This is a genomic window from Stieleria mannarensis (assembly GCF_014154935.1).
Lineage (GTDB): Bacteria > Planctomycetota > Planctomycetia > Pirellulales > Pirellulaceae > Stieleria > Stieleria mannarensis.
Window position 1 is genome coordinate 57,672 of sequence record NZ_JACEHH010000029.1, and the last position, 57,671, is coordinate 115,342.

The 57,671-nt window shown below is 59.7% G+C and carries 46 protein-coding genes (2 of these 46 cut by a window edge); 25 read left to right on the forward strand and 21 right to left on the reverse strand.

The genetic code is table 11. The annotated features are described in order from the left end of the window. From rpmC to H1B37_RS19740, 14 genes are all read left to right on the forward strand, one after another. Window positions 1–43: the end of a 50S ribosomal protein L29 gene (gene rpmC, locus H1B37_RS19675; RefSeq protein ID WP_095738324.1), read on the forward strand. It extends 176 nt beyond the left edge of the window; the window shows 43 of its 219 coding nt (coding positions 177–219); its start codon lies off the left edge, out of view; its stop codon occupies window positions 41–43. Window positions 44–47: 4 nt separating this feature from the next. Beyond that, complete coding sequence (gene rpsQ / locus H1B37_RS19680) at window positions 48–374, forward strand: 30S ribosomal protein S17 (RefSeq protein WP_182868365.1); 327 nt, start codon at window positions 48–50, stop codon at window positions 372–374. A gap of 22 nt (window positions 375–396) precedes the next feature. Continuing rightward, entirely contained in the window at window positions 397–765 is a 369-nt protein-coding gene (gene rplN, locus H1B37_RS19685; RefSeq protein ID WP_147867007.1) for a 50S ribosomal protein L14, read from the forward strand. Between the two features lie 94 nt (window positions 766–859). After that, window positions 860–1,207 (forward strand): 50S ribosomal protein L24, encoded by a 348-nt coding sequence (rplX, locus tag H1B37_RS19690; RefSeq protein WP_147867008.1) that lies wholly within the window; start codon window positions 860–862, stop codon window positions 1,205–1,207. A gap of 8 nt (window positions 1,208–1,215) precedes the next feature. Further along, window positions 1,216–1,788 carry a 50S ribosomal protein L5 gene (rplE, locus tag H1B37_RS19695; protein WP_182868366.1) on the forward strand — a complete coding sequence of 191 codons (573 nt, stop codon included), beginning with the start codon at window positions 1,216–1,218 and terminating at the stop codon, window positions 1,786–1,788. A 63-nt stretch (window positions 1,789–1,851) separates the two neighbouring features. Then, window positions 1,852–2,037, forward strand: a complete 186-nt coding sequence (locus tag H1B37_RS19700) for a type Z 30S ribosomal protein S14 (RefSeq protein ID WP_095738320.1) — start codon at window positions 1,852–1,854, stop codon at window positions 2,035–2,037. Window positions 2,038–2,059: 22 nt separating this feature from the next. Further along, window positions 2,060–2,455: a 30S ribosomal protein S8 gene (gene rpsH / locus H1B37_RS19705; protein WP_147867010.1), complete on the forward strand. Its 396-nt coding sequence runs from the start codon at window positions 2,060–2,062 to the stop codon at window positions 2,453–2,455. 37 nt (window positions 2,456–2,492) lie between these two features. After that, window positions 2,493–3,032, forward strand: coding sequence for a 50S ribosomal protein L6 (gene rplF / locus H1B37_RS19710; RefSeq protein WP_182868367.1), 540 nt, complete (start codon window positions 2,493–2,495; stop codon window positions 3,030–3,032). 77 nt (window positions 3,033–3,109) lie between these two features. Continuing rightward, window positions 3,110–3,478, forward strand: a complete 369-nt coding sequence (gene rplR / locus H1B37_RS19715) for a 50S ribosomal protein L18 (protein ID WP_182868368.1) — start codon at window positions 3,110–3,112, stop codon at window positions 3,476–3,478. A gap of 144 nt (window positions 3,479–3,622) precedes the next feature. Next, window positions 3,623–4,093, forward strand: coding sequence for a 30S ribosomal protein S5 (rpsE, locus tag H1B37_RS19720; protein ID WP_220498277.1), 471 nt, complete (start codon window positions 3,623–3,625; stop codon window positions 4,091–4,093). A gap of 82 nt (window positions 4,094–4,175) precedes the next feature. Continuing rightward, window positions 4,176–4,667 (forward strand): 50S ribosomal protein L15, encoded by a 492-nt coding sequence (rplO, locus tag H1B37_RS19725; protein ID WP_182868369.1) that lies wholly within the window; start codon window positions 4,176–4,178, stop codon window positions 4,665–4,667. Between the two features lie 285 nt (window positions 4,668–4,952). Further along, window positions 4,953–6,350: a preprotein translocase subunit SecY gene (secY, locus tag H1B37_RS19730; RefSeq protein ID WP_147867015.1), complete on the forward strand. Its 1,398-nt coding sequence runs from the start codon at window positions 4,953–4,955 to the stop codon at window positions 6,348–6,350. 4 nt (window positions 6,351–6,354) lie between these two features. Next, complete coding sequence (locus H1B37_RS19735; RefSeq protein ID WP_182868370.1) at window positions 6,355–6,918, forward strand: adenylate kinase; 564 nt, start codon at window positions 6,355–6,357, stop codon at window positions 6,916–6,918. A 297-nt stretch (window positions 6,919–7,215) separates the two neighbouring features. Next, window positions 7,216–11,790, forward strand: coding sequence for an outer membrane protein assembly factor BamB family protein (locus H1B37_RS19740; RefSeq protein WP_182868371.1), 4,575 nt, complete (start codon window positions 7,216–7,218; stop codon window positions 11,788–11,790). 73 nt (window positions 11,791–11,863) lie between these two features. On the opposite strand, the gene H1B37_RS19745 is transcribed toward H1B37_RS19740, so the two are convergent. The 7 genes from H1B37_RS19745 to H1B37_RS19775 all read right to left on the reverse strand — a co-directional run bounded on the left by H1B37_RS19745 (window position 11,864) and on the right by H1B37_RS19775 (window position 22,810). Further along, complete coding sequence (locus H1B37_RS19745) at window positions 11,864–12,727, reverse strand: SH3 domain-containing protein (protein WP_182868372.1); 864 nt, start codon at window positions 12,725–12,727, stop codon at window positions 11,864–11,866. Continuing rightward, entirely contained in the window at window positions 12,724–14,580 is a 1,857-nt protein-coding gene (locus tag H1B37_RS19750; protein WP_182868373.1) for a BatD family protein, read from the reverse strand. The genes H1B37_RS19745 and H1B37_RS19750 overlap by 4 nt, the downstream gene beginning before the upstream one ends. A gap of 107 nt (window positions 14,581–14,687) precedes the next feature. Beyond that, window positions 14,688–18,413: a VWA domain-containing protein gene (locus H1B37_RS19755; RefSeq protein WP_182868374.1), complete on the reverse strand. Its 3,726-nt coding sequence runs from the start codon at window positions 18,411–18,413 to the stop codon at window positions 14,688–14,690. A gap of 5 nt (window positions 18,414–18,418) precedes the next feature. Further along, on the reverse strand, window positions 18,419–19,450 hold the full coding sequence (locus tag H1B37_RS19760; protein WP_182868375.1) for a vWA domain-containing protein: 1,032 nt from the start codon (window positions 19,448–19,450) through the stop codon (window positions 18,419–18,421). Continuing rightward, window positions 19,443–20,459 carry a DUF4381 family protein gene (locus tag H1B37_RS19765; RefSeq protein WP_182868376.1) on the reverse strand — a complete coding sequence of 339 codons (1,017 nt, stop codon included), beginning with the start codon at window positions 20,457–20,459 and terminating at the stop codon, window positions 19,443–19,445. The genes H1B37_RS19760 and H1B37_RS19765 overlap by 8 nt, the downstream gene beginning before the upstream one ends. A 389-nt stretch (window positions 20,460–20,848) precedes the next feature. Then, a complete protein-coding gene (locus H1B37_RS19770) occupies window positions 20,849–21,799 on the reverse strand; it encodes a DUF58 domain-containing protein (protein WP_182868377.1) in 951 nt (316 codons plus the stop codon). 24 nt (window positions 21,800–21,823) lie between these two features. Next, the gene (locus H1B37_RS19775) at window positions 21,824–22,810 is read right to left on the reverse strand and encodes an AAA family ATPase (RefSeq protein WP_182868378.1); all 987 of its coding nucleotides are present in this window, start codon (window positions 22,808–22,810) and stop codon (window positions 21,824–21,826) included. 516 nt (window positions 22,811–23,326) lie between these two features. Between H1B37_RS19775 and H1B37_RS19780 the strand changes: the two genes are divergently transcribed. Then, a complete protein-coding gene (locus tag H1B37_RS19780) occupies window positions 23,327–24,394 on the forward strand; it encodes an alpha/beta hydrolase (RefSeq protein ID WP_182868379.1) in 1,068 nt (355 codons plus the stop codon). Window positions 24,395–24,624: 230 nt separating this feature from the next. Here the strand turns inward: H1B37_RS19780 and H1B37_RS19785 are convergent, their stop codons facing one another. Then, on the reverse strand, window positions 24,625–25,317 hold the full coding sequence (locus H1B37_RS19785) for a phospholipase D-like domain-containing protein (RefSeq protein WP_182868380.1): 693 nt from the start codon (window positions 25,315–25,317) through the stop codon (window positions 24,625–24,627). Window positions 25,318–25,353: 36 nt separating this feature from the next. Then, on the reverse strand, window positions 25,354–27,621 hold the full coding sequence (locus H1B37_RS19790; RefSeq protein ID WP_182868381.1) for a sulfatase-like hydrolase/transferase: 2,268 nt from the start codon (window positions 27,619–27,621) through the stop codon (window positions 25,354–25,356). A 202-nt stretch (window positions 27,622–27,823) separates the two neighbouring features. Between H1B37_RS19790 and H1B37_RS19795 the strand changes: the two genes are divergently transcribed. Then, entirely contained in the window at window positions 27,824–28,822 is a 999-nt protein-coding gene (locus tag H1B37_RS19795) for a glycoside hydrolase family 5 protein (protein ID WP_182868382.1), read from the forward strand. A gap of 86 nt (window positions 28,823–28,908) precedes the next feature. On the opposite strand, the gene H1B37_RS19800 is transcribed toward H1B37_RS19795, so the two are convergent. The 4 genes from H1B37_RS19800 to H1B37_RS19815 form a co-directional block, all read right to left on the reverse strand. Then, the gene (locus tag H1B37_RS19800; protein WP_182868383.1) at window positions 28,909–29,499 is read right to left on the reverse strand and encodes a YdeI/OmpD-associated family protein; all 591 of its coding nucleotides are present in this window, start codon (window positions 29,497–29,499) and stop codon (window positions 28,909–28,911) included. Window positions 29,500–29,584: 85 nt separating this feature from the next. Then, entirely contained in the window at window positions 29,585–30,769 is a 1,185-nt protein-coding gene (locus H1B37_RS19805; protein ID WP_182868384.1) for a ThuA domain-containing protein, read from the reverse strand. Window positions 30,770–30,845: 76 nt separating this feature from the next. After that, window positions 30,846–32,291 (reverse strand): sulfatase, encoded by a 1,446-nt coding sequence (locus H1B37_RS19810; RefSeq protein ID WP_182868385.1) that lies wholly within the window; start codon window positions 32,289–32,291, stop codon window positions 30,846–30,848. A gap of 434 nt (window positions 32,292–32,725) precedes the next feature. After that, a complete protein-coding gene (locus H1B37_RS19815) occupies window positions 32,726–34,369 on the reverse strand; it encodes a Glu/Leu/Phe/Val dehydrogenase dimerization domain-containing protein (RefSeq protein ID WP_182868386.1) in 1,644 nt (547 codons plus the stop codon). A 393-nt stretch (window positions 34,370–34,762) separates the two neighbouring features. On the opposite strand from H1B37_RS19815, the gene H1B37_RS19820 reads away from it, so the two are divergent. From H1B37_RS19820 to H1B37_RS19840, 5 genes are all read left to right on the forward strand, one after another. Further along, on the forward strand, window positions 34,763–36,547 hold the full coding sequence (locus H1B37_RS19820) for a polymorphic toxin-type HINT domain-containing protein (RefSeq protein WP_182868387.1): 1,785 nt from the start codon (window positions 34,763–34,765) through the stop codon (window positions 36,545–36,547). Between the two features lie 54 nt (window positions 36,548–36,601). Further along, window positions 36,602–36,904, forward strand: coding sequence for a hypothetical protein (locus tag H1B37_RS19825; protein ID WP_182868388.1), 303 nt, complete (start codon window positions 36,602–36,604; stop codon window positions 36,902–36,904). Window positions 36,905–37,393: 489 nt separating this feature from the next. Further along, window positions 37,394–39,724 (forward strand): PSD1 and planctomycete cytochrome C domain-containing protein, encoded by a 2,331-nt coding sequence (locus tag H1B37_RS19830; RefSeq protein ID WP_182868389.1) that lies wholly within the window; start codon window positions 37,394–37,396, stop codon window positions 39,722–39,724. Between the two features lies 1 nt (window position 39,725). Beyond that, on the forward strand, window positions 39,726–41,186 hold the full coding sequence (locus H1B37_RS19835; RefSeq protein ID WP_182868390.1) for a DUF1501 domain-containing protein: 1,461 nt from the start codon (window positions 39,726–39,728) through the stop codon (window positions 41,184–41,186). Window positions 41,187–41,614: 428 nt separating this feature from the next. Continuing rightward, on the forward strand, window positions 41,615–43,465 hold the full coding sequence (locus H1B37_RS19840; RefSeq protein ID WP_182868391.1) for a Xaa-Pro dipeptidyl-peptidase: 1,851 nt from the start codon (window positions 41,615–41,617) through the stop codon (window positions 43,463–43,465). Between the two features lie 26 nt (window positions 43,466–43,491). Here the strand turns inward: H1B37_RS19840 and H1B37_RS19845 are convergent, their stop codons facing one another. Both H1B37_RS19845 and H1B37_RS19850 read right to left on the reverse strand, forming a co-directional pair. After that, a complete protein-coding gene (locus H1B37_RS19845) occupies window positions 43,492–45,459 on the reverse strand; it encodes an ATPase, T2SS/T4P/T4SS family (RefSeq protein ID WP_182868392.1) in 1,968 nt (655 codons plus the stop codon). Between the two features lie 54 nt (window positions 45,460–45,513). Beyond that, window positions 45,514–46,416 carry an ATP-binding response regulator gene (locus H1B37_RS19850; protein ID WP_182868393.1) on the reverse strand — a complete coding sequence of 301 codons (903 nt, stop codon included), beginning with the start codon at window positions 46,414–46,416 and terminating at the stop codon, window positions 45,514–45,516. A 352-nt stretch (window positions 46,417–46,768) separates the two neighbouring features. Here H1B37_RS19850 and H1B37_RS19855 point away from each other — a divergent pair, with 352 nt between their 5' ends. Further along, window positions 46,769–48,010, forward strand: coding sequence for a protein kinase domain-containing protein (locus H1B37_RS19855; protein ID WP_182868394.1), 1,242 nt, complete (start codon window positions 46,769–46,771; stop codon window positions 48,008–48,010). Window positions 48,011–48,091: 81 nt separating this feature from the next. Continuing rightward, window positions 48,092–49,261, forward strand: a complete 1,170-nt coding sequence (locus H1B37_RS19860; RefSeq protein WP_182868395.1) for a PP2C family protein-serine/threonine phosphatase — start codon at window positions 48,092–48,094, stop codon at window positions 49,259–49,261. On the opposite strand, the gene H1B37_RS19865 is transcribed toward H1B37_RS19860, so the two are convergent. Together H1B37_RS19865 and H1B37_RS19870 are read right to left on the reverse strand one after the other, a co-directional pair. Next, window positions 49,248–50,564, reverse strand: a complete 1,317-nt coding sequence (locus H1B37_RS19865; protein WP_182868396.1) for an ATP-binding protein — start codon at window positions 50,562–50,564, stop codon at window positions 49,248–49,250. The two genes, H1B37_RS19860 and H1B37_RS19865, sit on opposite strands and share 14 nt — an antisense overlap. Window positions 50,565–50,573: 9 nt before the next feature. Beyond that, a complete protein-coding gene (locus H1B37_RS19870; protein WP_182868397.1) occupies window positions 50,574–51,275 on the reverse strand; it encodes a response regulator in 702 nt (233 codons plus the stop codon). A 207-nt stretch (window positions 51,276–51,482) separates the two neighbouring features. Between H1B37_RS19870 and H1B37_RS19875 the strand changes: the two genes are divergently transcribed. Together H1B37_RS19875 and H1B37_RS19880 are read left to right on the forward strand one after the other, a co-directional pair. Next, window positions 51,483–52,415, forward strand: coding sequence for a WD40 repeat domain-containing protein (locus tag H1B37_RS19875; RefSeq protein ID WP_182868398.1), 933 nt, complete (start codon window positions 51,483–51,485; stop codon window positions 52,413–52,415). Window positions 52,416–52,498: 83 nt separating this feature from the next. Continuing rightward, window positions 52,499–53,743: an outer membrane protein assembly factor BamB family protein gene (locus tag H1B37_RS19880; RefSeq protein WP_182868399.1), complete on the forward strand. Its 1,245-nt coding sequence runs from the start codon at window positions 52,499–52,501 to the stop codon at window positions 53,741–53,743. A 613-nt stretch (window positions 53,744–54,356) separates the two neighbouring features. On the opposite strand, the gene H1B37_RS19885 is transcribed toward H1B37_RS19880, so the two are convergent. From H1B37_RS19885 to H1B37_RS19900, 4 genes are all read right to left on the reverse strand, one after another. After that, on the reverse strand, window positions 54,357–55,826 hold the full coding sequence (locus H1B37_RS19885; protein ID WP_182868400.1) for a sulfatase family protein: 1,470 nt from the start codon (window positions 55,824–55,826) through the stop codon (window positions 54,357–54,359). A gap of 97 nt (window positions 55,827–55,923) precedes the next feature. Then, window positions 55,924–56,361, reverse strand: a complete 438-nt coding sequence (locus H1B37_RS19890) for a hypothetical protein (RefSeq protein WP_182868401.1) — start codon at window positions 56,359–56,361, stop codon at window positions 55,924–55,926. Window position 56,362: 1 nt separating this feature from the next. After that, complete coding sequence (locus H1B37_RS19895) at window positions 56,363–56,752, reverse strand: hypothetical protein (RefSeq protein ID WP_182868402.1); 390 nt, start codon at window positions 56,750–56,752, stop codon at window positions 56,363–56,365. A 127-nt stretch (window positions 56,753–56,879) separates the two neighbouring features. Further along, on the reverse strand, window positions 56,880–57,671 hold the final stretch of the coding sequence (locus H1B37_RS19900; protein WP_182868403.1) for a CsgG/HfaB family protein. The gene runs 2,373 nt beyond the window's last position; 792 of the gene's 3,165 nt are visible here — the last part of the coding sequence; the start codon falls outside the window, past its right edge; the stop codon is at window positions 56,880–56,882.

The window sequence follows — 57,671 nt, forward strand, 5'->3', positions numbered from 1 at the left end:
CGAGCGAAGCAAAGCAGCCAACAACACCCCAGCCGAAGCGTAGCACCATGCCAAAACGCGTAGTTTCGGGCATCGTCACCAGCGACAAGATGGACAAGACGCGCCGCGTCGAAATCAATCGTCTGGTGAAGCACCCCAAGTACAAGAAATACATCAGCCGCCGAACGGTTTGCCACGTCCATGACGAGGCCAACGAGTCCGGCGTCGGCGATCGCGTCGAGATCATCGAATCCGAACCGCTGAGCAAGTTGAAGCGGTGGCGTTTGGTGCGGGTGATCGAGAAGAGCACCGAAGTCGATTTGGTCGCCTTGCGTGCCGCACGCAAGGAAGCCGAACAAGCAGAGGCTGCGTCGGCCGGATCCGAAAGCGAGTAATTTTTCAGGTCAATAACCAGCCATGATCCAACAAGAAACCCGTCTCGACGTTGCCGACAACACCGGTGCCCGTCAGGTGATGTGCATCAAGGTCCTCGGCGGCAGCCGACGCCGGTTCGCCCGCGTCGGTGACGTCATCATCTGCAGCGTCAAGAGCGTGATCCCGGGAAGCGAGATCAAGAAAAAGGCGATCGTCCGTGCGGTCATCGTGCGGACCAAGACGCCGACGCGTCGCGGTGACGGCAGCTACATCAAGTTCGACAGCAACGCCGTGGTCCTGATCGACAAAGACAAGGCCCCCCGCGGCACGCGGATTTTCGGTGCGGTCGCTCGGGAGCTGCGTGAGCAGAGCTTCATGAAGATCGTCAGTTTGGCCAACGAAGTGGTCTAAGAATCCAAGTGATCCGGGACCCGACCGGTTCCGAATCTCGAAACAAACACATTGGGCGGCACCGCTCGCCCAGTCCAAGCAGAGTATTCCAGTCATGTTGCTCAAAGTTGAAGACGAAGTGCTAGTGATCGCCGGAGGTGACAAGGGTCATCGCGGCAAGGTCCTGGTCGTCGATCGCAAACAGAACAAAGTTGTCGTCGAAGGTGCCGGATTGGTGCGGAAACACGTCCGCAAAAGCCAGAAAAACCCACAAGGGGGACGTCTGAGCAAGGAGATGCCGATCCACGCCAGTAACGTGATGGTCATCGACCCGACGACCGACAAACCGACGCGGATCGGAGTCCGTTACCTGGACGACGGCACCAAGGAACGATTTGCAAAGAAGAGCGGTGCAAGCCTGGGAAAAATCTCCCCGCCCCGTGACAAATACAAGAAGGCGTGAAGCAAACCATGGCAACCAAACCACGACTGCAAACCACCTACGAAGATTCCATCCGCCAGGCGCTCGTCGAACGCTACGGATACAAGAATCCGCACCAGGTTCCGCGATTGGAAAAGATCACGCTGAACATGGGTGTCGGCCAAGCGATCGGGGACAAAAAGATCCTCGACCTGGCCTACGATGCGATGACCCAGATCGCCGGTCAAAAACCGGTGATGACGGTCGCCCGCAAATCGATCGCCAACTTCCGCTTGCGTGAAGGCATGCCGATCGGATGCATGGTCACCCTGCGTCGACAACACATGTACGAATTCCTGGACCGGATGGTCTCGATCGTTCTGCCCCGAGTCCGCGACTTTCGCGGGATCAGCCGCAAAGCCTTCGACCGCCGCGGGAACTACACGATGGGTTTGACCGAGCAATTGGTCTTTCCCGAACTGAACCCTGACAAATTCACCCGCCCGCAGGGCATGAACATCACGTACGTCACGTCGGCCAAGACCGATGACGAAGCACGCACGTTGTTGGAATTGTTCGGCATGCCGTTCAAAGCGGCACCGGGTAAGAGCGACGCCGCGTGAGCGACGCTTTGACAGTCACTTTATTTTGCGAACCGTTTCACAGCTGCAACCCCAAGACAGCCCGTGGCAAGTAAATCAAAAATCGCCAAGGCAAATCGGAAGCCGAAGTTCAGCACCCGGCGCGAGAACCGGTGCAAGTTCTGTGGTCGACCTCGTTCGGTCTACCGCAAGTTCGGTTTGTGCCGAATCTGTTTCCGCGAAAATGCGAACTTGGGTTTGATCCCCGGTGTTCGTAAGGCCAGTTGGTAGGACAACGGAGCGACGAAAAGCCATGATGACAGACCCGATTGCCGATATGTTGACCCGAATCCGCAACGCCGTTCGCGTGGAACGTGCTTTTGTGGATATCCCTGCCAGCCGCGTCAAGCGTGGAATTGCCGACGTGCTGAAGCGCGAAGGTTTTATCTGGGATTGGGCGGAGGTCGAAGAGAGCCCCGTCAACCTGCTCCGCCTGGAACTGAAATACGGTTCCAACGGCGAGCGAGTGATCCAATCCATTCGCCGCATGAGCAAACCCGGACGCCGCTTGTACGCCCACTGCAAAGACCTGAAACCGGTCTTGGGCGGGATGGGCATCACGATCATCAGCACCAGCAAAGGTGTGATCAGTGATCGTGAAGCGCGACGCGAAAAGATCGGCGGCGAAATCCTTTGCGAAGTCGCCTAACACCCGTACAAACAACGTTTTCAGCAAGTGATCTGAAATGAGTCGTATCGGAAAGAAACCAGTCCAGATCCCCAGCGGTGTGACCGTCGGCGTCGCCGATCGTGTCATCACCGTCGAGGGAGCCAAGGGCAAACTGACGTTCACCCACCGTCCCGAGATCTCGGTCGACGTCGAGGGGGAGACGGTCACCTGCTCTCGCAGCGGCGAAGACCGAACCAGCCGCGAACTGCACGGGCTGACCCGCGCGATCATCAACAACATGGTCGAAGGCGTCACCAAGGGCTACGAAAAACGGCTCGAGGTCGTCGGCGTCGGTTACCTGGCCAGCATCTCCGGCGATACGCTGCAACTGCGGGTCGGGTTTGCCAACGAACTGCATCGCAAAATCCCCAGCGACCTGACCGTCACCTGCCCCGACCAGACGCACGTCGTCGTCCAGGGCTGCGACAAACAACGGGTCAGCCAGTTCGCCGCCGAAATCCGCTCGCTGCGGAAACCCGAACCCTACAAGGGCAAGGGGATCCGCTACCAGGGCGAACAAGTTAAGATCAAACCCGGTAAGTCGGCGACCAAGTAGTCCCGCCAGACCCGTTCCAAGCTTCGACCAGACAAGCATCGACAAGAATCGGCCGCGATTATCAGGACGGCACTTCAATGGACAAAAACAAAAAACTCGGAAAGCAACGACTTCGTCGACGCAACCACGTCCGCAACGTCCTTCGTGGATCCGCCGAGCGACCGCGTCTGTGCGTTCAACGCTCGCTGAAGCACTTCTCGGTGCAGTTGATCGACGACAACACCGGACGCACCCTCGCCAGCGCCAGCACGCGTGACAAGGCGATGCGGGAAACCGTCAAGGTCGGCGGCAACTGCGACGGTGCCGCCGAAGTCGGCAAAGCGATCGCCCAAAAGGCCGAAGCGGCGGGGATCAAGGAAGTCAAACTCGATCGCGGACACAACAAGTATCACGGACGCGTCAAAGCGTTCGCAGACGCCGCTCGCGAAAGCGGGCTCGTGCTTTAGAATCAAAAGCAGAAATTACGAACACCAATTCAACTTGCCGCCCGCCGAAGGGTCGGCTAACCGAGGGTCGGAACAATTAGTAGCGGAAGCAACCAAAATCGTCGTCGTGGCGGAAAGCAAGCGGATGAGTCGAAAGATGACGGCTTGCTCGATCGCGTGGTGAAGATCAAACGCTGTGCGGCAGTCGTCAAAGGCGGTCGTCGTTTCAGCTTTGCCGCAATGGTCGTCGTCGGCGACGGGCAGGGCAAGGTCGGCTGGGGTTACGGCAAGGCCAACGAAGTGCCGCCGAGCGTCCAAAAGGCCACCAAGCAAGCGACCCGTGACATGATCACGGTCCCGCTGGTCGAAGGCAGTATCCCGCACCAGGTCTGGGGCAGCTTCGGAGCCGCCAAGGTCACCCTGATTCCGGCCGGTGCCGGTACCGGGATCATCGCCGGACAAGCCGTCCGGGCGGTCTGTGAAGCCTGTGGCATCCACGACATTCTGACCAAATCCTACGGCACCAATAACCCGGTCACGCTGGTCAAAGCCACCGTCGAAGCCCTCAAGCAACTGCGGACTCGCGAAGAGACCGCTGCCCTGCGTGGGTTGTCCGTCGAAGAATTGTCCGCTTAGAAGTTTTTTAAAACAAGATTGACGCGTCCGCAGCGAATCACGCCGCGACGCAACGTGCAACATTGCTTACCTGGGTTTCGTTATGAACCTGAATGATGTCCATCGCGGAATTCAAAAGAACCGCAAACGTAAACGTATCGGCCGTGGCCCCGGCAGCGGCACCGGTAAAACGTCGGCTCGCGGCCACAAAGGTCACAAGAGCCGCAGCGGGTACAGCCGCAAACCCAGCTTCCAAGGCGGGGCGATGCCGATGTTCCGCCGCGTTCCCAAACGTGGTTTCAACAACCGCTTTGCCGTCAACGTGTTCGCCGTCAACGTCGGCAAACTCAATGACGCGTTCGAAGACGGTGCCGAAGTCACGTTGGAAGCGATGGCCGCCAAAGACGTCGCCAAAGGCAGCTTCGACGAAGTCAAGATCCTGGGCGATGGCGAGCTGACCAAGAAACTGACCGTCTCGGCCCACCGGTTCAGCAAGTCGGCCGAAGAAAAGATCACCGCCGCCGGCGGAACGGTCAACAAACTGGTCGCCAAGCGAACCCCGGAAGAACGCGTCGCGGCGCTGAAGCAAGCCTGATCGATGCCTTCCCCTCCGGCGGATAAGCCGGCAGGCACTCGTTTGAGACAAGCGAGCCAAATTTGAATGCATCACTCAAAACGTCAGTCGCCCCCGCGGACTGGCGTTTTGTTGTTCCAGGACGAGCGGATTGCCAACCCGATCGGAATTCAGCCGCCGATCTGATTTGCCCGACCGTTGCCCTCGCCTTGGATCGCCAAAAACACTAAATTTCCGCAGGTGGCAGCGTTTCGGCCCAGTGCCAGGGTTGCCGCAACCGAAATCAACCAACGATGGATCGAGCGAATGCTTGAAAAACTGCGAATCATGTTCACCATCCCCGAGTTGCGGAAGAAAATCTTCCTGACCCTGGGATTGCTGGCCATTTACCGGATCGGTTTCCACATCCCGCTGCCGATGGTGGACAACGCCCCGACCGATTCCGCCGGCGGAGGCGCGGCCGACTTTTTGGAAAAGGTCAGTCTGTTCGCCGCCAGCGACCTGCGTCAGTTGACGATCTTCGGCCTGGGCATCATGCCCTACATTTCCGCGTCGATCATTCTGCAGCTGCTCGGGACCACCGTCCCCGCGCTGGCGGAGCTGAAAAAGGAAGGCCAAGCCGGTCAGAAGAAGATCAACGAATACACGCGTTACTTGACCGTCGGCATCTGTCTGGTCCAAAGCTGGATCTACGTCTCGGTCATGCTGTCGGCCAGCGGTCCGGGCGGCGGCAACATCAACGCCAACTTCTTGAACGAAGCCGGCACGGGACTGTATTTGCCCTGGCAATTCGTCGCCGTCGCGGTGATGACCTGCGGCAGTGTGTTCCTGATGTGGCTGGGCGAGCAGATCGACGAGCACGGGATCGGCAACGGGATCAGTTTGTTGATCATGGCCGGGATTCTGGCCCAGATGCCCAAAGCGTTGTACGAATTGATCCGCAACATGGAAACCCAATTGACCGGGCTGAGCCGTGGTCAGGTCGGGATCGAGACCTTGATCTTGCTGTTTGTGCTGTTCATCGGGGTGGTCGTCGGCGTGGTGTTCATCACGCTGGGGCAACGCAAGATCCCGACGCAATCGGCAAAGTTCACCCGCGGACGAAAAGTCTACGGCGGCACGCGGCAACACCTGCCGTTGCGAATCAACCAGGCCGGCGTGATGCCGATCATTTTCGCCAGCAGTTTGTTGATGATTCCCGGCGTGTTCTTTGGATTGTTGGCCGGTGCGTTTGAAACCGGCGGTGCGATCTTTAAAGGCCTGAACCTGGTCAGTTTGACGATGCAAGACCAGGCGTCTTACTTCTTCAACCTGTTGTACGTCGCGCTGATCTTCTTCTTCTGTTACTTCTGGACGGCGATCACGTTCAACCCGAAAGAGATCTCCGACAACCTGCGTGACAGCGGCACGTTCATTCCCGGGTATCGACCGGGCAAGCGGACCACCGACTACCTGGAAAAGGTGATGGTCCGGATCACCTACGTCGGTGCCGGCTTCCTGTCGATCGTCGCGATCGTGCCCACGATCGTTTATGGTTCGCTGGGCGTGCCGTATTCGATCGCCGGGTTCTACGGCGGGACGGGATTGTTGATCGCGGTCAGCGTGGCCTTTGACTTGGTCCAAAAGATCGACAGTCACTTGGTCATGCGAAACTACCGCGGCTTGCTCGAGGGCGCCGGTGGTGGCGTCAGCCCGGTCGTGTAACCCCGTGCGAATCGTCTTCATCGGTCCGCCGGGTGCCGGCAAAGGCACTCAATGCCGACGCCTGAGTCGCGAGTTGGCGATCCCGCACATTTCCTCCGGTGAAATGCTGCGGGCGACGCGGAACGATTCGACGCTGGGCGAATTGGTCGCCAGCTACATCAACGGCGGGCAGCTCGCCCCCGATGACCTGATGATGCAGTTCATCATCGAGCGGCTGAGACAACCGGATTGCCAACGCGGCTATCTGCTGGACGGTTTTCCCCGCACCGTCAATCAAGCCGAAATGCTGACGGCTTATCTATCTGAACGAGACCAGCGGATCGATTCGGTCGTCAACCTGATCCTGCAAGAAGACGTCTTGGTCCAGCGGCTGCTCGCACGGGCGGATTTGGAAGGACGAGCCGACGATACCCCGGAAACGATCCAGGCCCGGTTGAAGGTCTTTCGCGATCGCACCGAGCCGGTGCTGGGGCATTATCGCGGCCGCGGCATCGTGATCGACATCGACGCGGCAGGGACACCGGAGGAGGTGTTTGGGAGGGTTTGTGGTTCGCTGCAAGGGACGTGAAATCTATTGCTGAGCAATCCCTTGGGGAGCAACACAATGTTGCCAGTGATAGGTTGGTCGGCTCGCCTCTTTAGAAGACGCGATTGATGATTCTGGCTCCCCTCGCCCCCAGTAAACCTGGCGAGCTCCAGCGAGTCAGGTTTTCTGGGGGAGAGGGGAGCCATTTGGAAGAGGGAACCTACCCGAAAATCCTCAGCTGCGGGCGCCTTCTTTGCCCTGCGGCGCTACAATGGTGGCTGCGGCGTGCTGCCCGCGCCGCGTCGATTCCTTTGGTCCGCACCGCTAAGTCGTTCGAATATGAATTCTGCCCCGCTTCGCTTTCTCTCTACGATCCGGATTCTGGTGTTCTTGCCGGCACTGTTGTTGGTGGTCGGCCGTGGCGACCGTGCCCCGGCCCAGCAAGGCCGTTTCGGCGTGGGGTTCGATCAGAACATGTCGCGGTTCATTCCGCCGCCGCGGATGCTGAACCAGCAAATGAAGGACGCTCAGGAGGCGATCGATGACCGTCGTTACAGCGACGCGGTGGTGATCCTGGGCGACTTGCTGGAGCGGAATGTCGACCCGACGGACGATGCGACGATCGCCGGTCAAGATTTCTTTCTGGAAATCAAAGACAGCGACCAACAGCGTTTGGACCAAAGTTTTCTGCGGCATTGCCGCGACTTGATCGGCGGGCTTCCCAGTGACGCGTTCGCCACCTACGAACTTCGCTACGGCGCCCTGGCCAAACAGGCACTCCAGCAAGCGACGCGCGAGCGAGACTGGAAGCGGCTTCGCGAAGTCCGCCGCAAGTACTTTCACACCGCGGCCGGTTACCAAGCGTCACTGATCTTGGCCCAGCGCGAGCTTTATCTCGGTCACCCGCTGGCGGCCTCGTTGTTGCTTGATGACGTCGTGTCCAGCCGGCATGCGGTCGATCAACTCGGCCAGGGGCTGTTGGCGATGCACGCGATTGCCTGTCGCATGGGTGGTCGATCGGTGCCTCGCGAACTGGCGTCGACACGCGTGGAAGTCACGGTCGGGGATCCCGCTGAAACCGAAACGATCACCGATTGGCGGGGCTGGATCGACGAACATTACCAATTGCCAGAGACGGATTCGATCAGCCGTTCGGCGGACTATCCGTTGCTGGGCGGTTCGGCATCGCGCAACGAAACCGATGCCGGCCAGCTACCGCTTTCGACGCCACGTTGGATGTTGGAAACCACCGCGACTCCGCTGGAAGAACAACGGTTGCGAAAGAAGGCCGACGACCTGGCCGCCAGTGGGCGATTGGTACCGCCCAGTTGGACGCCGATTCGAGTCGGCAACCAATTGTTGATGCGGACGACCGAACGCCTGCGGGGCGTGGACTACCGCACGGGAAAACGGGTATGGCAATACCCCTGGTTCCAAACCGACGTTTCGGCCGAGACCGAGCAATACGATGCGATGCTGGGGACCGGAGCGTCGGGGCCGCCGGATCGCCTGAGCCGCCGCGTGTGGAATGATTTGCCCTATGGCCAAATCACCAGTGATGGCGAACGGGTGTTTTTGCTTGACGACCTTTCGCCGTTTCAGATGCTGCAAATCAATCCGCTGATGGGGGTTCGCAACACGAGTACGGCCGACGGTGGCCGCAACACCTTGGTCGCATTGGAATTGGAAACCGAAGGCAAGACGTTGTGGCGTCTGGGCCAGAATCCGACGATCGAAAGCGAGCTGAACCAAGCGTTCTTCTTGGGGGCTCCGATCGCGGTCGATGGCGCCCTGTATGCGATGGCCGAAATCGCCGGCGACATTCTGTTGGTGTCGTTGGATCCGGCGACGGGCAAGTTGCTTTGGAAACAGCAACTCGTCGCGATCGAGGGCGCGGGGATTCAATTCGACGCCATCCGGCGGATCTCCGGTGCGACCCCCAGTTACCACGAAGGCGTGTTGCTCTGCCCGACCGGTGCCGGTGCGACCGTCGCCGTCGATTTGGCCGACCGAACGCTGCGTTGGGCGAACTCGTACCAGCGGCGGGCGATGGGCAGCATCATGTTCAATTCACGCTCGGGCCAATCCTCCGATCAATTGTTGCAGCGTTGGCACAATTCCGCGGCGACGGCCAGCGGTTTGAGTGTCCTGGTCACGCCGCCGGCGACCGACAACCTGTATTGCTTTGAACTGGTCGACGGCAAAAAGCGGTTCAGTAAATCGCGCCAGGCCGCGTTCTATCTGGCCGGAGTTCGCGACGATCAGTTCTTGATGGTCAGCGCCCGCGATGTCGTCAGCCATGATTTGGAAAGCGGGCGGTTGAACTGGCGCACCGACCCACGGCTGGTCTCGGCCGGCCAACAAATCGTCGGCCGGGGCGTGTTCGGCGACGAATCGTACATCGTCCCGACCAGCGGAAACGAACTGGTCGAGATCTCGTTGGCCGACGGCAGCTTGGTCGATCGCGTGACCGCCCAGTTTCCCCTGGGCAACTTGATCGCCATCGACGGCGAGATCATTTCGCAAGGCCCCACACGATTGGTCGTCGCCCTGGGCAAGAAAACCCTCGGCCCGCGCGTCGAACGCATCTTGAAAGAAGATCCGGATAACTTGGACGCCCTGGTGCAAAAAGCACTGCTGTTGAGTGAACGGGGAGAGCGCCGCGAGGCGCTTGAGGTGCTGCAGAAAGCCCGCACGATCGATCCCGACAGCGACGACGTGTTGATGCTGTCGATCTCGTCGATGTTGGGGGAACTGCGCGAAAACCCGACACCGCCGCCGGGGCTGGAGGAGGAACTTGACGCCCTGATCGACACGCCGAATCAACGCCTGGAATTCCTGGCGCTGCGGATCGAATCGGCGCTGCGAAAGCGTTCGGTCGCCGACGCGACCCGGCGGTTGCTGGATTTCTCGCGCGTGATGACGGACCTCTCGCCGGTGGGCAACGAAGACGACGCGATCCTCCGCGATCCGTCACGCGACTGTGCGCTGGACAGTTGGGTGTGCGCCCGCGCGGCCGAAGTGATGCGGATCGCCGAAGAAGAAAACGAAGTGCAGATCGTTCAGCAAGAGCTGCAACAACATTTGGAATCGACGCGTCTGGAATCGACCAAGCGACTCTCCGCGATGATCGGGCAACTCGGACCGCTAGGGATCGATGACCTGGTCATCACCCTGGGCAAGCGGCGGATCGCCGAAGGGGAATTGTTGTTGGCCGAACGCCTGTTGTTGGGGGCATCGCTGCCGTCGCAGTTGCTGGACCAGCAACGGTTGGACTTCACCGCCGACCGCGCGATCACGCTGGCCGAGGTTTACAACGAAGGTGCGTTGTACCGAGACGCCGTGGTGGTCAGCGAGGCCTTGTTGAAGACCGATCCGGCGGCGGAAATCAAAGACGCGGCAGTGGAATTGCAGACCGAGGCGAACGACCGTCTGGCGTCGACCACGTCGTCGATCGATGTCACCGCGCCGATTTCATTGACCTGGAAATCACAATCGCTGCCCGGTGCGGGACGTTCGACGTTCTTGCAGGCCGTTGTCGACCCGACACTCTACGGCGGACAGTCCTTTCAAGGATGGAAAGTCGTCAACCGCGGCGGTTCGGTGATGTTTCAAAATCCCAACGGCAACGTGATGCAATTGCCGATGGATGAATTTCGTGCCGCCAGAGTCCAAGATCGCAAGGCCAAGATCAGTGGCGGGTTGATGATTCTGGAGCGTCCGGGACGGATTTCCGCCGTGGACTTGTTCGCGATGCAGGGAAGTCGCCGCAGCGATGCATCGTTGTGGGCACGCGATTTCGGGGCCGATGGGGCGACCAACACCCAGCGCAAGATCGAGACGACCGTGTTCGGTGATTCCAATTTTTCCTACCCGACCAACGCCGGCGCCGCCAATCAAATCAGCGAATTCCGCGTCGGACCGGTGCTGGGCGATCGCGTCTTGGTGCTGCAAGCGGGCGACTTGTTGGCCGTCGACGCCACCACCAGTGACACCTTGTGGCGCAACTCTTCGGCCCCCACACTCGGACACCTTTTGGTCGATCGGGACCGCGTCGCCGTGGTGTCGTACATGAAAGGGATTGTTTCCTCGGTGTCGCAGTTTGACCTGTTCGACGGCCGAACGATCGAATCGGCCGAGTGGGACTATGGAAAGGTCTGGGCGACCAGCGGAAAACATGTGTTGGCCTATCAAGTCGACGCCAAATCGTCCGCCGCGACGGTGCGGTTGGTTGATCCGTTCGCCGGCGAGGTCGTGTTGGAAATCGACGCGATGATCAAACAACCGCTGACCCAAGTCGCCGGCCGCGGATGTGGACGGATCTTGCAGGACCGCTACATGGTGCTGTTTGATACCACCGGCCGACTGGTGATCTGGGACCTGCTGGAGGCGACCGAGTTGTGTCGTCACGACACCGGGGAGATGCCGGAGTTGCAATCGATGTACGCGATGTGGATGGACGGCCAAATCCTGGTGTTGCCCGCCAACGCCGTCGTGCGGCAAAAAGGTGACATGCTGACCCAGCATGGTGAAACCCACCGCACCGTGCACCAGATCATCGCCGTGTCGACGCAGTCCGGTGAGATCAATTGGAACCGCGATTTCCAGGACGACGCCTGGGGCATCACGGTCGACCAGCCGTACGAATCCCCCGTGGTGTTGTTGGCCCGTTCCAAAACGATTTACGAAGTCAACAAGTCGACGCCGAAAATGGATGTCGCCATGCTGCGGCTGACCGACGGCCAAACCATCCACGAGCAGCTCGAACGCGTCGTGTCGCCGCAATCGACCGGCTTGACGACCTACCTGACCGTCCAACCGGAGCTCAGTCGCATCCAAGCGACGATCGACGGCGAACAGTTGGTCTACGCCTTCGGGGAAACATCCGCCCCGATCCAACAACCCGCCGACTGATACTCCCAGTACGACGTCCCTTCCGGGGCGTCGCAGCAGTCTGCCGGCGCGACGAACGGGCATCGCTGCGGGCTCAACCGTCTCTGCGGCCTTTCGCGGACGTTTCGACCGGTTCGATCGCCGAGGCGGGCAACCAGGCTTCACGTCCGTCGGACAGCCGGACTCGCACCCAATCATCGCGATCGTCAACGATGGCAACCTCCACACCGGCGGGGACCGGCTGCCGGAATTTGGGGGGCGCGTGGATCGAATCGGCCGAGCGTGCGGTCACCTCCGCTCGCATCACAACTGCATCACGCTGCTCGGCGCCACGACGGTCCATCCATGATTTTGCCAACACACCGATCCAGACCAACGCAAACACGACCGCCAAATTACGGACCACCGGCTTTTCGGTTCGCAGGTAAATAGCCGCCAGCGCCATCGTCACGAAGAACACAATGGCGGCGATTCCCAACCATTGGTCGGCTCTGATCGATCGCGTCCAATCGACGATCGAACCGAATGACAACGCATCTTCCTCTGGCGTTGGCACCCAGTCGGGCAGCAGTGTCCTGGCAAAGTCCAAGTTCTGTCGCGCCCGCCGGTGGTTGGGAGCGACGGTCAAGGCACGCCGATAGGCCAGGATTGCCGCGCCCAGATGTTCGGCCCCCAAGGCCGCGTTGCCCTGGTTCAGATACAAGTCCGGGCTGAACGATTGACGCGGGACACGAGACCGCTGACTTGCAATCGCCTGGGTGAACAAGGTTTCCGCACGAGCGAACCACTCAATCCGGCGATCTCGATTCGTTTCGTCCATCGCCGACTGGTAGGCCTGGATCGCCTGCTGCAACTCCGCGGCGGGATCAGGCGCGACCGCATCGGCAGCGACGAGGTTCAACACCGGGCCGAACCCCAACAACATCAACAGAATCATCATGGCCGACCGTCGAATCATGCCGCACCTGCCTTGGATTTCATCGCATCGACTGCCGCCAGGGCGCGATCGACCAGATCGGTTGAGATCGTTGCATCGGGTTTGTCGTCGGGCCGGTACGCGATCGCATCACACTCGGCGAGCAGAGTTTGGATGGCCGAGCGATCGGTGTTGGGGAATTCCAGCTGAACCACACGCAGCGCGTCGGCGATTTGTTTGGCCGCGTCCTTCTCGGGCAGCTTGCCGGCCGCGGCGATGCGGCCGCGTTGATTTCGCACGACGGCCGACGCCTGGCGAACCACCGGGTCGACCTGACGCCGCCGCCGGTCGAGCAGCGCGACGATCAGGCATACCGACCCCAAGGCGTAGTTGACGATTTGAAAGGACGGTTTGGCCAACAGGCTGGTCGATCCGGACAATAACCGTTGCGGATCTGGTTGAATCGCCAAGTCGGCGCCGCTGAGCGCAAAACTGCGGACACCGGTGCCCTTTGACGGTTCGCCCGTCGGGTTGGCAGAGGACGACGAGGAGGCACCGGGTGAAACGCCGGGCTGACTGCTGACGACCGCGTCGGCGCCGACGACTTGGGCCGGCATCACCCGCAATGCGATCGGCTTGGACCGCGTCGTCCGGTACTGTTCCTGTTCGGCATCGAACCACGAGTAGGCGATCGCGGGGATTTCGCTGATGCCTTCATCGAGCACACGGACCGAAACAAGGAATTGTTTGCCGTCTTGATCGTCTTGGATGACACCGGTCACGTCGCCTTCGGGCAACCGGAAGTGTTGTGGGTCCAAACCGCCGTCGGCCGACAGCGGCGGCAGTGTGGCACCCTGGATGTTTCCGTCGCCACGCAGATGCAACGTCAATCGAATCGGATCGCCCACACGGACGACGGTTCGATCGGCGCTGACGTCCAGCGAAAACCCGTTGCCGACGGCCCCAGAAAAACTCTCCGGACGACCTTCACGTGGGAACGGCTTGACCAGGAACGTCAACGGCTCGCCCGCCGCACGAAACAATTCGACCTTGGCCGGACGACGGCGGCCGCCGAAGGCTTCCTCCAATAGCGAACCCCCGAAGCCGAAACCACCGAGTTGTGATCGTCGACGATTGTCCCACTGGGTGACCAATTCGATCGTGGCGGTCATCGGCGGGATTTCGTAGGTTCCCGGACGATTGGGAATCAAGGTGCGCTGTGCCGTCACCACCGTGAATTCCTTTCCATCGACCATTTCACGCGCCGCCGTCGCGGCCAATGTCAGCGTGCCCGCGTCGGTCTGGATCGGTAATCGCGATCCGCTCCGTTGCGGCGGCGGGTCGGGCGCGAATTGAAATTCGTCCAGCATCGTTCCATCGATGTTCAGCTGATTGACATTGTCCGTGTCGCCAGCGAACCACCACTGAATTTTCAACGGCACACGTTGGTCAGGGTAGGCCGATTCGGGCAGTTGCAACTGAATCCGCATGTCGTCGGTCGTGGGGACTTCCGCAAACGTCATCTTGATCGCGTCGACACGTTCTTCGGTGCCACCCTGGGTGATCACAAACGGTCCGATTTCATACTCGCCGGGTTTGTTGGCCGTGACGCGGAACTGGATCGTGTGCGTCACTTGCTGGATGCGGCGAATCTGGCTGCCGGATTGAAACATGCGTTGAACGATCCGCGGACTGATCCCGGCCAACCGAACACGCACGTCCGGCGACGAAGACTCGGCCACGCACTGGGGTTCCGGATCGGCTTCCAGCCCATCGACGGTTAGCTGGACGATCGCGCTGACGCCGACGTAGTGCGGCGGTTCCTCGGTCGCGACCTGCACGGTCACCTCTTGAGCGACGGCGGGGACGGACAGTAGCAAAGCGACCAAGAACACCGTAGCTACCTTCGCCAGAAGGTGGGTCCCAGACGCATTCCACGCTCTGGCGAGCCTAGCTACGGTTGTGGCGACGTCACGGTCTTGCGGATGCGAACTCATTGTCATCACCAATCCTTTTCCACCGGTACCTGACGGGCGCGCTGACGTTCGTCTTTGTCTCGTCGTCGTTGTGCTTCGCGATCTCGCACGGCTTGCAAGATTCGCGAGGGATCCATTTGCGATTCTTGTTCTTCTTCTTGTTCTTCTTCTTGTTCCTGCGGTTGGTTCGCGCCGGACTGTTGCTGCTGCTGTTGTTGGTCTTGCTGTTGATCTTGTTGTTGATCGGGTGGGTTGTCCTGCGGCGGTTGCAGTTCCCGCAGCGCTTCGATCAGTTTTTCCAACGCCAAGTCCTGCGGCTCTCGCGCGGCGGCGATTTGCGGTTCTTCAGCAGCGAGCTGATCGGATGCATTGCCCATCTGGTCGGTCGACTCTTTGACCAATGCCGCAGCCTTTTTGGCACTTTCGGCGTTTTGTTGCATCATCTGATGTTGCTGCGGGTCGCTGGGGGCGGCTTGTTGATTGTCCCCGGACGCGGATTCGGATTGCTGTTTCAACACGTCGGCGATCTGCGCGGCGATTTCGGCGAGTTCATCTTGCCGCGAAGCGAGCTGGTCTGCGGCGGCCCGTTGCCGCTCGGCCTCTTCCTCCGATTCCAACTGCAACGCCGCCATCTGCTCGGTTTCGTCGTTGATACCGGCTTGCCGCTGGGCGGTTTCTTGCAAGTGTTCGATGATCGAAAAGAACAAACGCCGAAGTTCCTGGAGTGTTTCGACGGCAGCGTCCGCGTTGGTTTGGGAACGCGCCAACGGCGGCGGCGTGGTTGTTTCGTCGGCGGTTGTCGTGGAACCTTCTTCCGCGGCAACTCCGGACGCTTCCTCCGCCACTTCACCGCTCTCCGTCGGCGGCTCCGGTTCTGGGGCGTCGCCCTTCGCCGCCTCGGACTCGCTGTCGGCCGACCAATCGGGCAACTCGTCGACGACCGCTTGCATCTGCTCGCCCGCCCGCTCGGCCAATTGCTTGGCAAACGTCAATCGCTGCAATTCGGCCGGCGGCTGGTCGCTGTCCGTGTCCGTGTCCGTGTTTTCAGGCTGCGCGTCTTCTGCTGGGGCAGATTCAGCACGCTCGATCGCGGCGTCGATTTCTTCCCTCAACCGCTGCAGACGCTGCAGGTTTTGGGTTTGGCTTGTGGTGACGAAGTCGACGATTTGTTGCTGCAGTTCGCTTTCCGGCAGGGTGTCCGTCGGCGGTGGATCATCTTCGGTGGACGGTTCCGATTCCCCATTCCCGTCCACCGCCGCCAACGCGGCCGCGATCTCTTGTTGGCCGGCGTAGGCCAATTCGATCAACGTTCGCAGATCCGCAAACTGCTCTCTCGCCAGCTGCAACTCTTCAACCGCATGGACCTGTTCTTCGTTGGCGGTGCGGTACTCGGGCAACGCGATCTTTTCATCGGCCGACTTCATCGCTGCAGTGGCCGCACGCAGATGGGGCATCGCGCGGGTCAGCTTGTCGACGAACGCTTGTTGTTCGGGCGACAGTTCCGCTTGCTCACCTTCTTGGGCATTGTCGTCCGGGCCGGATAAGCCGGCCGCCAAGCGGTTGGTCAGTTCTTCGCTACGGGCGGTCAGGTCGGATTGACTGTCGGCAAGGAATTCTTGATCGATCCAGCGGGGGACGGGCGGCGCGTCGTCCTGCGGGCCAACGTTCTGCGGGTCAACATCCTGCGGGCCAACAATTTGGCTGTCCAATGCTTTCAGCGCCGTGTGCTGTGCCGTTTCGGCGATGTCTCGCGAAAGGCTGTCCAAGATTTCCAGCGGATCGCGAAGCTGATCGCGGGAACGTTTCAACTGGTTCAACCCCATCGCGGCACGACGAAACCCTCGAGCTGCTTGGCGACGTCGGAGTTGGCTGCGTGATTGCCCGATGCGTTGGCTGCTCTGGTTCAGATAATTCAACACGCCGGAGAGTTGTGCGATGCGAATGTTTTCCTCCGGCGATCGATCCGCTTCCGCTTTGGCCTCCAATGCGTCCAGTTCCCCCGCGGCCTGATCGACCACGTCTTGCAGATCGGACAGGGCGACGCGCTGATCAACAGCCAGTCGCTGGAATTGGGACCGATACTGGTCGGCGATGTTCGGATCGTCGCTTCGGGCGATCTGTTCGACCAGCCCACGCAGAGCGGCGATCGCTTGCCGCTGGCCGGTGATCAACGCGTCTAACCGCGTCGCAAGGTCTTGGTCATCTTGTTGGTTCAGCTGATCACGCAACTGTGTAATTCGCAGCAGGACGACTTCCAGATTGTGGCGGGCCTGGTCAGCGTCGCTGCGTAAACGAACGGCATCGCGGAACCATCCGGCGGCCCGTCGCAGATGCTCTAGTGCCTGTTCGGGTTCTGCTTGGATGCTGGCGTCGGCACGATTGACTTCGACCCAAGCGAGGTTGTACGTCGCTCGAAAACGAACCTCCCCGTCGCGTCCGGCTTCGCGGCGGGCCTGCTGGAGCAATCGTTCCGCTTCCTCCAAATCGCCGCTCAAGCGTTCCAGTCCGCGATTGTACGACTCGCGGGCATCGATCGGTTGATCGGGTTTTTGGGCGCCGACGTCGCGTTCGGTGGCGTCTACAGTCGTCGATGAAGCTTCCGTTGGGGTGGTCGTTGCTTGAGTGCTCTCAGGTTGCTGGGCCAGCGCCGCATGCTGTCCGACCAGCACGGTGATCAATAGCAACAGTGCGGTTTTGGTGCTCGTGCCCATCGGCGGTTGTTGCCACATCGAATCCACGTCTGCATTGCGACGGTTTCCCAAGACGACCGCGGAGATCAGAAAGATCAGTCCGGCAAGGATCAACCACTGGAACGCGTCCCTCCGGATCGCCCGCCCTTCGGTGGTCAGCTCACCACGGACCAGCGGCTTGATGTGCACGTCATAGATCGATTTCAGATCCAAGCTGCCCGTTCCCGCCGGGATATAAACGCCTTCGGTGGCCAAGGCGAGTTCGCGCAGTGTTTCGCCATCCAGGCGGCTGATGACGGGACGGTTATCGGCATCGAGCAGCGGTTGCTGCACGCCTGTACGGGGATCGGTGATGCGAATTTCGCTGCCCGCTTCATCGCCCAAACCGACCGCGACGACCTTGATGCCGCGCTCGATCGCGTCCTGGGCAACATCCAACGGGTGTGAATCGTGGTCTTCGCCGTCGGTGATCAGAAAGACCACTCGCGAGACATCACTTTCGGATCGAAAGCCGTCCAGGGCCTTGCGCAGCGGTTCCTCCAAACGCGTGCCGCCGCGTCCCACGCTGTTCGGGCCGGCGCCGTCCAGCACCAGTTTGAAGAACCCATAGTCGGGCGTCAGCGGACACAAGACACTGGCCCGACCGGCGAATCCGATCAACCCGACTTGATCGCCATCAAGAAAGGTCAGCAAGTCCGTGATGTCCGCCTTGGCCCGCTCCAGCCGATTCGGCGCGACGTCTTCGGCCAGCATCGACTTGCTGACATCCAAACAAAACATGATTTGCGCACCGACGCGGGGCGCTTTCACGTACGTCAATCCGAATTGCGGTCGCATCAGCGCGATGACAAAACACACCGCGGCGATCCCCAGCAGCAGCGTCACGATCGTTCGCCGGATCCATGACGATCGAGACACCAGACGCGGCTGCATGGCCGTCGACAGGAAACGCGACAACGCATCACCACGCCGCTGCTCCAGCCAGAGCAGCGCGACGACGGTCGCCAACACGCCCCACAGGGCCGTCGACCAACCTGGCGTTGCGAATCGAAAATCCGACATGGTGATTAGGGGAGTGTCCGGAACAAACTGGATTTGGAGGTTGCCGCCAGGCCGACCAACAGTAGCCCGGCGATCAGAAACGGTCGGTAGTGTTCGTCGTATTGCAGGTAGCGATACTCGGTCACTTTGGTGCGTTCCAAAGCATCGATTTCTGCGTAAACCTGACTCAGCGATTCACGGTCGGTGGCGCGGAAATAGCGGCCGCCGGTCGTTTCGGCAACCATTTTTAACGTGTCTTCGTCCAATTCGACATCGAAAAGACGCAACTCGGTGCGCCCGGTGAACGGATCGGCGACGGGAAAGGGGGCGCGCCCCTGGGTTCCGGCGCCGATGCAATAGACCTTCACGTCGCTGGCCGCGGCGACTTCTGCCGCCTGTTTGGGGTCGACGACGCCTGCGTTGTGAACCCCATCGGTCAACAGAATCGCGACCTTGGACTTGGCATCGCTGCGCCGCAGTCGTTCGACCGCCAGCGCCAAACCGTCGCCAATCGCGGTGCCGTCTTCTTCGCGGGTCGAAACGATTTCCAAATCGTCCACCATGGTCGTCAGGTTGCCGTGATCCAACGTCAACGGACACAAACTGTCGGCATACCCGGCAAACGCGATCAACCCGATCGCGTCATCGGGACGACCTTCACCGGCGGAGTCGCCTTCTCCCAGGACAAAGCTGCGAAAGACATCCTTGACCACACTCAAACGGTCGACGCTGTAATCGTCCTGGACCAGGTCACGCGCCTGCATCGACCCCGAACGGTCCAGCACCATCATGATCGCGATGCCTTCGCGGCTGACCTTGGTTTCCGCGTCGGGTGTCCGTGGGCCGGCCAACGCGACCGAAACCGACAACACCGCCAGCGCCATCAAAAGGGCCGGGGTCGCCGCCAGTCGGGCCCGCCACGATCGCGGTGCCCCCTGGACGATTGCGATCGATGAATAGCGGATCCGCGAGGGCGTGCGGCGGGCCAGCCAAAAAACGAACGGGGCCAGGATCACGAGCAACAGGAACGCGGGATCGCGGAATTCGATCTCACCCATGCGCAGCCTCCCCGATCTGGCGTTTCGATTCCGGTTTGACCGACACGTCGTCAGCTGAATCCGAGTCCGTCGCGTCATCGACCACCATCGGCGCATTCTCGCGCGTCTCCTTCAGGAACCGCTCGACGTGGTCGATCGCCCGCACGATCTCATCTCGCGAAGGTTGGGCACGGGCAAATTTCACCAAGTCGGCCTGGCGCAGAAACTCGCGTAACAAGCTTTGATGGTCGGCCGAAAAATCCGGTGACTGTCCGATCGATGACAGGAACTCTTCGGTCGTCAGTTCGGGCGCACGCATTTCGAAGCGGTCTTCGATATATTTGCGCAGGATGTACGACAGACCGACGTAGAACTCGTCGATTTGCGGCCCGGTGCTGCGTGGCGTTTGCAACAATTTTGACAGACGCGCGGTGGCGACGTCATAGGCCGATCGGCGTCGCTTGCGTCGACGCGCCGCCGCGAGGGCTCGGACCACAAACGGCAACGCCACGAGTGTGACGACTGCGATCGCTGCCACCCACGGCCAGCGTGACGGCGCCGGCGGCTCGACCGGGTCCAATCGTTGCATCGGCGGTTTCAGGTCGACTGCGGCACCTTTGGGCAAGACCGACGCGACCTCGAATGGAATTCGGTCGGTCAGCACCTCGTAGGCGTCCAACCCCTCGGGCGCCTGCCGCTGACCCGCGCGGCGATCGACATACTCGATCAGAATCGGCGGGATCACGTGTCGGCCCGACGAAGGCGGATCCAGCCGATAGGTTTGTTTGGCGATCGTGCGTCCGGCATCGTCGATGCTCTCACGCGGTGCGAAGTCGACGATGGAGAACCGATCCAAAGCGTCACCGAAATCGGGCATCAACACTTCGACATCCTTTTCCGCCGTCACTTCGATCGACAGCGTCACCGTGTCGCCGATGACCGGACGTTCGGGTTCCAGTGTGACATGAATCGAAACCGGACCGGATTGCCGTTGTTGGACGATCGACTGAGCCGCGGAGGATGATGTCAATAGAACGGAGCTGAGGAAAGCAAGTAGTGCAAACCCAAAACACCAGCCGCATTGCCGTCGGAGAATTTTGTCGGGACTTAACCCTCCCTGGCAGGGAGGGTCGAGCGCAGCGAGGGGAGGGTTGATTCGTCGTGGCTGCGTCAATCCGAGCCACAGGAAACCCTCCCCGCGTCGTCGCATACTCCTCCGCGACCCTCCCAGCGGGAGGGTGAGGGCGTAAACGCCTGATCGAGAAGAGGATAAAAAACGCACGACCTCTGGCAGGGAGGGGGAACTCAGGTCTTCATTTCGCGCATGAAGCCAGGGGTGAACGTGATGCGAGTGAAATTGGACCATGCGGTGAGAGGTCGAATCCTGAATCGCCGCACTGACGTCCCGCTTCATATAAATCATCGCATCCTCCGTTGACGCATCTGGAAAAATTTCACCAGCGGATCGACGACATCACCCTGGGCATCGATGTGAATGAAGTCGATTCCGGCGCGGCCGAAACTGCGACGCAGGTCGTCGACACGCTGTGCGGCCGTCGCGGCGACATGATCGCGAAACGCCGCCGATCCCGCGTCGCACTGGATCACGCGACCGGTTTCTGCGTCTTCCAAATTAACCAGTCCGACGCCGGGAAATTCCATTTCTTTAGGATCGGTCACCAAGACCGCGATCACGTCATGTTTGCGATTGGCGCTTTGCATCGCCTCCAGAAACCCGTCGCCCAGAAAATCGCTGATGACAAAGCAGATCGCTTTGCGGGTGGTCACCGACATCAGAAACTGCATCGCCCCGGCGATGTCGGTCGCCTGGCGTCCGCTACGCCACCAGTTGCGGCGGCGCCCGATCGGCAACCAGCGACGCCGCTTTCGCGTCGGGCGTGTTTCCACATTGCCGTGGGCCAGGACCTCGCGGATGACGCGCAACGAATGCCGTTGGCCTTTGCGCGCCGGGATGTATTGCTCGATTGCACCGTGAAACAGCGTCAGTCCGATTTTGTCATCGTTCAGTGTGGCCGAATACGCCAGCAGGGCACTCAGTTCCGCGGTCACGTCGCGTTTGCTGCGTTGGCCGGATCCGAAATCCTGGGACGCGGAAACGTCGGCCATCACCATCAATGTCAATTGTCGGTCTTCGACATAGCGTTTGACAAACGGTTGGCCGATCCTGGCGGTGACGTTCCAGTCGATCGTTCGGACGTCATCGCCGGGGATGTAGGGGCGGACTTCGTCGAACTCGATCCCACGGCCCTTGAACACCGAGACGTATTGTCCGGCCAGAACGTCGGCCACTTGGCGACCGGTTCGGACTTGGATCTCTCGGACTCTGCGTATGACTTCGCGAGGCAACATGGCTGGCGGCGTCGGTTTCCAGTTTTATGGAACGGGGACGTTGTCCAGAATGTGTCGAATCACGTCGTCGACCGACTTGCCTTCGGCTTCCGCTTCGTAGGTCAGCACGACGCGGTGTCGCAACACGTCGGGAGCCAACGATTTGATGTCGTGCGGGGTCACATAGCTGCGGCCTTCCAGAAACGCGTGCGCCTTGCCGGCTTGAAGCAGGTAGATCGACGCCCGCGGGCTGGCCCCCATTTCGATCATGTTTTCCAGTGACGCGATCGCCGCCCCGGCGGCGTCGCGGGTCGCCCGGACGACATCGATCGTGTAGTCGCGGACTTTGTCGTCGCACCAAATCTTCTCGACCACCGCACGGGCTTCCAAGATTTCTTCCGGCGACGTCACGGCCGAGATTTCCGGAATCGCTTTTCCGCCGGCCATGCGGTCGACGATCTTTCGTTCGTCTTCCCGCGAAGGGTAATCGATCCGGGCCTTCAACATGAACCGGTCGACCTGGGCCTCCGGCAACGGATAGGTTCCTTCCTGCTCGATCGGGTTTTGCGTCGCCATCACCAAAAACGGCTGTTCAAAACGGAAGGTTTCGGTGCCGATCGTGACCTGCCGTTCCTGCATCGCCTCCAACAACGCCGCCTGCACCTTGGCCGGGGCGCGGTTGATTTCGTCGGCCAAAATCAGGTTGGAAAAAATCGGCCCGCGTTTGACGCTGTAGGTCGCTTCTTTGGGATTGAAGACTTCGGTGCCGATCACATCCGCCGGCAGCATGTCTGGGGTAAACTGAATGCGCGAGAAATCGGTGCGGATCGCGCGAGCCAGACTGCTGACGGTCAGCGTTTTTGCCAGTCCCGGGACGCCTTCGAGCAACACGTGCCCTCCGGTCAATAACCCGATCAATAGACGCGAAACCATCGTTTCCTGCCCGACCAGCAATCGGGCCACTTCGTCCGTCAGCCGACTGCAGATTTCAGAATATTTGGCAATCTGTTCGTCTATTTGGGGTGCGTTCATGGTCTCCGCAATGAAATCAGTGCCTGTCAAATCGGCCGGAATCCTGACCGGTCGCCCTGCGAGCGGTATTACAGACGGAATTACGAAAAAGATCAATCTCCGGTTCGATGGCCGCCGCCCGAGGAAGATAAAAATGGAACGAGTGACAGAGTTGGGCCGCTGGAATCAACAGCTTCGGCAACATCGCTTCACAGAACGTCGCCTGCTTTCACCACCGCCTGCCGGTGGTGCTGAACGCTTTCTAAGAAATCGTGGCGTTCATCGAGCGTCCGCTCTCGGCAAGCCGGGTGGGGCAAAACAATGGTCTGTGTAGAAAGGCAGAATGATACGGGGCAGAATGATGTCGTGATCCGACGGTCGGCCGAGTGCCTCGCTCCCAACGCGTTTTTCCATCGTCTTACCCCCATCGTCTTGCCCCCATTGTTTTGCCCCCCCTCCCAACCCCCATCATTCTGCCCCGTATCATTCTGCCTCCCCTTTCCCCCTTCCAAACTTCGTAAAACAGCAACCAACCCCATGAACGACACAACAAACGCTCGCCCCACCTCCCTACCAACCCTGTTTTGGGTCCTGCTAACGCTGGCCATCTTCCCCGTCCCCGGAAACGCCGACGACTACCGCGAGACGCCGGGCACCGAGGGAAACGGTGACTACACGATCGGTCCCGACTACACCCTCGATCCCGACTTGACCGATCGCGGCAACCCCAAGGGCAAGCTGTTTGAGTTTTCGATGCCGCTGGCCGACAGCAAGATCTTTCGCGGCGACGACAAAACGCTGGACCCGAAGAAACCGGTGCGGACCGAACGGAAAATCTGGGTGTATGTTCCGGCGGCCTATCAAGACGGCACGCCGGCACCGATCCTGGTCACCCATGACGGCCCCAGCCGACTGGACTTGGTCCGCAACGCGCTCGATAACCTGACGATTTCCGACGCCCCCGACCGCCGCCTCCCCGCCTTCATCACCATCGCCGTGCAAAACGGCGGCAACGACAGTTACGGCAGCCAGCGAGGCCTGGAGTATGACACGATGTCCGACCGCTTGGCACGGTTCATCAACGACGAAGTCTTGCCGGCCGTGCTGGCGAACCCCGAGATCAAAGCGGCCTATCCGAACATCGCGTTTACAGACAACCCATGGGGCAAGGCCGTGATGGGATGCAGCAGCGGAGGTGCCGCGGCGCTGACCATGGGCTGGTTCCGCCCCGACCTGTTTCGCCGCCTGATCACCTACTCCGGCACCTTCGTCGACCAGCAAGACCATGACGCGGCCGAAGAAGCGACGTACCCGTTGGGCGCTTGGGAATACCACTCCGGAATGAAACTGATCGAGAACAGCGAAAAGAAACCGCTGCGGATCTTCACCCACGTCGCCGAAAACGACAATCGCGCCAACGATCCCGAAGACACCTATCACAACTGGGTGATGGCCAACCGACGCACCGCGGCGGCACTGAAAGCCAAAGGCTATGACTATCGTTTCGTCTTCAGCCGTGCCTCACGACACTGCGATCGCCGCGTATTCGAACACACCCTGGCCGATACGCTGGTCTGGATGTGGCGCGGCTACGAAGCGGAATGACGTTGGGGCGTGATGGATGGTAGATCGATGGGGGCAAAACGATAGAAGGCAGAATGATACGGGGCAGAATGATGGTGGAATGAATGATGGAAGGGCAAACCGTGTTAGTCGGTCTCATCCTTTCTTAAATTGTTTTGCCCCCATCGTTTTGCCCAACTCCCAACTCCCAACTCCCAACTCCCAACTCCCAACTCCCAACTCCCAACTCCCAACTCCCAACTCCCAACTCCCTACCCCCCCAACTCCTTCCAAAGCTTGTCAAACGCCACGCGAAACGACTTCAACAACCTCCTGTCCCCGGTGACGATAAAATTCTCCTCGTTATTCCGGGCCGCACTGCGGGTCCAGTTGTAGCTGCCGGTCAGCAATTGCGACCGGTCGAAGATCGCGAACTTGTGGTGCATGTGATACTCGGTGCGGTCGACACGCACCGGGACTCCCAAGCGAGCCAACTGGTCGATGTCAGAGCCCAGGTCGGTGGATTTGTCGTTGTCAGAAATGATTCGAATCGCCACGCCGCGCCGGTGCGCCGCAAGGATCGCGTCTTTGATCCGGTCATCGGTGATCGTGAAGACACAAACATCGACCGACTTACGTGATGACGTGAACAACCGGTTGATCTTGCCGACGCAGGCGTCATCGGGGCTGAAGAACGCTTCGGAGCGGAGTTCGTGATTGCCCGAATCCTCTCGCGGCACCAGCACCTTCAACACATTTTCCAGCCAGTCGATCAGCTCCGCATCGTTAGCTCCGCCCAGTTGTTCGCGGACCAATTTGAAGGCGACGTTGCGGGCATAGGCCAACTGCTGGTCGTCATCACCGATTTTTTCGATCACTTTTGCCAGCGCGCGTTTTTCACCGCGCGTCAATCGGTAATCGGCCAACGTGATTTTTAAAGCGTCTTCAATGGAACCATCGGACATGGTCGGTCAACTCCGGTGCTCGTTTGCGGGAATCGATCAATGGCAGTGCAGCGAGATCTGGTCGCTGGCATACTCGATCGTGAAGTGTGTTCCGTCGGAAGCGATGACTTCGTCGTCCGGGTTTGCGAACGCTCCGACAATTCGATTGGCCGCCATGAGTGTGTAGGTTTGTCCCGGAACCGGCTTGAAACCGTCGCCGGTTGCCACGACCAGTTCGCCCGCCAACGTTGCGGTTCCTTGGATCTCGACCGGCGTCCGGTCTTGCGACAGGTCGGCGACATGGAGTGCGCTGTGTTTCGACTGGTGATAGTCCTCACGGATGCTCAAGTGTGGACGATCCGTTCCGGACACCGCGACCGTGCCATCGTTGTAGAGCGTTCCGTCGACCGTTCCGGATCCGGTCAGCGTGCCGCCGGGGTGGACGTCGACCCAGCGAAGCGTCGACACCGTTGCCCCGTTGAGTTGCAACACACCGCCGGCTGCGAGACGGACTTCGTTTCGGCCGGTCAGCTTGACGTTTTCTCCCAGCACCAGGGATTGCGACGCATCCTTCGATTTGCCCCCGGCGATCTCCAGCCCCAAAAACTCGACGTCGGCATCGGCACGGGCCGTGTTGGGGCGATCGCCGTCGTTGTGCACATGAGCGATCCATGACAGTTGTGGTGCACCGTCGTCGGTCAGGTAAGTGGTTCCGGCGTTGGTGTAGCGGTAATCCGACCAGTTGGCCGCATCAGTTACGGACGCACCATTGGCTCCCGTCCAGTGGTGATAGGTGTGGGCAAACCCTTTCGGTTCGTCGACGCGTTCCCCCAACAGCAACGTTTGAAGTTCGCGTACCAGCTCGGGATGCTCGGCGGCGATGTCATCCGCTTCGGCGTGATCGGATTGAAGGTCGTACAGCTGGACGCCCTTTTTCGAGCGGACCAACTTCCAATTGCCGCGGATGATCGATTGCCCGTTGCCGGCTTCGTGGATGATAAAGTCTCGGGTTCGCTGTTGACCGTTACCGGTCAATGTCGGTGCCAACGAGACACCGTCGACCCCCAGTGGCGGTGCGACGCCGGCGAGTTCGCAAAAAGTCGGCAACAGATCCGTCACGTCGACGACGCGATCGACATCAGTGCCCGCTTTCAAGTCCGATTCTTTGTGGATCATCGCCGGCCAACGCATCAGCAGCGGGACGCGAATGCCGCCTTCCTGGATACTGCCCTTCGTACCGCGCAAGCCCCCGTTGGCATCCAGTTCGACAAGGTTTTTGCCACGCGGGCCGCCGTTGTCGCTTTGAAAGATCACCAGCGTGTTGTCGGCGATGGAGTCGGAGGGGTCGCCGTCGTGGTTCGGGTCTTCCAGTGCGGCCAAAATGTTGCCGAAATGGGCGTCGATCCGCGTGACCATCGCCGCCCATTGCCGCGTCTGATCGGCAAGGCCGGCGTAGTGCGGATCGTCGGCGTAGGCTTTGTCCCACTCGGGCAGTCGCTCGATTTCACCGAACGGGGCGTGGGGAATCTGCACAGCCAACAAGCCAAAGAACGGCTGGCCGGTTTGGTTAAAGGTTTGTCCTTGGTGGCGGACAAAGTCCAACGCGGCGAAAGAATAGCAATCGTCGCAATAGGCCGTCTTGGGATAGTCGGCATGGTTTTGCAACGCCGGCGTCGGGGGATAGTCCGCAGGACGCTGGTAGCGGCCCATCGAGTTGGGGATCAATTCGATGCCACCGATCGCGTCGTCGGCGGCGGGCGCACTCCACAACGTCGGCTGAAAGAACGTGTGGGCGCGAACGTGGTGAAGTTCGGCCAGGACGTGTTTGTAACCGTGCGAGGTCGGCAGAGTTTGCACGTTGTCGATCACCGGATTGGCTTGGTCCTTGGAGCCACCGTATCCCCATTTGCCCCAATACCCGGTCACATAGCCGGCCGCCGACAGTGCGTCCCCCATCAAGATCTCGTCGGCCCGCATCGCCTTTTTGGCGTTGTCGGGGTCGTTACGATCGGCAAACGTGTGGCCTTGGTGAAAACCCGACTGCTGCGAGGAGCGTGCCGGCGAACAGACGTGGCATCCATAGCCGCGGGTGAAGTTCAGTCCCTCGGCCGCCAATCGGTCCAGATTCGGCGTGCGAACCGAAGACAGATTTTTGGCACGGCGCGCGGCTTGTCCATTAGGACCGATCGATCCCCAGCCCATGTCATCGACGTAGAAGTACAGGATGTTCGGACGCGGCGCATCCGCCCTCGCGCGCGTCGCGGCATGGCCGAACCACAGACATGAAATCACGGTCAACGCAAGGCGGGGAGAGCAGCGTTTCATAGGTAGTTTTTTGATGTCAGTGTTCGACTTCGTTTTATTCCGCAATTGGCACTCGACCACGATTGTAAATCATACCGTGGGGACGATGGTTATACTGTGAAAGGGCTGCCGGCACGCCGGCAGCCAAGGCGACATTCTTGCGATCAATTCCGAGGTCGGTATGAAGATCACAATGCTGTGCACATGGCTCCGATTCACTGTCATGATAGCCATGTTCGTCGGGTCATCGCTGGCCGCCGCAGAGCCGACCGAGAACACTGAACGGAGCGATATTTTTGACGCCAACCGTCGCTTGGGTCGCGGTGTCAACCTTGGCAATTTCCTGGAAGTGCCGCGTGAACAAAACTGGGGCGTCGACATTGCGGAGTCCCATTTGAAACTGATCCGCCAGGCCGGGTTCGATAGCATCCGAATGCCGGCCAAGTGGTCCGACTACGCCGCGACCGAAGCCCCCTACACCATCGAACCGGCGTTTTTCGCGAGGATTGACCGCTGGCTCGATCGGGCCGAGCAGGAAAAGCTGAATGTGGTTTTGAACGTTCATCACTATGACGGCCTGGATGATCAGCCAGAAACGCATGCTGCGCGTTTCGCCGCAATCTGGACGCAGATCGGCCAGCGCTATCGGTCGCGGGGCGATTGGCTGTACTTCGAATTGCACAACGAACCGCACGACCAACTGAACGATCACTGGAACGCCATCTTGCGGCAGGGCTTGGCCGCCGTTCGCAAAAGCAATCCGACGCGTCCGGTGATCGTCGGTCCGATTCGGTGGAACCAAATCGCAGAGCTGACGCAGCTGGACCTGCCCGACGACCCCAACTTGATCGTCACCGTGCACATGTACAACCCGCACGAATTCACCCATCAGGGCGCCTCCTGGGCCGGACCGAAGGTACGGTCGATTCGTGGACGAACGTGGGGAAGCGACCAGGAACGTGCTGCACTGGAAGAAGAGTTTCAGAAAGCCGCCGAATGGGGAAAGTCAAATTCCCGGCCGCTCTTCCTCGGTGAATTCGGTGCCTACGGAGCGGCACCGCAAGAAAGCCGTGTGCGTTGGACAAAAGCGGTCGTCGAACAGACCGAGAAGTATCAAATGAGTTGGGCCTACTGGGAATTCGCCGCCGGATTTGGTGTCTACGATCTGCAACAGGAACGGTGGCGAGACGATTTGCTGGGAGCCCTGATGCAGTCGCGTTGATCGAAGTAAGAAAGCCCTTCCGGACCGTCGTCCTGACCCCCGCGACGACTTGGAAAGGACGTCGTACAACTGCCGACAAGGTGGGTCTAGCGATACTTGTCGTTCAGCCCGTGGCCTTTCGCAATCATCGGAACAATCTTCTCGATACGTGACGCTTTCGTTGCGTCGCGTTTGGCATTGGTGATGTAGTCGGCGTACTCGCGTTGTTTGCCTTGACTGAGTTCCTTGAAGGCGATGCTAGCTGTTTTGTTTCGGGCCAATGCCTGCTTCAATTCCGGCGGAACGGCCAACGGCTTGCCGCGTTCCGGCTTGATCTCGTATCCCTCGATCTGCAATCGGATCGCTTCCTTGACGTACGCCTTGATCGTGCGGCTCTTGATCTCCTTCTTCGAATTGAATCGCCACTGACGCATGGCTTTTGTTTTGCCATCCTGGGCGTTGATCAACACGCCCTCGGGGTCCGACAGCAACCCGCCTTGGAAAAACCATAAACCGAAATAGGACTTGAACGCCCCGATCCCGACCAGGTTCTTGCGCTGGTAGGTGTAACAGGGCGCGCCCCACTTGACGGTTTCGGTCAGTTCCGTCGCTAGCAAGATCTCGCGCAGCCGTTTCAGTTCCTCGTGCCAGTGTTCACAGCCGGCAATGAACTCGTCCACGGTCTTGAAGCGTTTCATGTCGCGATTGCCTGAAAATGTGGGACAGGCTTCCAGCCTGTCGTTCTGGGTTTGACAGGCTGGAAGCCTATCCCACTTGCACCCGCTACCGCTTCCGCTTTCTCGCCGGTGCCGGCGGCAGTTTGGCGTCGGGACCGTAAAGGTCCGGATATTGTTCAGCCAGCTGCGCCTTCAATTCGGGCCGGTTGGCCAGCGCCCCCATCCGCCGGCGAACGTTGCCGGCCTCACCGACTCCTGCCAGCGGGGCCGAGGCCGGCATCACGCGCGAATCCAAGCCGGCCAAGTCGGATGGCTGGACGCCTTCATAGTAGAACGCACCATTGGAATATGGAGTGGGTGCATACTCGCCGACGATGCTGACGTCCAAGTTCGGCTTGATCGTGTCTTCCATGCCGCACGCCCACAGGCAGGCGTTGACGAGAAAACGACGTCCGTCTTCGCTGAGCAGGTCTTCCGAAGCGCCGAAGGAAGTGTAGACAACCCGGGCGTCCTTTTTCTCTCCGGAGGGGGCGACATAGGAGTCGCGCACCCAACCGGCGTTGACCAACGGTTTTTCGGTGTTGATGTCCTCGCTGGGGCCGAACGTGTTGAGCACCTGGACCTGCAGCAATTCGACCGCATCGGCCGGCGGGTGCGATTTGTAGGCGCCCGAGTAGGCGTGAATCTGATCGACGCCCGTCAGGATGGGATGCCCCTGGGCAGCGGCGACCGGTGTGATTCGGCTGCCCATTTGATGGTTCGTTCCGTAATGGCTTTGGCCGCGTTCCTTTTCCCACGTGTTGCCAAAAACTTGATGGCCCAGTCCGCCGTGGTAGTCATCGCCGGAATAGTTGTAGTTCAATTTGCCCCATTCCCCTTTTTGGCCGTTGAAACAATGGGTCGAAGTTCGCACGCCGACGACCGGTCCGCCGCGCTCGAAGTAATCGACCAACCGGTCCGCCTGCGCGTCGGGCAGATTCATGAACCGCGTGAAGAAAAACAGCATGTCGGCATCGGCCAGTGCTTCCATGCCGGGTACGGATTTGGCCCCCGGCTTGATCGCTCCCTGGTCATCGATGCCGAACAGGACGGTGCAGCGGAAACCGTGATGTTTTGCCAAGATTTTCGCCAACAGCGGGCACGTCTGCTCGCTACGGTATTCGTGATCGTTGGCGATCAGCACGATGTGTTTGCCCTTGCCGATCCCCTCGGTGCCTTCATAAACCAACGGTTCGGCCATCGCCGGTGAGACGGCCAGTAACGTGACGAGTGATAAGATCCATGCTTTCATCGGTGATGTCGCTCCAGTGAGTGGACTGTCAAAGGAAATGTGTTGAACGTGGTTCGATCGGAAGTGAAATCGGCGGTTACCGTTTCTTGTTTGCGGCGGCGCGTTTCCCGCTGGCGGGCTTGCCAAAATCGGGATTCAGCCTTGTCGGGATGACCGCCTGGGTGTCTTTCTGCCATTGCCGAAGTTGATCGAGCAACTGCGCCGTCTTCTCGGGATGCGACTTGGAGAGGTCGTTTTGTTCGCCGAGATCGGAGCGGAGATTGTAAAGTTCGGCCGAGTCGTCCTCGAAAAACTGAATCAATTTCCAATCGCCGCGGCGGATCACACTGCAAGGCGTCGCCCGCCAATACATCTGGTCGGTTCCGAACACCGGAACGACTTTGTTGTATCCGGCACCGGACAGGTACAGCGGATAGTGCCAGAAAATCGCGCGTTCGGGAAGGGAGCGGCCCGACAGCAGCGGTACCCAAGACCGGCCATCGACGCTTTGGTCGCTCGGCAACGTCGCACCGGCAAGCTCCGCAAACGTCGGCATCAAATCGACTCCTGTGATCGGCGTGTCGCAGCTGCTGCCCGGCTCGACCACGCCGGGCCAACTGACACAGGCCGGGACTCGAATCCCGCCTTCATAAAACGCCCCCTTGGCTCCCTTGAGCGGTGCACACCAGGTGATCCCCGAGGCGCCTCCGTTGTCCGATGTGAACATGACCAGCGTGTTTTCAGTCAGCCCGTGTCGCTGGAGTTTTTCGCGGATGCGGCCGACGCTGGTGTCGACCGCTTCGATCATCGCCGCATAGGTCGGATTCCAATTGCGATCCCAATCGCGGCTTTCCAGCTTCTCTTTGTACTTCGCCACCACCTCTTTGCGGGCGCGAAACGGAGAGTGCACGTCCCAGTGGCTAAGGTAGATGAAGAACGGATTGGAGCGATTTTTGTCGATGAAGTCACAGGCCGCATCGGTCAGTTTTTCGGCAACGTTGATGTCGCCATAGAATTTTTGGCCCAGCCCGGCGCCCAGGCCATTGGTATCGTTGACGTCGAACCCCTGGCCGTTTGGACCGAGATGCCATTTGCCAAAATGAGCAGTTTTGTATCCGGCATCTTTCAAGACCTCCGCGATCGAAGTCACCCCGGGGGAAAGCCCGCCCTTGGACGGAAACACGCCATCGCCCTTTTTATCCCGGTTGCGTGGGACCAGAAACTTCATCTTCTCCGACTCGCCCTTGGCTCGCATCCCCGGCGTCCACATTTGCGTCCGAGTGACGTACATGCCCGACATGATGCAGGCTCGCGACGGCATGCAATTGGCCGCCCCCGGATAGGCCGACGTGAATTCCATCCCGGATCGACACAGCGCATCGATGTTGGGCGTTTCGTAGAACTTTGCGCCGTTGTAGCCAACGTCCGACCAGCCCAGGTCGTCGGCCATAATGTAGACGATGTTGGGGCGACCCGCCGAATCGGCCCCCAACAGCGGCGGACCCAGATGCGGTGCGAGTAAAGTCGCGGTGACGAGAACCACCAGACCAGTGATTCGGTGTCTCAAATGACGTGTGAACATTCGGCTGCAACCAGGGAATGCGAAAGGAAGGAGCCGAACCATCATATTCGATGCATAACAGGTTTGCCGCGTCCCAACAAATTTGTCAATCAATCACAACCAAGTGCACCGAGCACGACGGCACGCGGTGATGGGTAGCCGACGGCCTGGACGTGGGCAAAACGTTGGAGGCAAAACGTTGGGGAGGGAGGCAGAATGATGGGGAGACAGGGAAACCGAGGCAAAGACATCCGATCCGGCGGCAGGCCTATGTTTCCCCTAATTTTCTTACCCCAAAATCTTCTTACCAGTTATCTTCTATCCCCCGAAGTTGTTTCCTGTATCAACAGGCGTCGACTCCCCGCGTTCTCCACGCACTGGCGGGCATGGCAACCTCCGTCGCAGCGTTGTCCCGTTTAGGGGAACAAGCCGCGAGCCAATTTGGCTTGTTCGACACGCTGGATGCCTTCGATCAGTGCGGCGGTCCTCAAATCGATGGCCTGTCGCGCCGAGCGGTCGAGTGCGCGGCGAAATGCGTCGACCAGAATCGTGTGCAGCCGACTGTTGATTTCATCCAGCGTCCATGTGTAATTCTGCGTCCCTTGGACCCATTCGAAATACGACACGGTGACGCCGCCGGCATTTCCGACGATGTCGGGCAGCACAAAGACATTCCGGTCATGCAAGATTTCATCGGCCTCCAACGTCGTCGGCCCATTGGCGCCCTCGGCCAGGATCTTGCACTTGATGCGTTCGGCGTTGGCCTGCGTGATCTGGTTTTGCATCGCCGCCGGCGCCAAAATGTCACAAGGCAATTCCAGCATCTCTTGGTTGCTAATCGCCTGTCCATCCGGATAACCGGCCAACACGCGGTTCTCGCGGGTGTAGGCCAGCAGTGATGACACCGACAGACCGTTGGGGTTGTAGATGCCGCCGGTGACATCGCTGACGGCGATCACGCGTGCCCCCAATTCCTCCAAGAACCGCGCGGCGTTGCTGCCGACGTTGCCGAACCCCTGTACGACGACCGAGCTGCCCTTGAGATTCATTTCCAGGTGCTCCGCCGCCGCAGCGATCAAGTACACCAGCCCGCGTCCGGTCGCTTCGCTGCGACCCTGGGAACCGCCCAAGACGACCGGTTTACCGGTCACGACGGTGGGCACGGTGTAGCCGACCTGCTGGCTGTACGTGTCCATCATCCACGCCATCTCACGCTCGCTGGTGCCCATGTCAGGGGCCGGAATGTCTTTGTCCGGACCGATCATGTCCAGGATTTCGGTGGTGAAGCGGCGCGTCAATCGCTGCAATTCATGCCCCGTCAAAATCGTCGGGTCGATGCGGACACCGCCCTTGGCCCCGCCAAACGGCAATCGCATCAACGCGCATTTCCAAGTCATCCACATCGCCAGCGCGGACACCTCGCCCAAGCTGACGTCTTCGTGATACCGCAGGCCGCCCTTGGTCGGCCCCATGGTCAACAAATGTTGCACACGGTAGCCGAACACCGTTTCGACTTCCTGGTAATCATCGCGGCGGAACGGAAACGTGACCGTCATCGTTCGCTGCGGAAACAGCAACCGCTCGCGCAGGTTGTCGTCCAGCCCGACGATCTGTGCGGCTTTGAGGAACTGTTGTTTGGCCAGCTGGTACATCGGAGACTGCCACTCCGCCTGTTCTGCCGCGGTGCGTTGGATGGCGTATCGAAGCGCGCGGGCGAGTCGGTTGGCGTCGATCTTGCCTTTGACCAGATACGCCTCCGCTCCCTCCTCGACGGCCTTTGCCGCCAGCGTCAGGTCGTCGCTGCCGGTCAACACCACCACGGGAACATCGCCGGCGGCCTCGGACACTCGGAGAAACGTGTCCAGGCCCTGGCTGTCCGGCAACGTCAGGTCCGAGAGAATCACGTCGAACGAGCCGCCCGAGATCGCGGTCATCGCCTCGGCGAGCGTTTCGACCGTCTGGACATCAAACGGAACGCCGACCGCTTTGGACAACAATCCCTTGATCACCATGCGGTCGACTTGGCCGTCTTCGATCAGCAAAACCCGGGCAGACGCCATCGGAGCACTCCTTCATCGAAAACACCGGTGAGAGTGGATTCAGCAACCGCTGGTGTCTAGCCTTTAGGCGACTTCCCGTCGCTGTGATGCAGCGACCCCGGGCGGCTAAAGTCTGGACACCAACACCTACCCCGTATCATTCGAGTATGAACCTTTAACTCGCTCACTGCAACAAAATGGGAGGTTTAGGATTGAGACGGCGGCGCGATCGATTCGATCACTCGCAAAAACCACGGAAAGGTTTGCGATCACCGTCAAACGTGCGGTAAAACGGAGTCCTCTTCGGCATGCCGGCGACGGCGCGTTTTTTGCACCGGCCGTGTCGGGTATGCACAAGTGCGACGAACCCCCGATCGAATCTCAGATCGAATCTCAAAATCCAAGGGTGACACGATGAATGATTCGCCAGGCATGGGACGTTTACTGCAGTGTCGCCTTTCGCTGCTCGGATCGCTTTTGTGTACGTTGTGCGTCTGCGGCAGTCTGCCTGCGAACGACAACGTCGCCGATTCCCCGTCCTTGGTCCAGCGAGCCCTGCAAGCAGAACTGGACGGCGATGCCGATGGCCGCCTGGAGCTTTTGTCGCTCGCTTTGAAACACAATCCGGAGGACTCAACGGCGCGCTCGTTGGCCGGATATGTCAAACACGACGATCAATGGATGCCTGCCAGTCGCTCGGCGTTTCTCAATGCCATCGACGAGGTCATCTCCGAATACGAAACGCTGCGAGACCAATACGCGGGAAGCCTTGCCGGTGAGATCGCTCTGGCGCGATGGTGCCGGCAAAACGAGCTGGATGATCGCGAACGCATGCACTGGAGGAACGTGATCGCCGTTGACAACACAAACGACGAAGCACGCAAACGTCTGAAGCTAAGGGAATTTCGCGGGCAACTGGTGACCACCGACCAGATCGAAGCCTACAAACAAGCGTCCTCCAAGATTCGCCGTGCCCAACGTGCCTGGGCGCCGAAGCTGAACCGGCTGAGACGTGAAATCGAGGGCAATCCCGACAGCCACGGTTCCGCGGCATGGAAAGAGCTAGCCGAAATCAATGATCCTGACGCGATTCCATCGATGGCAAAGTTGGTTCCAACCGCCGAACCGGACCTGCAGCGTCACCTGATCCGGACGATCGCGAGCATCCCGTCCCAGGTCGCGTCGGATGCGTTGGTGCAACTCTCGCTCAGCCTCGAGGATGCCTCGGCGCGGCAAGCTGCAGCGGAAGGTTTGGCCGGACATCCGATTCACGCCTACACTCCCCAGTATTTGAACCGCATGGAGTCACCGGTCAAATTCGTTTCAACGACCAACCAGGTCGGTGACTACGTCGTCAGCGCGATCCAAATGCGCAAAGAACGCCCCGACGATGCGATTAACTTGAGCCAATCCAGTAGCGCCCGCTTTCAAGTGCTGGACTCCGCCGCTCGCAATTCAGCCCTGTATCGGTCGCTCGTTGCACGTGAAATGCGTCGGCAGCAAAGTCGAGTCAACAACACCGTCCGTACGATCACGACGAACAATGCGCGGATCAAGTCTGCCAATGATCGGATTTTCACCGCACTCCGCACCGCGACCGGCGAACAGATGGACGACGTCCCGCGTTTGTGGTGGGACTGGTGGAAGAATTACAACGAGTACTTGGTCACCGAAACAAAACCCGAGTACTACTTTACCAATGCCGACTACCGCCAACGCGTGATCCGTTTGCCGTCTGCTCGCCGTTGTGAATGTTTCCCGGCCGGGACCTTGGTTCACACCGAGACGGGAAAACGCCCGATCGAAACGATTCGCCGCGGCGACAAAGTGCTTTCGCAAGACACCGACACGGGAGAATTGTCGTTTCAACTCGTGACGCAGACCACGCTCCGGCCACCGAGCGCCACGATGCGAATCACCGTCGCCGGCGAAGAGATCACGTCGACCGTCGGTCACCCGTTCTGGGTGATCGGCAAGGGCTGGACGATGGCCAAGGATCTGAACCCGGGCGATCGATTGCAGGGGATCGGTGAATCCCAACCGATCGAAATCACCGAAGGTGGAAGTCCGGTCGAAGCGCACAACCTGATCGTCGACAACACCAACGCCTACTTCGTCGGCAACGCGGGCATCCTGGTCCACGACAACATCCTCCGCAACGCCTCACGCATCCCGATCCCGGGATGGCAGGCAAAATAGAAACGCTGCCAGCCAGGCTCTTCCGCGAGCGGAACTCGACGACAGCACGCTGCTTTGATCGACGTGATGATGCCAGCCCGTAGCGTCAGCAAGGGGCGAGGCGGAGTCGCGGTCAAGATCGGGCCTCTGCGCTCGGGAGAAACGGATCTGCCGCGTCAGGCCTCGGTGGCAGAGGAGTCCGCAAGTTGGCGGGTGAGTTGGTCAAAAGATTACGTGGTCAAAAAATGGAGCGGAAAAAGAACAGAAGCAGCGTGGGAGCGATTTTTTGCCCCCAATTTTTTGCCCCCAATTTTTTGCCCCCAATTTTTTGCCCCCCATTTTTTGACCACCCCATTTTTTGACCACCCTATTTTTTGACCACCTCATTTTTTGACCACCTCATTTTTTGACCACCTCATTTTTTGACCACCTCATTTCCTGACCACCTCATTTCCTGACCACCCTTGCCTCGTCCGCCCCGACACCGCCGATGTTCGGCCGGCTTGCCCCTGTGCCGGAACCGCGTTTCATCATCCTCTCGTCCAACGCGTTCGATTCGAGAGTGACGCCCCGCCACTTCAGCGGAAATCCGGACAGGGATGGCAGAATGATTCGGGGCAGAACGACAAAATTCCCGTAGGTCGGCGCCAGACGGCTGATCCCAAACCGAAACTCAGAAAAACACGCTTGAAACGGCACGCTGCTGACCCGAGCGATGCGAAAACAGCGTGAGCGTCACGTCGATTAGGTGTATCATGGGAGGTGCGTATTGCTCGGCACACGCGTCCACCCCCCCCCCGCTCTCTTGCCGATCAGGCCCCGCCCAACCGCTCCGGTTGCATTCCCTTCCCGAGAGTCTTTTTGACCGTGAATTCCTTCCGACTTCCAGTCGCAGCACTGACCGTTTTGCTGGTTTGTCTCGGATGCTCCACCCTGGCTGCCGATTCCACCAGGGCCGCCGATCCGCAGTCCTCCGTCAAACTGGATTTCGCCGCCGACATTCGTCCGATCCTTTCCGATGCCTGTTATCACTGCCACGGGCCGGATGCGGCGGCCCGCGAGGGCGGGTTTCGTTTGGATGATCGCCAGGCGGCTCTGGACGCTGGCGTGCTCGATTCCGGCGACATGCTCGAGCGGCTAACGAGCACCGATCCCGAGGTGCGGATGCCGCCGCCCGATTCGAATCGTCACTTGCGTCGCGGCGATCGTGCGAAACTGAAACGCTGGTTGGCCGAAGGTGCCGAGTGGCCGATCGACGACCGACACTGGGCCTTCATCCCACCGCTGCGCCCTGATTTACCGACGGTGAACGACACCAGCTGGCCACGCAACCCGATCGATCGATTTGTCCTTTCGCGGTTGGAAGGGGAAGGATTGAAACCTTCGGCCGAAGCCGACAAGGCGACGCTGCTTCGCCGCGTCAGTTTTGATCTGACCGGGCTGCCGCCGACGATCGAAGAGCTGGATACCTTTTTGAACGATCGCGGCGGCGGCGCGTACGAGCGGGCGGTGGACCGGTTGCTCGAATCACCGCGCTACGGCGAACACATGGCCGTCGATTGGCTGGAGGCATCCCGGTTCGCCGATACCGATGGCTACCAAAACGATCGGCTGCGTTACATGTGGGTGTGGCGCGATTGGCTGATCGACGCGTTGAACGACAACCTGCCGTTCGACCAATTTGTCGTCCAGCAGATGGCCGGTGACCTGCTACCGGATCGCAATTTCTTGACCCAAGTCGCGACGGGATTCAACCGCAACCACCGCATCAATTCCGAAGGCGGCTCGATCCCCGATGAATGGATCGTCGAATATGTCGCCGACCGAGTGGAAACGACCGGCACGGTGTTCTTGGGGCTGACGATGACCTGCTCGCGATGCCACGACCACAAGTACGATCCGATCTCGCAAAACGATTTCTATCGTCTGTTCGCGTTCTTCAACAACATCGACGAAGCCGGCTTGGGACCGAACAACGGCAACAGTCCGCCGTTCATCAAGGTCCCGAAGACCTGGCCGAATCTGACCGAGGATCAATTGAAGTTCGTTGTCCCCGAACCGGTCAAGATCAAGGTCGTGCAAACGTCCGTCCCGCGACCGCAACCCGGCGGCGAAGACACGGTGATGGTATTGCACGAACTGGACCAACCACGCGACACGTATCGACTGGAGCGGGGCCAGTACGATCAACCGGACAGGTCGGAAAAGCTAGAACCAGGAACGCCACCGGTCTTGGGAGCCTGGAACGAGGATTGGCCGAACAATCGTTTGGGGCTGGCCCGCTGGCTGGTCGATCCCGGGCACCCGCTGACGGCACGGGTGACGATCAATCGTCTGTGGCAGCATCATTTTGGGGCCGGACTGGTCAAGACCAGCGAGAACTTTGGCGTCCAAGGTGAAATGCCCAGCCACCCAGAATTGCTCGATTGGTTGGCGACCGAATTCATCCGCACCGGCTGGGACGTCAAAGCGATGCACCGGTTGGTCGTGACCAGCGCGACCTATCGGCAACAGTCCTCGGCGCCAGAAACTCTGCTCGAACGCGACCCCGAAAACCGCCTGCTGGCCCGCGGCCCCCGGAAGCGCCTGTCACCCTTTGCGATCCGCGACACGGCACTGTTCGCCAGCGGCTTGCTGAGCGATTCGATCGGCGGCCCGTCGGTCAAACCATACATGCCGCCGGCAATTTGGAGCAGCATTTCCAACGCGAAATACAAACAGGACTCAGGGGAAAAACTGTATCGCCGCAGCATGTACACCTACTGGCGACGGACCGTCCCGCCACCGACGATGATGGCATTCAACGCCGCAGCGCGCGAGACGTGCATCGTGCGGAGCGATCAAACCACGACCCCGCTGCAAGCATTGACGATGATGAACAACATCACCTTCGTCGAAGCCGCACGGCACCTGGCCCAGCGGGTGATGATTCCCGATGCCCCGTCCCAATCGCGATCGATCGCCAGGGCGTTCCGGTTGGTGACCAGCCGACAACCGCGGCCGGACGAACTTGCCGTGTTGGTCGAGGACTTCGGCGCGTACCGGGAGGAATTCCGAAAAGCCCCGGATGCCGCGCTGCGATTGCTGTCGGTCGGCGAAACCCCTCACTCACCTGAATCGGATCCGATCGAGTTGGCGGCACTGGCGTTGGTCGCCAATACGATTCTGAATCTGGACGAGGCCATTGCGGAGAACTGAGATGAATCCCTGGGAAGAATTCAAGCGACAACACAACCGACGCGCCTTTCTGGGCGGCAGTGCGCTAGGGCTGGGATCGATTGCTGCAGGTTCACTGCTCGGCTCACTGCTCGGTGCGGCCGAATCGACGCCCCCGCCGGTCGGCGTTTCCTCGGCCATTTCGACGATCGCTCCCAAAGCCAAACGTGTGATCTATCTGTTCCAATCCGGCGGCCCGTCACAGATGGACTTGTTTGACTACAAGCCAGAACTGGCCAAACGGTTCGGCGAGGAAGTGCCGTTGTCGGTTTATCCGGCCGAACGAAAGACGACGATGACATCCGGTCAGTCGTCATTCCCGGTTGCGCCGAGCACGTTTAAGTTCCGACAACACGGACAGTCGGGCATTTGGCTGAGCGAGACGTTGCCGCACCTGTCCAAGGTGGTCGATGACATCTGTGTCATCAAGAGCATGTACACTGAAGCGATCAATCATGACCCGGCAGCGACCTTGTTTCAAACCGGTTCGGTGATCGCCGGTCGGCCTAGCATGGGGGCTTGGGTGAATTATGGCTTGGGCACCGAGAACGCGAATCTGCCCGCGTTCGTGGCGATGACGTCCAACGGATCGGCCAAGGCCGGTCAACCGCTTTATGACCGGCTGTGGGGGGCGGGATTCCTGCCGGGACGTTTTCAAGGCGTGAAGTTTCGCGGCCAGGGCGATCCGATTCTGGACCTGTACAATCCCGCCGGCGTCACGCGAACGCAACGCCGCCGAATGCTCGATTCGATCGAACAGTTAAACCAAGAGCGTGCCGACCACTTCAATGACCCCGCGATCGCCACCCGGATTGCCCAGTACGAACTGGCCTACCGGATGCAAATGAGCGTCCCGGAATTGATCGACGTCAATGACGAACCCCCAGCCATTCTGGACATGTACGGACCACAGGCGACTCAGGTCGGCAAGTACGCCTACAACTGCTTGCTGGCGCGTCGCTTGGCCGAGCGGGGTGTGCGATTCATCCAGCTGTACCATCGCGGTTGGGACGCGCACAACAATGCGCCAAAACAAGTCCCCGCCCAGTGTCGCGATACCGACCAGCCCACCGCGGCCCTGCTACGCGATCTGAAACAACGCGGCATGCTGGATGAAACGCTGGTGATCTGGGGCGGTGAATTCGGCCGGACGGTGTATTGCCAAGGCAAGTTGACCGACAAAATCTATGGCCGTGACCACCACCCCAATTGCTTCACCTATTGGATGGCCGGCGGAGGCATTCGCGGTGGGATGACGTATGGCGAAACCGACGAGTACAGCGTGAACGTGGTCGAAAACCCCGTCCATGTGCATGACCTGCAAGCCACCATCTTGGCCCAGTTGGGGATCGACCACGAACAGCTGACCTACCGCTACCAAGGCCGCTACTTCCGCCTGACCGATGTGCACGGCAACGTGATCGACGACATCGTCAAATCGTGAAGAAGGTGACGGGGTTGGTTAAAAAATCGGCTGGTCAAAAAATGGCAGGGCTGAAATTGATTGCACGGGGTGCATGGCAATCTTCTTACCTCCAAAATTTTCCTACCTCTCCACCTAGCCTACGAGCCCCTTCACGGCGGTGGGGATCCGGATAGAGATGGCAGAATGATTCGGGACAGAATGATGAGGGTGCATGTGGGCTAACGCCAAACGACTGACCTCACCAAGGACCTAACAGCCCCACAAAGAACCTAAGCGCTGGGTAACCGTCTCGGCCCCCCCAATTCATTTTTTGACCAACCCATTTTTTGACCACCTCTTTTCCTCATCCGGCGCAGGATTGTCGCAGACCTGGACGGTCCCTTTGAATACGCTACAACGACCGACAGCGAACAATCCGTCCGGTTCGAATCACCACGAGATCCACCATGCTTTTGTTGCGTTTGGCACATCCGGTCCGTTTCACACTCGGCGTTTTTACGCTCCTCCTCGCCGGCCCAACGGTCGGCATCGCCGCCGAACCGGCCAAGCCGGTGTTCAAAGACGGCGAGGCTCAGGTGGTCAAAGCGTTTGAGGATTCCGACTATTGGATCCGCCATGACCTGTGGGTCGAAACCGAATTTGATTCTGACGGCGACGGCAAACTGGATCGGATGCACGTCAGTGTGACCCGCCAGCGGCAAACCGAAACCGACGGCTTGAAGTTGCCGGTGGTTTACAACTCCAGCCCCTACTATGCGGGCACCGGCGCCAAGGGACAGGAATACTTTTGGAACCCGCGTCAAGAACTCGGCCAGGCGCCGCCGGAGCGGAAACACTTTGGCCCCGTCGAGCGAACCGGGATGCGTCCGATCATCTCCAAGCGGCATGAAAAAGACTGGGTCCCGCGCGGTTACATCGTGGTTCATTCCTCGTCCCCCGGAACGGGACTTTCGCAAGGCTGTCCGACCGTCGGCGGTGACAACGAATCGCTGGCACCCAAAGCGGTGATCGATTGGCTGTGCGGCCGGGCCGATGGATACACGACTCCCGATGGTGACGAAAAGGTGACGGCGGATTGGTGCACCGGAAAGGTTGGCATGACGGGAACGTCCTACAACGGCACCATCCCCTTGGCGGCGGCGACGACGGGCGTGGAAGGATTGGAAGCGATCATCCCCGTGGCGCCCAACACGTCGTACTATCACTACTACCGTTCCAACGGACTGGTGCGGCACCCGTACGGTTACCTGGGTGAAGACATCGACTATCTGTACGACTTTATCCACAGCGGCCCCGAAGCACGACGTGACTATTGTGATTGCAACGTCCGCGATGAAGAAATGCTCAAGCAGTTCGACCGGGTCAACGGTGACTACAACGACTTTTGGGCCGGACGCGATTACCTGAACGATTTGGAACCGTTGAAGGCTGCGGTGCTGATGGCACACGCCTTCAACGACTGGAATGTCGTCCCCGAGCACAGCGTTCGGATTTACGAGGCGGTCAAAGCCAAAGGCGTTCCGGCACAGGTGTTCTTTCACCAAGGCGGGCACGGCGGGCCGCCGCCGATCAAGATGATGAACCGTTGGTTCACGCGTTACCTGCACGGTGTGGAAAACGATGTCGAAAAAGACCCGCGGGCGTGGATCGTTCGCGAAAAGGACAAACAAGACAAACCGACGTCCTATCCCGATTACCCCAATCCCGACGCCGAACCGGTGACGTTCCACTTGTCCGCCGGCGCCCCCGAACGGGGATCACTCGGCATCACGCCGACCACGGACCAGGGGACCGAAACGCTGGTCGACAACTTCTCGTTCGACGGCGCCTCGCTGGCACAAGCCGAGTGGACCGAGCATCGGTTGATCTACACGACGCCCGAATTGAAAGCGCCGATCCACATTTCCGGAACGCCGCGGATCACGATCAAGCTGGCCAGCAGCAAACCGGCCGTCAATCTGTCCGTCTGGCTGGTCTCGTTGCCGTGGAACAACAACAAGAACGCCAAGATCACCGACAACATCATCACCCGGGGTTGGGCCGATCCACAAAACCGAAACTCGATCACCGAGAGTGAACCGTTGGTGCCGGGAGAGTTCTACGAGGTGTCGTTCGATCTGCAGCCCGACGATCAAATCATTCCCAAAGGCCAGCAAATCGGCCTGATGATCTTTTCCAGCGACAAAGACTTCACGCTGCACCCGACGCCGGGAACGGAACTGACGATCGACCTGGACGCGACATCGCTTTCGCTGCCGATCGTCGGTGGCAAACAGACGCTCGGCGAGGCGATGTAAGCGGAGCCAAGATTCTGGCCCCGACATCAGCGAGACGGCAGGTGCAGGAAGGGTGCGCCGCGTTGGTAGGAGTCGTCGTTGTTCTCCGAGGGGCTCTCGATCGGCATCGTCTCGGTCATCCAGCTCATGTCCTGCACTTCCTGGATCGACGTGATTTTGTCACGGACCTTCATCAAGGCGTCGCGCACCAGCCCGGCTCCGCCGGCGCGGATGATCGAGCGGATTTCCGATTCCTGTTTGCGTTTTTGAATCGCGTCGATCAATTCGTCATCGATCACCACCGCCTCAAAGACCCCGATCCGGCCCTTGTACCCGGTTCCCCGACAGTGCTGGCAGGACCTGGGCCGAGCGATCGTGGTCGGGACGACCAGATTGTGGGATTCAAACAACGTTTGCTCCTGCCGAGTCACCGGGCTGACCTGACAACAATGCGTGCACAACCGTCGGACCAGCCGCTGGGTGATCACCCCGGACAGGTTGCTGGCCAAGGTGGCCGGATCGATCTCGAAATCCAGCATCGCCGAAAGCGTGGACGACACGTCGCGTCGGTGGATCGTGCTGAAGGCCCGTTTGCCGCAGGACGCCGCGTGCATCGCGACCTTGGCCCCTTCCTGGTCACGGATCTCGCCGACAAACACGACATCGGGATCCATCCGCAAGATCGTCGACAGCCCGGCGGCCATGGTGAATCCGTGCCGTTGGTCGACATCGATCTGACGCATGAAGGGCACGATCAATTCGACCGGGTCCTCGATCGAAATGATGTTTTGCTTTTCCGAGAACAGGACATTCAAGATTGAATAAGCGGTCGTCGTTTTGCCCGCACCGGTGGGACCGCTGATCAAGACGACGCCGGACCGTCGGTGCAACATGCGATAGACCGAAGCGAACGAGTTTTGCGACAACCCCAATTCGCTGAGCGGTCGGCGTGATTGTTCGTAGTCGATCAATCGCAGCGCGATCGCTTCGCCCTGGGCGACCGGTGCGGTCGTGATCCGGACCTCGTGGGTGGAGATCGAATCGGGCAGGTCCAAGCGACTTTCGGCCGGGCGGAACGGGTCGGACAAGCTGACGTTGGCCATCAGCTTTAATTGCTTCATCGCTTGCGTGGCGATGTTGTGATGCATCGTGCAGAACTGTTGCATCTTGCCATCGACGCGAAAATGCACGACGTGTTCGTCGCGGGACAGCGGATCGATGTGGATGTCCGTCGCTTCGGCTTCGATCGCCCGACGCAGCAAGCTGATCGCCGTGGTCGTCTCTTCCGCTTCATCGCTGTTTTCATCGACAAGGTGTGCTTCTTCGACGGGGGCCGGATCGATGGACCAATGTCCCCGATCGGAACTCGGATCGCCGTCCGTTTCCTCGCCGGAGTCGCCGTCTGATTCTGCTTGATGCCAGATCAAGATGCCTCGCATTTCCAATTGCGTGACCAGTCGTTCGGCCGGGTCGGCGGGCAATTCCAACTCCGTCTCGACCGCCTGATGCAGCCGCTTCAGCGTCTCTTCGCGCTCTCCGGCCACGGGGTCCTCCAGCAACGTTTGCAGAACGGCGGACGCGCGATGGATTTGATTCGATTCGTTCCGGTTCTCATACGGCTGGACCACCACGGGGATCGGCAACACGTCCAGTAAGCGGTTGACGATTCCGCGATATTCTTTCTTGCCCGAGGCGGCGACGCCGCCGGGGGCGATGACGACCATGTTGATGGCATGATCCCGGACGTAGCCGGAAACACAATCGACCAGCGTCCCGCGGCGGATGTCACGGATGACGGAAACCTGTTCGTTGGAGATCTGGAGTGCGGAGAGTTTTTCGCGTGCCTGTTGCAAACGTTTTTCGCTGCCGAAGCGGGGGATCACCTGCGGGGCGACGACGTGCAGCAGGTGCAATTCCGCCTGGTAGCGTCCCGCCATCGCCAGGGCTTCGGCGTACTGAGATTCCGCGGACGTCTCGACGTCAATCACGGTGAGTATTCGGCGCAGATTGATCATCGGAATCACTCAGGTCAGAGAAGTTGGAAAGCTCGGCTTATCGGGAGAGATACATCATGGTCCGTCGGCAGTCCGTTGGAATTGACGGACAAGCGTGACCTCGTTGCCTTGGGCGTTGAAAGTAACCTGGTCCATGAACGATCGCATCAAACGAACGCCTCGGCCCAGCCCGCCCTCGAACGGCGTCAAGTCGTGTTCATCGGGCAACTGGGCGACGTCAAATCCGGGGCCTTCATCTCGGACGACGAATGTGACCGCGTCGCCGCTGACGTGCAGCTTGACGAAGATCACCCGATCGCAGTACGGCGGTTCGGCCGACCGCTTGCAAAACACCTCGCTCTTGGGGTTGATCCCGTTGCCGGCCACTTCGTCGGTGAGTTCATAATTGCCATGCACCAACGCGTTCAACAACGCCTCCTCGAGCGCCAAACTGATTCGGATCGTTTCAGTCGCGTCGCAAATCTCTAACCCCGACGTCGTCTTCTGCACCAAGTCGACAAATTGTGGGATCAGAGTGATGTCGCTGCGTAGACGAAACGTCAGTTCCGCGTCTGCCAAACATTTGACCACACCCCCGTAGGGATGCCCGGCGTGCTTGAGCATCAGCACCTGGCCCACGGTGTCGGACAGCCGTTCGGTCAATTGCAGTTTCGGGACGAAGCTGGCCGCTCCGACTTCCAGCGCTTCGATGGCGTTGGCGGCCGATCCCATTGCGGTCATCACGATCACCGGCACCTCGGGGGATTCCTGGCGGATGCAGCGGACCAGTTGTAACCCGTCCATTTCCGGCATCATCAAATCGGTCACGACCAAGTCGGGCGTCTCCTTTCGGATCGATTCCATCGCCTCGACACCGTGGTTGGCGAAACGGAGCTCGACGTCGCAATCGTTCGACAAAATCCCCTGGACCAGCGTCTGATCGACTCGTGAATCGTCCACGACCAAAATAGTTGTCATCTTCAATCCGCGCGTTCGGAGATCTCGAGGGGAAAAGTCGGGATCGCCCCCGCATCCTCGCCGGGCGGCCCACAGCGATCCTTAGTTTATCGCCCTGTGTCGCCGGCTGCCGGGTCGGCTCTCCGGATCGCGACTCGAAATTGGGAATTTGGATTTTGCCGGTCCCGTTTCGGCGGCGAAATGGCAGCTCGCGGCGATCCGGCGACCACGGCTAGTGGCGGCCCCGGAACCCCTCGGAGAGTCCCCCTGCTAATGGAGCGTCGGTTAGTTGACAGCTCCGCCCGAGTAATCAATATTAGACTTCTCGATCCCACCCGTCCGCTTTGGTCTGGTTACTGGAGACGACCAAAGGATGGAAGAAACAAACATCAAAACCGTAGGCCGGTTTGAGCTCAAGAAACTGCTCAAACGCGAAGGGCGCCAGTCCGTCTATTTGGCCTACGATCCGCACTTGGATCGAGAGCTGACCATCCGGATCGCGGATTTTTCAGGTCTGGATCCCCAAGTCCGTAAGGATTTCGATGCCCGTGCCCACGCGCTGGCCAGCTTGCGGAATGCCCATTTGTCGGCCGTGTTGGATTTTGGCCAGGCCGATGGAGTCGATTACTTGGCCACGACGCTCGTCGCCGGCCCCAACTTGCGCGAGATCACGGCCCAGAATGCCACGATCGAACCCAAGCAGGCTGCGTTGATCGAACCACGACAAGTCGCATTGCTGGTCGGCAAGCTCGCACTGGGCGTCAGCCAAATGCACGCCGCCGGACTGGTCCACGGATACCTGTCCCCCGAGGCCGTGGTGCTGGAAAAGAACGGTGAACCGGTGATCGCAGACCTGGGCATGCCGGGGATGCTGTTGTCGGAGGACGACGGCGAATCGGCCGAATTCCGCAACGAGTTTGCCGCCCCCGAGGTCTCGGTCGGATCCGGAGACGCGGTGCGCCCCCAATCCGATGTCTATTCATTGGCCGCGATCGGGTTCTTCGTGCTGACCGGTCATGCCCCGCAATCGGCCGAAGAAGTGTTTCAAAATGCGTTGTACGCCGGCCTGGAGAAACAGGCCGCCGAGCAATTCAGACAGACCTTTGCCAAAGCATTGTCGTTCGGGGCCAGCGAACGCCATGCGTCGGCGCGTGAGCTGGCCACGGCGATGGACAGTCTGTTCCGCATGACGCCGCTGACCACGCAAAGCCGTGATCAGAAAAGCTCCCCGCCGGCGGCCGAAGAAGAGGTCGCAGCGCCGGAATACGAACAATTCGACCTGCAGGAAATCGACGGCGCCCATGTCGTCCACCTTCACGATGCGAGCGTGCTGTCGACGGAGTCGCTGGTTCAAACCAAACGTGAACTGTTCGCGATGGTGGAAAAGTGCGACCCGAAACGTCTGATCGTCAATTTCGCCTCCGTCCGGTTCTGCTCCTCGGAAACCGTCGGGATCTTGATCCAATTGCACTCCGAACTCAAACCGCGCCAAACACGTCTGTACCTGTGTGGGATGCGCGAATCGATTCGCGAGGTGTTCCGGGTGTTGAATTTGGATGGGACCGTGTTCGAAATCCGCGGCACGGTCACCAACGCACTCAAGAGCACTGAATGATTCGGTCCCGACAATGATGAAGTGTGGTCGTCTCATGCCACCGGGGCATTCATTTCTGTGGACCGATTCGCGTCGATCTCGATGATGGACAATCAGCCAAGCCAATCGGGTGCTGCCCCCGACGACCGGTTTCGGGTTCTGGTCGTCGAAGATTCCCGCGTCGATCGAATGGTCGTGCGAGAGCGGTTGGAAAGGGACGGGCGTTTCACCGTGACCGAAGCCTCGACGCTGGCCGAGACCCTTGAGCGGCTCGCCGGCGGCCTTGCCCCAGACGCATTGATTCTGGATTTAAACCTGTCCGACTCGGCGGGGCTGGAGACGTTTTGCAAAATCCACGATCCGTTTCCTGACCAGCCGATCGTGATCTTGACCGGCCAGCACGACGAATCGCTGGGCATCACGGCGATGCGACTGGGCGCCCAAGACTACGTCGGCAAATCTCAATTAGATGGCGAAGTGCTGGTCCGGTCGTTGCTCTATGCGATCGAACGCCACAAGCGACGATTGGTCGAGCATCGACAGCGGACGGTCGATCGCGAGCTGCAGTTTGCCAAACAGATTCAAGAGTACCTGCTGCCCAACGATCCCCCGGAAATCCCGGGATTCGATGTCGCAGGACGCTGCGTGGCGATCGATTCGACCTCCGGCGACTTTTTCGATTTCATCGATCACGGCGACGGCAAGTGGGACATCGTCCTGGCGGACGTTTGCGGGCACGGGATCGGACCGGCGATGATCACCGTCGGCACGCGGCGTTTGCTACGTTCCATCGCGGCGTTGTACGAAGACGTCGGAAAACTGGTCACGATCGCCAACCACGGGATTTGCGAAGACACCTTCCAGTCGCTTTTCGTCACGCTGTTCTTTGCCCGGCTTGATCCCGCCGCCATGCGATTTACCTATGTCGGTGCCGGGCATCGTGGATTCTTGATCGAAGCCGATGGGCGGTCCGCGGAATTGTTGACCCAGGGTATTCCGACCGGCGTCGACCCGGAGCACACCTACCAGATTGATGGCAGCGTCGAACTCTCGCCCGGTCAGATCGTCTTGCTGATGACCGACGGAATTTGGGAGGCGCGGGACGGCGATCACGTTGCGTTCGGCAAAGACCGCGCGGTGGAAGTCGTGCATCAGCATCGCGAGAAATCGGCCTCGGAAATCGCTTCCGAGTTGATCGCCGCGGTGACCGCGTATTGCGATCCCGATCCGATCAAAGACGACGTGACGGCGGTCGTCATCAAGCCTCGCTGATTTCACGATTGGCCGGCAGCGCTAACGTGAATCTCGCTCCCCCCAGTTCACTCTCGGACACCGCCACCGTCCCGCCATTCCGCTCGGCAATCCGCCGGACCAACGCCAACCCGAGCCCGGTGCCGGCCTGAGCGTCTGTGTCGCTTGCTTCGCCGGCGAGTCGCTGAAAGGGCTGAAAGACCGTGTCGCGATCCGCCGCGGCGATGCCTTTGCCGTCGTCGTCGATCAGGCAACAAAGCTCGTCACCCGATTCGGTCACGGAGACGACGACTTTGGAAGCCGCGTATTTTCCGGCGTTGCTGATCAAGTTGCCGATCGCCCGCGCGATCGCGGTTCGATCACCGTTGATCTCCGCAATCGTCTCCGAGATCGCGTTGCAAAAATCGATGTCTCGGTACAGCGGGGCGTGATACTCGATCAACTCGGAAACCAAATTCCGGACATCAAAGGATTCGCAGCATCGCGACGCTGACTCCGCTTGGGAACCTTCGGCATCCAGCCGCACGTAGGTCAGCAGTTCGCCGACCAGATCGTCCAATTGATCGGTCGCCACTTCGATCGAGGCCAACCGCTGGGCTCGCTCGTCCTGATCGTCCGCCGACGCAATCAATTCGGTCGCAAACCGGATCCGGGCCAACGGGGTACGCAACTCGTGCGAGACCATCTGCAGCAATTCACGCTGGGATCGCAACAGGTTTTCGACGCGATCGGCCATGGTGTTGAACGCTTCTGCCAGCGGTCCGCTATGCCGAAATCTGCCGTAATCGATTCGTGCACTCAAGTCACCGCCGGCGATGGCGAGCGCCGTTCGCTCGACGCCGCGCAGTTGTTTGCTGATCGGATGCAGCAGAAACGCAATCCCGATCGCGGTCAACAAAAACACGCCCCCGAGGCCCAGGGAAAGTTCGGCTTGGCTCGGCTCGTCAAATCTCGGCAGGGGCCCCAGTTCGACCAGATACGGAGAATCGGGAATGGCCGTTTCCAGCCGATCGAAATACAGGATGCTTTCGCCGCGATCCAAACGTTCGACCGACGTCTGGTCCATCGGACGATTCTCACGCGACACCACACGGATCGGATAGTCGAACTGGCTTTTCAGGTACTGCATGGTTTCGGGAAACCCGTCTTCACCACCGGCGACGATTCGATCGCGCGCCAGACGTCCGCTGCCGGCAAAGATGTCTTCGATCACGGGGATGTTTTCTGCGACCGAACTCTTGCGAAATACAACGGTCTGAATCAACCACGCGGCGATCAAGATGACGATCACCCCCAGGTAGAATCGCAGGAACAATCGCGTCATGGCGTCACATCATTTGGCATAGAGATACCCGACGCCGCGCACGGACTTGATGCGGGTCGGCTTGTGGGGATCGTCGCCCAGTTTTCGACGCAACCGCGAAACGCGCAAGTCCAGGGAGCGATCCATGCCATCATAGGGGATTTCCAAAAGATTTACGTACAGTTCCTTGCGCGAGACCACCGTGCCGGCGCGGCGGGCCAGGTATTCGATCAAGTCGAACTCGGCGGTCGTCAGTTCGATCGCTTGATCCCCGACCGTGACGCTGCGACTGCCAAGGCTGATGCTCAAGTCGCCCACCACGATGTCGGCCGAGCGGGCAGTCGACTCGGAGGAACTGGAATCGAACCGACGAAGATGGATTTTTAATCGAGCGAGCAGGGCATTGGGACGCACCGGTTTGCTCATGAAGTCGTCTGCCCCGGCCTCCAACGCCACGACTTCATCCATCTCCTCGCCACGCGCGGTCAACACGAGGATCGGTCCGCCGAAGCTGGGACGGATGCTGTTGCAAACACTGAAACCGTCCGCCCCCGGCAGCCCGATGTCCAAGATGACCGCGTCATAGGATTCGGTTTCGATTCGGCGGATCGCCGCCAAGCCGTTCGCCTCGACCGACACGCGGTATCCCTTGCCGGTCAAAAAGTCTTTCATCATGCCGGACAACTCCGCGTCGTCTTCGACCAGCAGCAAATGGTGGGGGGAATCACTCATGCGTTGCTTCCTTCGTCAGCGTGCAACGCGAACTGCCCACCGCGATGCACATGAAATGTTGCCAATCGCCGTTCCCACGTAGCTACCTTCGCCAGAAGGTGGATCCGCAGAATTTCCCGTGCTCCGGGGAGCGTCGTGACATGCCCGCGGTATCCATGGGTCGCAAAGATTATATTGGATACAGCCTCCGCCCATTTGACCAAACCAATGATGACTCTCGTTCGATCCCTGTTGTTTCTCTCGGTGACCATGGCCGTTTCGCTTTGCCGTGCCGGCGAGCCGCCGATCACCGCCATCGTCTTTGCTCCGGGCGGTTCGTCGCTGGTCGCCAGTTCCCAGGCCGGTGTGGCCGTCTACCGCTGGCCGGAACTTCAGCTGCAACGAATGATTCAGGTGTCATCGCCCAATCTTCACGACCTTGCATTTTCCCCCGGCGGCGAACGTCTGGCCGTCGCCGGCGGAACTCCAGCGGAAAACGGAACCGTCGAAATCCTTTCCTGGCCCGACGGCGATGCGCTGCGAATCCTCGACGGACATTTTGATTCCGCCATGGCCATCGACTGGATGGACGAAACCCGACTCGCCTCGGCCGGCCTGGATCACAACGTGCTGATTTGGGACACCACCACAGGCGAACAATTGTTGACGCTGAAAGGACACTCGCGAGGCGTCTTGACGATCGAGCATCTTGACGCCCCGGGGCTGATCGTCAGTGCGGGGATCGACCAAAGTCTTCGTGTCTGGGAAACACAAACCGGCACGCTTATTCGCAACATGGCGATCCATGTTCAACCGGTCGGCTGTGTCGCGTTGCGTCCATCCAATGCCGGGTTGCCGATGATCGCCTCGGCCAGCGACGACGCGACGGTCCGGTTTTGGCAACCGACCATCGGGCGCATGGTGCGTTTCGCAAGGCTGCCGTCAAAACCACGGCAAATCCGCTGGCTGCACGACGGGTCGCACGTCGCAGCCTGTTGTGACGACGGCAAGGTATATTTGATCCACCCCGAGACCGTTCAGGTGACGGCGATCGGCCAGGGCATCGACGGGCCCGCCTACGCGATCGCCATCGCCCCTGGCGGCCGCAACGTCCTGGTCGGCGGAACCAACGCCGCACTGATCCAAATCGAATTGCCATAACCATCCACCACCCCGCCATCGCCCCATCATTCTGCCCCGAATCATTCTGCCCAAGCCCTCCACCCACCTCCGCGAGAACTGCCATGCGAGTTGCTCCCGTTTCGATGTCATTGCTAGTTGCAACCACCTTCTTGTTGAATGCTCACGCCGCCGATTGGCCCCAATTTCGCGGCCCCGGCGGTCAGGGCGTGACGCATGAAACCGACCTGCCGCTGGTCTGGAGCGAAACCGAGAACGTCGTGTGGAAAACGGAACTCCCGGGATCCGGCGCGTCCAGCCCGATCGCACTCGGTGACCGCTTGTACCTGACCTGCTACAGCGGGTACGGCATCGACCGCGAGACCCCCGGGCGGATGGAAGACCTGACGTTGCACGTGGTTTGCTTGGCCAGCGACGGGTCGACGATTTGGGATCAGCACGTCCAGCCCAAACTGCCCGAATCGGAACGCGTCCGGGATCACGGCTATGCGGCGGCCACCCCCGTCACCGACGGTGAATCCCTGTACGTCTTCTTCGGCAAAACGGGCGTCTTGAAATTCGACCTGGACGGCAACCAACTCTGGCAGGCCGACGTGGGCGACAACACCCACGGCTGGGGATGTGGCACGTCGCCGGTCCTGTACAAGAATCTGGTGATCGTCAACGCCAGTGTCGAAAGCGGTTCGCTGGTGGCGATCGACAAGAGTAACGGGCAAGAGGTTTGGCGTGCCGATGGGATGAAGGCTTCGTGGAACACGCCACACTTGGTCGACGTCGACGGCGGCAAGCAAGAACTGGTCGTCAGCGTGAAAGACAAGATTCTGGCGTTTGATCCGGCAACCGGCGATCCCTTGTGGAACTGCGACGGCATCCAAGACTACGTCTGCCCCAGCATCGTCTCGCAAGACGGCGTCGTCTATGTGATCGGCGGCCGGACCTCGCGAGCCATTGCGGTCCGCGCCGGCGGTCGGGGTGACGTCACCGACACGCACCGTTTGTGGGAAGCCAAGGCGGGAGCGAACGTCGTATCGCCCGTCATCCACCAGGGTCACCTGTATTGGGTCAGCGACCGCAACACGATCGCCTACTGCGTGCGACTGGCCGACGGCGAAGTGATTTACGCCGAGCGGTTTCGCGGCCAGCCCTATGCGTCGGCCCTGGTCGGCGACGGCAAACTGTACGTCGTGACGCGAAACGGAGGCACCTACGTCTTGGCCGCCAAACCGGAATTCGAGCAACTGGCGCACAACCGGCTCGACGACCGCAGCACGTTCAACGCCAGTCCGATCGTCGCCGGCGGCAAACTCTATTTGCGTAGCGACAAAAACCTGTATTGCATCGGCAAGTAAGTACGACGGCCCTTCCGGCCGGTCGCCGCTCGCTGCGGGGAACGTGAAATGTATTGCTGATTCATTACGATGCGATCCCACTCCCATATGGCTCCCCTCTCCCCAAAACAGATCGCGCGAAAAAGACTGATCAAAGAGTGTCGTCGATCGCGATCTGTTTTGGGGAGAGGGGCTGGGGGTGAGGGGCTCGTCATCGATTAGCTGCACATCGATTGCCCCACCAAATTTCGATCGATTCTGTGATGCAATTGTTGCCGGCTCTCTTCACTTCGGCGTGGAATATCTGCGTCAAATCTCCCACGCTCCAATGCTTCGTCGAAGGCTGGGAATCCCCCTCACCCCCGGCCCCTCTCCCCCAGAAAACCTGACTCGCTGAAGCTCGCTAGGATTTCTGGGGGAGAGGGGAGACAGAATCATCAAGATCGTCTTGCAATGAAACGAGTCTAACAACCTTTGTCTGGAAACATTGTCTTGCTCGCAAGGGTAGGATATTGGTCAGTAATTAATTTCACGTCCCAAGCAGCGACAGGTTGGGAATCGCCTAAAGGCTAGACACCAACGGTTGGTGATCGCCCCAAGGCTAGACACCAACGGTTCCCGCCTCCCCCCGCGCTCACTCCGCTCTCACATCACGGTGTCGCGGGGCCGCTTCGATCTTCGCTAACTCGTCACGCAGTGATCGCACTATCTCCGGATACTGATCAACCAGATTATTCGTTTCCGCGATGTCTTCGGCCAGGTTGTAAAGTTGGCCTCGTGAGACCTTGGACTTGCCCTTCGTTCCGCGATCACTGAACCCGCCCGATCCATCCCCGTCGATGAACTTCCAATCCCCGCGTCGGATCGTCATCAGTCCCTTGCCGCTCTTGAGCGGCAGCGACGTCCTCTGGGGCGCGTCGGACGGTTTGCCGGTCAGTTCACCGAGAAAGCTGAAACTGTCCGGTCCGACGTCCTTCTGGTTCTTGTTTTGGTAGACCCTTGATCCGGTCAATTCATCCGCGGTGGCCAAGAAGTCGACAAAGCTGATCGTTTGATCGCTGACCGATCCTGGCGCGACGATTCCCGGCCAACGCACGATCATCGGCATCCGGTGGCCGCACTCCCAGGCGTCGGCTTTCATGCCCCGCAAGCCGCCCGAACTATCGTGTCCGAATCGTTCCACATCGGCTTCGTACCACACCGGCCCGTTGTCACTGGTGAAGATCACCATCGTCTGGTCGGACATGTTCGCCGCGTCGAGTTGTTTGAGCACCCGTCCGATCATCGCGTCGACCATCATCGCGAAATCACCGTACATCCCCGCACCCGACTTGCCCGCAAACTCTTTCGACGGCAACCAGGGCGTGTGCGGTGCTGGATAGGCCAAGTACAACATCAACGGTTCGTCACGGCCTTGGTGAGAGCGAATCACCTGACACGCTTCCTCGGTGAATCGAGGCAGCACGTCTGCCAGTTGCAACCCCGGTGCGATTCCTCCGGCGCGCCAAAACGCCCCTTGGATCGGCGACCAGCCGTCGCTTTGGTTGGCGGCAATCGAATCAGAGGGCGGTGTGACTGCCGTCCGGTCACGAATGTAAAAGTACGGCGGGATGTCCGTCGACGCCCGGATGCCGAAGAATGAATCGAATCCGCGATCGACGGGACCGCCGGGCAACGGTTTGTCATAACCGTCCTCGTCAAACCCCACGTGCCATTTGCCGACCATCGCCGTTCGGTATCCGGCATCCCGCAGCAGCGACGGCAACGTGACTTCGCCGGGCTCGATCAGCGCGTGTTTGGGCCAACGTCCCACGTTGATCCGGAACGGGTAACGTCCCGTCATCAATCCATAGCGCGACATGTGACACAGCGGTCCCGAGGCGTGTGCATCGGTAAAACGCATGCCCGCGGCCGCCAGCGAGTCGATGTTCGGCGTCGGGATCTTGCTGTCGGGATTGAAGCATCCCGGATCCCCGTAGCCCATGTCGTCGACCAGGATCAACACAATGTTGGGCAGTTCCGCGGACCGAACGTTTTCAATACCGCCCAAACAGAAAAGTGCGACAAAAGCCAGTGAGGCGAATGATTTTTCAAAGACAGTCATGGTGTCAGATCAGCGTGGCGGGAACATCCGGTCGGAGAGGAACAGCCGCAACATTCTACCCGGCGACCACGCGTCAATCGCATGGTAACCCGCGATTCTATGGCCGATTTCGCTCAGGTTGGTATTGCTTGAGCGAGACCGGATCGGATGGCGCTTTTGAAAGACGATAGACCAAACGCAGCCCATTTCCCCTTGCGTAGGCGAGCAATGCGCTTCCGCCAGAGGGCAACAGCATTCCAAAACTGGTCTTCGTTTGACGAGTGACGATGGCGTCGAGGATCAAAGGTTCCAGCGAATCGTCGACCTGAGCGAAGATGTCAATACGATCACCCACGCGGAACGAAGCTGACGCGGGACTCACTGCAATCGAAGCTGATTCGCGATCAATGGGTATGAGATAAGGCTTCGAAAAATCGAAATCGATGCGTCGCGATTTTGCAAAATTGTGACCATGCGCCCACCATCCGGCGACGAACGAGCAAGCAATCATTCCGGAAAAAACGACGCCGTGCCGTATGACTTTCCACCGCTTCATTTTAGTACGTTCCTGCGGGAAACATTTTTGCACCTGCCGGGTCACGCAGCATACGCTCAAAGGATTGCATCCGTTTGCGATGTTCGATTCCCTCAAATGCATCTTGCTGTGCAGCCGCCCTTGCGGCACGTTGCCGTGTCAACTGATGTTGAATTTCGTCGCTTCGCTGCTGGGCAAGGGTTGCATCGCGGGCATACTGGGATTGAACATGCGACGCGTGCGAAGTCCAACCGAGATAGAACGCGGCAACACAGACGGGCAAGGCAAGGAGCGTACGAAGTCCGAATCGCAGTTTTGGCACTCGATCGACCAACTTGCAAATGAAGGGATCAGACGGGCAATCAGTTGCGATCGACCCGCTCCTGCGGAGCAGCGGGAATCGATCGAGCATCGGATCATTGTCGACCCTCGGTTGGGTCAGTCACACAACCGAATTAGAGCGGATCCTGGCGGAGAGTGCCATTTCTTTGTCCCGATTCGCCTCAGGTGATGAGATCGGAGGACGGTCCGACTCTTGGTCACCGCGTTGACGCACGCTTATCGAAAGGGGGGAACCCGCCGGCAGGCGTCGCTACTTTTTTCGTCTGGATCAAATGCAACGTTCGGCGCAGGTGATCGTAGTGCGTCACGAATCCCTCGCCGGCACATTGCAGCAGGGACCAACGATCCTTCACCGCGGCCGGATACGATTTTCCGTCATCGGTAAACAACTCTCCACGCTCGCTGATCAGATGCCGGCCGACCTGAATCAACTTCGGCGATGGACCGGAGGTTTTCGCCGAAGCATGGGAGAATTGCGGCAGATCGATCGGCTTGGTCGTCCCTGAGGGCAACCAAGCCAGGTACGGGGCGCGATTGTTGTGCACCAACAAACCACCGGGTGCGGCGGTTAACTGAGTCGATCGGTCGGAAAGTCGGTGAAACGTGTTGGTTTGCGGATCGATCCGCCACAATCCGGTCCGACCGGCATTGGCGTTGTCTTGAAGCGTCATCCAAATGCACCCCGCTTTCCGATCCGGGACGAGTTGACGAATGAAGAATCCGCCGCGGCCATCGATCGGATTCTTTGGTTCCACTGACAGCGACGACGCCAACAATTCAAACTCAAACGTCTCCGGATCAAACATCCCAAACGCATCTTTGTAACCGATGTACAACCGGTCTTCCCACCAAGCCATGCTCCAGATGTCTTCTTCGACCACGCCGTCCTTTCGGGTAAAAGTTCGGGTGGACTCTTTGGTCACCATGGTAAACCCCGGTGGTTCCGACGCGACAAAGATCGCCTTCTCGCTGACACAGACTTGAACACC

Coding starts and splice junctions, on each gene's coding strand:
- H1B37_RS19855 (WP_182868394.1), top strand. CDS start 46,769: ATGGAAGAAACAAACATCAAAACCGTAGGCCGGTTTGAGCTCAAGAAA.
- rplE (WP_182868366.1), top strand. CDS start 1,216: ATGGCAACCAAACCACGACTGCAAACCACCTACGAAGATTCCATCCGC.
- H1B37_RS19865 (WP_182868396.1), bottom strand. CDS start 50,564: ATGACGCGATTGTTCCTGCGATTCTACCTGGGGGTGATCGTCATCTTG.
- H1B37_RS19895 (WP_182868402.1), bottom strand. CDS start 56,752: ATGCTCGATCGATTCCCGCTGCTCCGCAGGAGCGGGTCGATCGCAACT.
- H1B37_RS19860 (WP_182868395.1), top strand. CDS start 48,092: ATGATGGACAATCAGCCAAGCCAATCGGGTGCTGCCCCCGACGACCGG.
- rplO (WP_182868369.1), top strand. CDS start 4,176: ATGAACCTGAATGATGTCCATCGCGGAATTCAAAAGAACCGCAAACGT.
- H1B37_RS19890 (WP_182868401.1), bottom strand. CDS start 56,361: ATGAAGCGGTGGAAAGTCATACGGCACGGCGTCGTTTTTTCCGGAATG.
- H1B37_RS19805 (WP_182868384.1), bottom strand. CDS start 30,769: ATGAAAGCATGGATCTTATCACTCGTCACGTTACTGGCCGTCTCACCG.
- H1B37_RS19835 (WP_182868390.1), top strand. CDS start 39,726: ATGAATCCCTGGGAAGAATTCAAGCGACAACACAACCGACGCGCCTTT.
- rplF (WP_182868367.1), top strand. CDS start 2,493: ATGAGTCGTATCGGAAAGAAACCAGTCCAGATCCCCAGCGGTGTGACC.
- H1B37_RS19815 (WP_182868386.1), bottom strand. CDS start 34,369: ATGGCGTCTGCCCGGGTTTTGCTGATCGAAGACGGCCAAGTCGACCGC.
- H1B37_RS19775 (WP_182868378.1), bottom strand. CDS start 22,810: ATGAACGCACCCCAAATAGACGAACAGATTGCCAAATATTCTGAAATC.
- H1B37_RS19885 (WP_182868400.1), bottom strand. CDS start 55,826: ATGACTGTCTTTGAAAAATCATTCGCCTCACTGGCTTTTGTCGCACTT.
- H1B37_RS19760 (WP_182868375.1), bottom strand. CDS start 19,450: ATGGGTGAGATCGAATTCCGCGATCCCGCGTTCCTGTTGCTCGTGATC.
- H1B37_RS19740 (WP_182868371.1), top strand. CDS start 7,216: ATGAATTCTGCCCCGCTTCGCTTTCTCTCTACGATCCGGATTCTGGTG.
- rplR (WP_182868368.1), top strand. CDS start 3,110: ATGGACAAAAACAAAAAACTCGGAAAGCAACGACTTCGTCGACGCAAC.
- H1B37_RS19755 (WP_182868374.1), bottom strand. CDS start 18,413: ATGTCGGATTTTCGATTCGCAACGCCAGGTTGGTCGACGGCCCTGTGG.
- H1B37_RS19785 (WP_182868380.1), bottom strand. CDS start 25,317: ATGTCCGATGGTTCCATTGAAGACGCTTTAAAAATCACGTTGGCCGAT.
- H1B37_RS19845 (WP_182868392.1), bottom strand. CDS start 45,459: ATGATCAATCTGCGCCGAATACTCACCGTGATTGACGTCGAGACGTCC.
- rpsQ (WP_182868365.1), top strand. CDS start 48: ATGCCAAAACGCGTAGTTTCGGGCATCGTCACCAGCGACAAGATGGAC.
- rplN (WP_147867007.1), top strand. CDS start 397: ATGATCCAACAAGAAACCCGTCTCGACGTTGCCGACAACACCGGTGCC.
- H1B37_RS19880 (WP_182868399.1), top strand. CDS start 52,499: ATGCGAGTTGCTCCCGTTTCGATGTCATTGCTAGTTGCAACCACCTTC.
- H1B37_RS19850 (WP_182868393.1), bottom strand. CDS start 46,416: ATGACAACTATTTTGGTCGTGGACGATTCACGAGTCGATCAGACGCTG.
- secY (WP_147867015.1), top strand. CDS start 4,953: ATGCTTGAAAAACTGCGAATCATGTTCACCATCCCCGAGTTGCGGAAG.
- H1B37_RS19795 (WP_182868382.1), top strand. CDS start 27,824: ATGATAGCCATGTTCGTCGGGTCATCGCTGGCCGCCGCAGAGCCGACC.
- H1B37_RS19875 (WP_182868398.1), top strand. CDS start 51,483: ATGATGACTCTCGTTCGATCCCTGTTGTTTCTCTCGGTGACCATGGCC.
- H1B37_RS19780 (WP_182868379.1), top strand. CDS start 23,327: ATGAACGACACAACAAACGCTCGCCCCACCTCCCTACCAACCCTGTTT.
- rplX (WP_147867008.1), top strand. CDS start 860: ATGTTGCTCAAAGTTGAAGACGAAGTGCTAGTGATCGCCGGAGGTGAC.
- H1B37_RS19840 (WP_182868391.1), top strand. CDS start 41,615: ATGCTTTTGTTGCGTTTGGCACATCCGGTCCGTTTCACACTCGGCGTT.
- H1B37_RS19870 (WP_182868397.1), bottom strand. CDS start 51,275: ATGAGTGATTCCCCCCACCATTTGCTGCTGGTCGAAGACGACGCGGAG.
- H1B37_RS19745 (WP_182868372.1), bottom strand. CDS start 12,727: ATGATTCGACGGTCGGCCATGATGATTCTGTTGATGTTGTTGGGGTTC.
- H1B37_RS19800 (WP_182868383.1), bottom strand. CDS start 29,499: ATGAAACGCTTCAAGACCGTGGACGAGTTCATTGCCGGCTGTGAACAC.
- H1B37_RS19790 (WP_182868381.1), bottom strand. CDS start 27,621: ATGAAACGCTGCTCTCCCCGCCTTGCGTTGACCGTGATTTCATGTCTG.
- H1B37_RS19770 (WP_182868377.1), bottom strand. CDS start 21,799: ATGTTGCCTCGCGAAGTCATACGCAGAGTCCGAGAGATCCAAGTCCGA.
- rpsH (WP_147867010.1), top strand. CDS start 2,060: ATGATGACAGACCCGATTGCCGATATGTTGACCCGAATCCGCAACGCC.
- H1B37_RS19820 (WP_182868387.1), top strand. CDS start 34,763: ATGAATGATTCGCCAGGCATGGGACGTTTACTGCAGTGTCGCCTTTCG.